Below are 57,671 nucleotides of genomic sequence, written 5' to 3'. Positions count from 1 at the left end.
CGGAGATGACCCGGGTGCCTTCGAGACGGCCGCGGTGGCCGCTTCCCGACCCAAGCCACTGCAGGAAACGCTGGCCGTCGCTGAAGCCGATATGGGTCGCCGGAATGCTGTGTTCGTCGGCCACCGTGCTCTCGCCCTCGGCGGCCTGGTTGACCAGGACCATGCCGCCGCCGCCGGCCAGGCGCACGTTGTTGCTCTTGGCCACGCGCGCGGTGATACCGCGCAGGCAGACCACGATCTGGCCATTGAACCGCCCGGCTGGCCAGGGGTTGCTGGCGCCGGTCGGCGGCGAATCGAGGCCCTGCCCCTGGCTGCAGAGGGGGAAGTCGGTCGGTACGACGAGGTCGGCCGGACCGTAGCCGCCGGTGAAGGCGTCGCCGACCAGCACGCCGCCATTGGGCGGCGCGGTGCTGCCGCCGGTGAGGTCGACCAGGCGATTGGCGATGGCGCGATCATGCGAGCTGTTGGCCACCGAGACGACCCAGGGCGCATCGGCCGGGCGCGAGACCGTGCCGGGACCGGGACCACCGTTGCCGGCCGAGGTGACCACGACCACGCCGGCCTCGACCGCGTTGAGCATGGCCAGCGAGTCGCCGGTGGTCCAAGGCGTGCTGGTGCCGATCGAACCACCGATCGAGTAGTTGAAGACGTCGACGCCATCGGCGGTCGCCTGGTTGATGGCCGCGACCAGCCAGCTGCCACGGCAGGTTTCCTCGTCCTCGCAGGCCTTGTAGGCGATCAGGTTGGCGCGCGGCGCCACGCCGCTCAGGCGCAGCTGGGCGGAGATGCCGCCGGACAGGTTAAGGGTGGTGTCGAGCACGTTGCCGGCCGCAGTGGCGGCCACGTGGGTGCCGTGGCCATCGGGATCGGAGCCATCATTGGGCTCACGGTCGTCGCAGCCGTTGCCGGAGTGGGTGCCGGTGCAGATCGAGAAATCATGGATGCCGATCAGCTTGTCGTTGCAGAGCGTGGGCTGGGTCAGGCAAACCCCGTAGCGCTGGCCGCGCGGATTGCTGTGACGGAAGCCATCGCCCGGCGAGACCTCGGCAAACGACGGGTGCCCCGAGTTGATGCCGGAATCGACGATGCCCACGACGACGCCCTCGCCACGGGTGGCGGTACCGGCCTGGCCGTTCCAGATCGCATCGGCGCCGATCCAGGCTGGCCCGGCGTCGGTCTGCAGACGGTCGACCCAGTCCTCCTGCACGAGGGCGACCCCGGGCAGAGAGCGCAGCCTCTCGGCCTCCTCGGCGCTCAGCGCGGTGGTGAACCCGTGCAGGGCGACGTCGTACTCGAAGCCGAGATGAAGGGCCCGGCCCAGGGCCGACTCCGCGCTGGCCCTGACGGCCTCGCGCTCGGCCTGCAGGAAGAACCGATAGGCCAGCACCTCGGCCGATTTCATGTCCAGCCGACGCGCGCCGGTGGCCGCCGGACTGGTCGCCTTCAGGCCCGCCGCCTTCAGCCTGGGATCGTCCCCGGGGCCGCGGAAGCTGGCAATCGGCGCGCTATCGAGGATCACGATGTAGTCCGCTTCCCCGGCGGCCGGCGCTGCATTCACACAAGGGGCCAGGGTGGCGGCGGCAAGCAGGATCAGGGTGGCGATGGGTCTGGGCATCGGATTTCCGTACGGGCAGTTCAACCCCCGAGTCTAAACGGCATGGCGCGGGCCTCCAATGAAATCTCCGCGCGTGACAGCCGCGCCGACCCTCCGTAGCATCCGGCGCCAATGACCGACCCCATCGCCCCCGGCGCCCCGCTGATCGAAGCCCACGGCCTGTCCTACGCGCGCAACGACGAGCCGATCTTCGGCCCGGTGGACCTGCAGGTGGAGGCCGGCGAGGCCCTGCTGGTCGAAGGCGACAACGGCAGCGGCAAGACCACCCTGCTGCGGGTGCTGGCCGGACTGCTGTCGCCCCAGGCCGGCAGCATCCGCTATCCCGGTTCGGCGCAGAGCGGGCTGGGACCGCGCGGACAGGCCGCCCTGCTCGGCCATGCCCTGGCGCACAAGGCCGAGCTGGGCTGCCTGGAGAACCTGGAATTTGCCGCCCGCCTGTTCGGTCGCCGGCCCGGCGCCGAGCCCGAAACCTGTCTCGCCGAGGCCGGTCTCGCCGGCTACGAGGACCAGCCGGCGCGCAGCCTGTCCGCTGGCCAGCGCAAGCGCCTGGCCCTGGCCCGGCTGCGCCTGACCGCCCCCCGGCTGTGGCTGGTCGACGAGCCGTTCGCCAATCTCGACCTCGCCGGCATCGCCCTGGTGAACGATCTGGTGGAGCGTCACCTGCACGGCGGCGGCGCGGCCCTGATCACCAGCCATGGCGCCTACGCCACCGGCGCCTATCGCACCCGCGTGCTGCACCTGGGACCGCGCCGATGAGCGCGCCGGGCATGGCCGCCGGATTCGCCGCGCTCTGCGGCCGTGACCTGCGCCTGCTCTGGCGTCGTCGCGGCGATGCCGCGCAGCCGGTGCTGTTCGCCTTGCTGGTAATCATGCTGTTCCCGCTGGCCCTGGGCGCGCGTCCGGAGCTGCTCCGCGGGATCGCCCCGGGAATCATCTGGGTCGCCGTGCTGCTGGCCGGGATGCTGGCCCTGGACACCCTCTTCCGCAGCGACCTCGAGGACGGCAGCCTGGAGCAGTTCCTGCTGGCGCCGCAGCCGCTCTGGCTGCTGGTGCTGGCCAAGGTCCTGGTGCACTGGCTGACCACTTCGGTGCCGGTGTTGCTGGCCGTGCCCCTGCTGGCCCAGCTGCTCTACCTGCCCGCCGACCTGCTGCCCGTGCTGCTCGTTTCGCTGCTGCTCGGCACGCCGCTGCTGTCCCTGCTGGGTGCGGTGGTCGTCGCCTTGACCGTGGGCATGCGGCGCTCTGGTATGCTCCTCGCCCTGCTGGCGCTGCCTCTGTACGTGCCCGTGCTGATCTTCGGTGCGGGCAGCGTGGCGGCGGCAGCGGCCGGCCTGCCCTTCGTCGGTGCCTGGTTGATGCTGGGGGCGGGCCTCGCCCTCGCCATCGTGCTGGCACCGCTGGCGGCCGCCACCGCCCTGCGAATAGCGCTGACATGAATCCCGTACTGCTCTGGTTCCACCAGCTCGGCTCCCCTCCCCGCTTTCATCAGTTCGCCAGTCGCTGGGCGCCCTGGCTGATCGGCGCCTCGCTGCCGCTGATGCTCTGGGGCCTGTACCAGGCGCTCTGGGTGGTCCCGCCCGATTACCAGCAGGGCGACAGCTACCGCATTCTCTTCGTCCACGTGCCGGCGGCCTGGATGAGCCTGTTCATCTATGCGGTGATGGCGGTGAACGCCTTTATCGCCCTGGTCTGGCGGATCAAGCTCTCCGAGCAGCTGGCCATGTGCTGCGCACCGATCGGCGCCGCCTTTACCGCCCTGTGCCTGGCCACCGGTTCGCTCTGGGGCAAGCCGATGTGGGGCACCTGGTGGACCTGGGATGCCCGGCTCACCTCGGAGCTGGTCCTGCTGTTCCTGTATCTCGGCGTGATCGGCCTGTACGCCGCGATCGAGGACCGCCGCGCCGCTGCGCGCGCGGCCTGCTTCCTGGCCCTGGTCGGCGTGGTCAACGTGCCGATCGTCCACTTCTCGGTGGTCTGGTGGAATACCCTGCACCAGGGCAGCACGATCAAGCTGTTCGGCCAGTCGACCATGGACCCGGCCATGTTGCCGCCGCTGCTGCTGATGGCGCTGGGCACCAAGCTCTGGTTCGCCGGCTCCCTGCTGCGGCGCACCCGCGCGGCGCTGGTCGAGATGGAGTCGGGCAAGGAGTGGGTACGGCGGCTGATGGAGCGCGGGCAATGAGCGATTTCTGGTCGATGGGCGGCTACGGGTTCTACGTCTGGACCAGCTACGCCCTCTTTCTGGTGCTGCTTGGCTGGGACGCCCTCGCACCGCGGATCCGCGAGCGCGCCGCGCTGCGCGCGGCGCAGGCAAGACAGCGGCGGGAAGCCGCAAGGCAGAAGACATGAATCCGGTACGCAAGCAACGACTCCTGCTGGCTGGCCTGGTGCTGGCCGGCGCCGCCGTCGCCGCGGTGCTGATCACCCAGGCCCTGCAGCAGAACATGAGCTACCTGCACACCCCGAGCGAGGCCCGCGAGGGCAGCGTGCCCTCCGAGGCCGTGTTCCGCCTCGGCGGAGTGGTCAAGGAGGGCAGCGTGAAGCGTAAGCAGGGCACGCTCGAGGTGGGCTTTGCGATCACCGACCGGGTGCAGGACTTCCCGGTGCGCTTCAGCGGCATCCTGCCCGACCTGTTCCGCGAGGGCCAGAGCGTGATCGCCCGCGGCCGGCTCGAGGGCGACGTGTTCGTCGCCGACGAGGTATTGGCCAAGCACGACGAGACCTACATGCCTCCCGAAGTGGCCGAGAAGATTGCCGAATCCCACGCCAAGGCGGCCCAACTGAAGGCTGCTGAAGCGGCCCAGGGAGGCGGCCAGCCATGATCCCCGAGCTCGGCCAGTTTGCCCTGATCCTCGGACTGATCCTGGCAATCGTCCAGTCCACCCTGCCGCTGATCGGCGCGCACACCGGCCGGGCACCGTTGATGGCCGTGGCGCGAAGCGCGGCCTACGGGCAATTCACCTTCATCGCCATCAGCTTCGGCGCCCTGACCACCGCCTTCGTGGTCCAGGATTTTTCGGTCGCCTACGTGGCACAGAACAGCAACTCGCTGCTGCCGGTCGCCTACCGCTTCTCGGCGGTCTGGGGCGCGCACGAGGGCTCGCTGCTGCTGTGGGTGCTGATCCTCGCCGGCTGGACCGTCGCGGTGGCCGCCTTCAGCCGCAGCCTGCCGGAGCCGGTCGTGGCCCGCGTGCTGGCCATCATGGGCATCGTCAGCGTCGGCTTCCTGCTGTTCACGCTGCTGACCTCCAACCCCTTCCTGCGGCACATCCCGGCACTGGCCGAGGGCCGCGACCTCAATCCTCTGCTGCAGGATCCGGGGCTCATCATCCACCCGCCGATGCTTTATGCCGGCTATGTCGGCTTCGCGGTGGCCTTTGCCTTCGCCATCGCCGCCCTGCTGGGCGGCGAGATGGACAACCGCTGGGTGCGCTGGTCGCGGCCGTGGACCAATGTCGCCTGGGGCTTCCTGACGCTCGGCATCGCGCTGGGCAGCTGGTGGGCCTACTACGAGCTGGGCTGGGGCGGCTGGTGGTTCTGGGATCCGGTGGAGAACGCCAGCTTCATGCCCTGGCTGGTCGGTACCGCCCTGATCCACTCGCAGGCGGTCACCGAAAAGCGTGGCAGCTTCCGCGGCTGGACCCTGCTGCTGGCGATCGCGGCGTTCTCGCTGTCCCTGCTCGGCACCTTCCTGGTCCGCTCCGGCGTCCTGACCTCGGTGCACGCGTTCGCCTCGGACCCCGAGCGTGGCCTGTTCATCCTGGCCTTCCTCGGCGTCGTGGTCGGCGGCTCGCTGATGCTGTATGCCTGGCGCGCGCCGAAGGTGGCCGCGGGCAAGCCCTTCGCCGCCGTTTCGCGCGAATCGCTGATCCTGTTCAACAACCTGCTGTTCTCGGCCGCGGCGGCCATGGTGCTGATCGGCACCCTGTACCCCCTGCTCCACGACGCCCTGGGCTGGGGCAAGATCTCGGTCGGGCCGCCCTACTTCAGCGCCCTGTTCATTGCGCTGATGCTGCCAGTGGTCGTGCTGATGCCGTTCGGCCCCCTGGCCCGCTGGCAGCGCGAGGAGATCTCCCGGTTCACCCCGCTGCTGCGCCTGGGCCTGTCCGCGGTCGTGGTGGCCCTGCTGCTCAGCCTGTGGTGGGTCGACCCGGTGAACGCCAAGAGCCTCGCCGCCCTGACCGGCGCGGCGTGGCTGCTGGTCGGCACTGCGCTCTACATCCGCCAGCGGCTCGGCTACAGGGGCAAGGGGCGACGCTTTCCGGCCGAAATGGTCGGCATGCTGCTCGCCCACGCCGGCATGGGTGTCTTCGTGTTGGGCGTGATGTTCACCGAGGGCACCAGCGTCGAGAAGGACGTGGCCCTGGCGCGTGGCCAGTCGATCGAGATCCAGGGCTACACCTTCCGTTTCGACGGCGTGCAGCCGCGCGAGGGACCGAACTTCAAGGCCGACCGCGGCACGGTCACGGTGCTCAGGAACGACAAGGTGATCGCCGAATTGCATCCCGAGAAGCGTGCCTATGCCAGCGGTGGCCAGATCATGACCGAGGCGGCGATCGATCCCGGTCTCAGCCGCGACCTGTATGTCGCGCTCGGTGAGCCCCTGGGCCAGAACGAGGCTGGCCAGGACAGCTGGGCGCTGCGCGTCTACGTGAAGCCCTGGATCCGCTGCATCTGGCTTGGCGCCCTGATGATGATGCTCGGCGGCTTCGTGGCCGCGGCCGACCGGCGCTTTCGCCGCGTCGACCAGGTCGACCTCGGCGAGGTCGGCGCCATGCAGCCCGCCGGCGCCCGCGCATGATCCGTCGCTGGCTGCCCTTCGTGGTCTTCCTGGCGCTGGCCGGCCTGCTGTATGCCGGCATCCGCCTCAGCGAGCAGCGTGATCCCAACGCCATTCCCTCGCCTCTGGTGGGCAAGCCGGCGCCAGGCTTTTCACTGCCGGACTTCCGCGATCCGCAGCGCCTGGTCAGCAACGAGGACCTGCGCGGACAGCCCTATCTGCTGAATGTCTGGGGCAGCTGGTGCCCGGCCTGTCGGCTCGAACACCCGATCATCACCGAGATGGCCGAGCGCGGCATCGTCCGGGTGATTGGCTACAACTACAAGGACGAGCCCGAGGAGGCCGCCCGCTGGCTGCGCCAGTTCGGCGATCCCTACGAGACGATCATCGTCGACGCCGACGGCCGCCGCGCCATCGACTGGGGCATCTACGGCGCGCCGGAGTCCTTCCTGGTGGATGCGCAGGGCATCGTGCTGTACAAGCACGTGGGGCCGGTGACCTGGGACACCGTGCGCGAGGAGATCATTCCGAGACTGGAGGGCGCGCGTCGATGAAACGCTGGGTGATGTGGGGGCTGCTTCTGCTCAGTCCGCTGGCGCTGGCCATCGACCCGCTGCCCTTCCGCGACGCGGCCGAGGAGGAGCGCTTCCGTCAGCTCACCGCCGAGCTGCGCTGCGTCATGTGCCAGAACCAGTCGCTGGCCGACTCCAATGCGATGATCGCCCAGGACCTGCGCCGCGAGGTGCTCGACCTGATGCATGCGGGCAAGAGCAACGAGGAGATCAAGGCCTTCCTCGTCGAGCGCTACACCGACTTTGTGCTCTACAACCCGCCGGTGCGCTCCGACACCCTGATGCTCTGGCTGGGCCCTGGCGTGGTCCTGCTCGCCGGACTCGTGGCCGTGACGGTGATTATCCGCCGCCGCGCCGCGGCCCTTGGCAGCAAGCTGCCTCCCGTCGACGACTCCCAGGAGTGGTAATGGTTTTCTGGATCCTGATCGCGGCGATGACCGCTGCGGCCCTGCTGTTCGTGTTGATGCCGCTGGTCCGCGATGGCGGCCTGCGACGCCGGCGGCGGGCCGAGCGCGTGCTGGCCGATGCCCACGCGGCCGGCCTGCTGGACGAACAGGAGTATCGGAAGAAGCTGGGCGCGCTGGACGTCGGCGAGCCAGCCTCGGCGCCCCCGGCACGCGGCGCCGCCGCGGGGCTCGCCCTGCTGCTGCCGCTCTCAGCCGCCCTGCTCTACTTCCATCTTGGCGAGCCACGCGCCCTGGACGGCGAGGCGACCCGGGGGGCGCCCACGGCCGCGAGCGCACAGGCCGACACCGAGGGCGCCCCGCCTCCGGACATGGAGCAGGCCGTGCAGGGCCTGGCCGAACGGCTGCGCAACGAGCCGGACAACCCGGAGGGCTGGCTGCTGCTGGGTCGCGCCTACAAGTCCATGGAGCGGTTCGAGCCGGCGAAGGAAGCCCTGTCGCAGGCCTGGCGCCTCGCCCCGGACAATCCCGACGTGATGATCGAGTACGCCGAGGCCCAGGCCCTGTCGGCGCCGCGCCGGCGCATCGAGGGTGAACCGCTTGAGATGATCCGCAAGGCGGTCGAGCTGCAGCCCGACCATCAGCGCGGCATCTGGCTGCTCGGTGTCGCCGCCATGCAGGGCGGCCGGCCCAAGGAAGCCGTCGATCGCTGGGAGACGCTTCGCCAGCTCATCTCATCCGACCTCTCGGCCGTACGCGCCCTGGACGAGCAGATCGAGGGCGCCCGCCAGGCAGCCGGCCTGCCGCCGGCCCGGCAATCCACCGCGCTGGCCGATTCGCCGGCCGGCACCGACGGCGCGCCCGAACCGGCACCGGCCGCAGCGGCCGAGGGCGATGGCCCGCGGCTGACCGTCACCGTCGATATCGCCCCCGCCCTGCGCGAGCGGCTGAAGGCCAGCGACGTGCTCTTCGTATTCGCTCGCCCGGCCGAGGGCTCGCGCATGCCGCTCGCCATCCAGCGTCTGCCGGCCGCCAACCTGCCGGCGACGGTGATTCTCGACGACAGCCACAGCATGATGCCGGCACTCAAGCTCTCGACCATGCCGCAGGTGGTGGTCGGCGCGCGCGTCTCCTCCAGCGGCCAGGCCATCCCGCAGCCGGGGGACCTGGAAGGCCTGAGTCCGGCGCTGCCGAACAGCACGCGCGAGCCGGTGCGGCTGACCATCGACACGGTGGTGGAGTGACCGAGTTCATCAGCCCAGGCACGCGCTTCTTCGCACTGCCCGCGCCCTTCCCGATGAAACGGGGCGGCGAACTGACTGGTGCGCGCTTGGCCTTCGAGACCTGGGGCCAGCTGAGCGAAGCCGGCGACAACGCGGTGCTGATCCTCACCGGCCTCTCGCCCAGCGCTCACGCGGCAAGCCATGCGGACAACCCCGATCCCGGCTGGTGGGAGGCGATGATCGGGCCCGGAAAGCCGATCGACACCGACCGCTGGTTCGTCATCTGCCCCAACTCTCTCGGCAGCTGCAAGGGCTCGACGGGCCCGGCGTCAGCGCGGGCCGAAGGCGAAGCGCCCTACCGGCTCGACTTTCCACCGCTGTCGATCGAGGACGGCGCGCGCGCTGCCGCCCTGCTCGTGCGCAGCCTCGGCATCGGCCAGCTGGCCTGCGTCATCGGCTGCTCGATGGGCGGAATGAGCGCGCTGGCCCTGCTCGCCCTGCATCCCGGCATCGCCCGCACCCACATCAACGTCTCCGGTGCTGCCCGCGCCCTGCCCTTCTCCATCGCCATCCGCTCGCTGCAGCGCGAGGCGATCCGCCTCGATCCACGCTGGAACGGCGGCGACTACGACGATGAGCACTATCCCGATTCGGGCATGCGCATCGCGCGCAAGCTGGGTGTGGTGACCTATCGCTCCTCGCTGGAGTGGGACGGCCGCTTCGGCCGCGTGCGCCTGGACAGCGAGCAGCGCCCGGATGATCCCTTCGGCTTCGAGTTCCAGGTCGAGTCCTACCTGGAGGGCCACGCCCAGCGTTTCATCCGCCAGTTCGACCCGAACTGCTACCTCTACCTCAGCCGATCGATGGACTGGTTCGACATCGGCGACTGCTGCGGCACGGACACCGCCTCGGCGCTGGCCGGCATCCGGCTGGAGCGCTGCCTGGCGATCGGTGTCAGCACCGACATCCTGTTTCCCCTGCAGCAGCAGGAAGAGATCGCCGAAGGGCTGGCAAGGGGCGGCGCCGACTCGCGTTTCGTACCGCTGGACAGCCCGCAGGGCCACGACGCCTTCCTGGTCGACATCGAGAACTTCGGCGGCGCGATCGGCAGCTTCCTGGGCGAGCTCGCCCGCTGAGCCTTGCCGCGCGGCTGGGCAAGGGCTGCGCGCTGGTGTAGAACGGCCACGGGGAAAACCGGGAGCCCGCAGGTGGCCGCCGACGATTGCCGGATCCGGCTGGTCGAGTTCGACTTCGAGGCCAAGCAGGAACGCGAACTGCAGCTGGAAGAGGTCGCCGCAGCGGTCGGCGCCGGCCGCTTTGTCTGGATCGATGTACAGGCCGGCCGCGCCCAGGACGTCCGCGACCCGCTGCAGCGCATCGGCCTGATCAGTGACGCAGTGATCGAGGATGCACTGTCCGGCGACGCCCTGACCCGCCACGCACGCTATGACGACTACCTGCACGTCGTCGTGTCCGGCTGCCGTCCGAGCGGCGCCCGGGTCGAGCTGGAGCGGGTCGACATCGTCATCGGCGAGCGCTTCCTCGCCACCATCCACCGCGGACCGGTGCTGTTCCTGGAATCGGTGCGCCGCGACTACCACGCCGACTTCCTGCGCTTCGCCAGGAGCCCCAGCTTCCTGGTCTACGAGCTGTGGGACCACCTGCTCGAGAACTATCTCGAGGTGCAGCAGGAGATGGAGGAGCGGGTCGAGGCCATGCAGCAGGAACTGGGCCGGGGCAAGGTCGATGACGCGGTCTTCGCCCGTTTCTCCTCGCTGGGCTCGGACCTGCTGCACTTCCGCAAGGTACTGCTGCCGGCGCGTGCCGTGCTCAGCGAGCTGTCCACGCGCAAGTCGATCTTCATCAGCGAGGCGACCCAGGGCTTTCTTGGCAACATGGTCGGCACCGTCGAGCACCTGCTGCAGGACCTGATGGTGGATCGCGACATCCTCTCCGAGTCGCTGAACCTCTACATGCTGATGGTCAGCCACCGCACCAACCTGACCATGAAGCGACTGACCACGGTGAGCGTGGTGTTCCTGCCGCTGACCTTCCTGGTCGGTATCTACGGCATGAACTTCAGCAACATGCCCGAGCTGCAGTGGCGCTACGGATACCCGATCTTCTGGGCGGTCTGCGCGGTGATGGTGGTGCTCATCCTGGTCTTCATGCGCCGCTCGCGATTCTTCTGACCCGGACGCTTCCGCCGTCGTCGCTTGCCCTATAATCGGCGCCCTTGCCGAAGTGGCGGAACTGGTAGACGCAGCGGACTCAAAATCCGCCGATAGCGATATCGTGGGGGTTCGATTCCCCCCTTCGGCACCATACTTGTTCTTCCGGGCGCAGACGTGGTCGCGCTCAGGGACTTCCCCATCGCGATGCGCCCGACCCGGGTCTACCCTGAGGTTCTCCAGGATGACTCGGGGGTGCGCCATGGGGCTCAGGATTCTGCTGCTTACCGCCCTGCTCTGCTGCGCCGCGGGACCACTGGCGCAGGACAAGACCATCCGCCTCGCCTCGCTGGACTGGCCGCCGTACACCGGCAAGGACCTGCACGAAGGCGGCACCGCGACGGCCACCGTGCGCAAGGCCGTGGAGCGCGAAGGCTACCGGCTTGAGGTGAGCTTCCTGCCCTGGGAGGAGGCGGTGGAGGCTACCCGCGAGGGCAGGTTCGACGGCTACTTCCCGGAGTACTACTCGAAAGAGGTGCTCAAGGACTTCGACCTCTCGCGACCGATCGGTACCGGTCCGCTTGGCCTGGTCGAACACGTCTCGGCGCCGATCGAATGGTCCACGGTCGAGAATCTCTCCGTCCACACCATCGGCGTGGTCAGTGGCTATGTGAACACGGCGAAGTTCGACCAGCTGGTGGCGGCCGGAACCATCAAGACCGAAGCGTCGGCTACCGATCTCGAGAACATCCTCAAGGTCGCGCAGAAGAAGGTGCCCGCGGCGGTGGTCGATTCCCTGGTCCTGGACTATCTGGTGCGCACCGCGCCGGAGCTGCGCGGCAAGGGCGACCAGCTGAAGATGAATTCGAAGCTGCTCGAGGACAAGAAGCTGCACGTGGTCTTCGCCCGCACCCCCAGCGGCACCGAGGCGCGGCGGGTGATCAATACCGGACTGGCCGGGGGCGGCCAGTAGCGATCGGAAGCAGCGCGATGGGCGTTTCGGGCGCAGAGCGGACGTTCGCCACTGCCCCGGATCGGGCGGGCTCTTCGTAGGAGCGGACATGGCCGCGACCGCGGAGATTCGCTCCGGCCGCGGTCTGTGGTGAACACGCCACGCCGCGGTCGCGCCCAAGTGCGCTCCCACAGTCAGGCTTCGTTGGGCGTCAGCGAAGCCCCATAGGGTGCGTCCTGGAAGCACCGATACGGGCGTTCGGACGGTACGCCCGGTGCGGCCAGCCGCACCCTATGAATGTCTTCTTTATGAATGTCTGCTTTGCGCCCATCGTTCGCGTCCGCACGCCCGCGGCTTCGACCCAAGTCCTGACTTGCAGCGAAGCCCGACCGCAGGAGCGCACAGGTGCGGAACCGGAGCGCTGCGCGTTCACCGCGGATCACGACACGGGTCGCCGCCGGATCGCAGGCAACAAAAAACCCGCCTTTCGGGCGGGTTGTTTGTTGGCGTCCCCACGGGGATTCGAACCCCGGTCGCAACCGTGAAAGGGTTGTGTCCTAGGCCTCTAGACGATGGGGACGTCTTTCTTGGTGGAGCCAGCCGGGATCGAACCGGCGACCTCTACAATGCCATTGTAGCGCTCTCCCAGCTGAGCTATGGCCCCGCGAACTGGAAAGCGCGCATTGTAGGGAGCGTCCAAATCATCGTCAAGCGGTTTGAGCCGTCTTGTTGTCGAGAATCTCATCGGCACTGCCAAGGCGCAGGGTGAACGGCGAATGGCCCTGGTCGCCGAGGTACTCCAGCCACTTCGACAGGAACACGTTCATGCGCAGGCGGTGGCCGACGACCGTGCGCGCCGGCGCATCGAGGCCGAGCACATCCTGCCAGCGTTTGCCGGCGTAGCAATGGGTGACCTCGGCCATGCGCGCATCGCGATAGATGCGCAGGTGGGCAGACGGGTCCGGTTCGCCGGTCAGCGGATCGATCAGTCCGTAGGTCAGCTTGAGCTCGAGCGTGTACGGATGCCGCTCGATGATCTGCAGGTGAAGATCGAGACCGTCGTCGATGCTCGAAACCAGATAGTCGCCGACCTGCTCCGGGAGGCCGAACACCCGCTCCATGCGGAGGAAGTTCTCCGCGTAGAGACCCATCAGGAAGCCGAATCGGCTCATCCGGATCGCGCTGGTTTCCTCGCTGCTCATGGCCCGAGGATAGCACGCAGGTCCGTCGCGCAAAGTGCCGTCACAGCGGGGTTTTCCCGAGCTTGACGGGGCACCTTGCGGGCCTAGAACATGTCCCTTTCGATGCCCAGCGCGCTCATCAGCTTGCTGGCGATTTCCTCGATGGAAGTATGCGTTGTGGAGAGCATCGGAATGTTCTCCTGGCGAAACAGCCGCTCGGCCACCTGGACCTCGAAGCGGCACTGCTCGATCGTCGCATAACGACTGTTCGGCCGGCGCGCCTCGCGCACCTGCCTGAGCCGCTCCGGATCGATGGTGAGTCCGAACAGCTTGCGCCGATGCGCGCGCAGCTTGCGCGGCAACTCGGCCGCGTCGAGATCGTCGTCGGTCAGGGGATAGTTGGCGGCACGGATGCCGAAATGCAGGGCGAGATACAGGCAGGTCGGCGTCTTGCCCGAGCGCGACACACCGACCAGGATGACCTCGGCGTCGTTGTAGTCGAGGTCGACACCATCGTCGTGGCTGAGCGCATAGTTGGTCGCATTGATGCGCGCCTCGTACTCGGCCATGTTGACCAGACCGTGGGCCTGGCCGACGCGCGGTTGGCGCGGCACGCCCAGCTCGTTCTGCAGCGGCTCGATGAAGGGGGCGAAGACGTCGAGGATCAGCGCGCCGCTGCTGGCGATGATGGCGCCGAGGTCGGGCTCGATCACCGTATTGATGACGATGGCGCGCTCGCCGGTCTGCTCGTGGATCCGCTGGATGCGCTCGGCGGCCTCCCTCGCCTTGTCCTCGTTGTCGACGAAGGACAGGCGCTGGGTGATGAAGGACACGCCGGAGAACTGGGTCAGCACGCTGTGGCCGATGGTCTCCGCTGTGATGCCCGTGCCGTCCGATACGAAGAACACCCGTCGCGCCGAATCGTTCATGCCCACTCCTTTGAAGTCCCGGCGCCGAGTCTGAACGCAAAGCTGGCCGCTGCCCAGCCCGCGCGGACCTGCTGCACCGCGGCATTCCAAGGAAAATCAAGCTTGTATGCGGGGTCAATGGGCCGCAAAATTGCGCTTTCGCCGACCGCGGCCGGCCCTGCCCGCTGTCCGTCGACCCTCAGCTCCCCTGCTTCGGAGTGGATCCGTGACCGCCAACATCCTCTGGCTCGACAGCCTGCGCCTAACCGATCTCGCCCAGGTGGGCGGCAAGAACTCCTCGCTGGGGGAGATGATCGGCCACCTTGCCGGACTGGGGGTGTCGGTGCCGGGCGGCTTCGCCACGACCGCCGATGCCTTCCGCGCCTTCATCGCCCACAACGACCTGCACGACCGCATCTATGGGCGACTGAAGGGGCTCGACGTCGAGGACGTGGACGCCCTGGTGGCCGCAGGCACCGAGATCCGCGGCTGGGTGATCGAAGCCCCGCTGCAGCCCGAACTGGACGCCGACATCCGCAGCGCCTATGCCCGCCTTTGCGAGCAGGCCGGTGCGGCCGACATCGCCGTCGCGGTGCGCTCCTCGGCCACTGCCGAAGACCTGCCCGATGCCAGCTTCGCCGGCCAGCAGGAGACCTTCCTCAATGTCTGCGGCGCTGACGACGTCGTGCACAAGACCAAGGAAGTGTTCGCCTCGCTGTACAACGACCGCGCCATCGCCTATCGCGTGCACCACGGCTTCAAGCATGAAGACGTGTTTCTCTCGGCCGGGGTGCAGCTGATGGTGCGCTCCGACGTCGGCGCCTCGGGCGTGCTGTTCACGCTCGACACCGAGTCGGGCTTCCGCGACGCAGTTTTCATCACTTCCAGCTACGGCCTGGGCGAGAACGTGGTCCAGGGCGCGGTGAACCCCGACGAGTTCTACGCCTACAAGCCGAACCTGGTTGCCGGCCGGCCAGCGATCCTGCGCCGCCAGCTCGGCAGCAAGCTGATCCGAATGGTCTATTCCGACCGGCCCGGCGAGCGCGTGCGCAACGAGGACACCCCGGTCGAGCTGCAGCAGCGCTTCTCGATCAGTGACGCCGATGTCGAAGAGCTGGCCCGCCAGGCGCTGACCATCGAAAAGCACTACGGTCGCCCGATGGATGTGGAATGGGCGAAGGACGGCATCACCGGAAAGATCTACATCGTCCAGGCGCGTCCGGAGACGGTTCGCTCGCGCTCGCACGCCACGCAGATCGAACGCTTCCACCTCGTCGAGCGTGGCGAGGTGCTCATCGAGGGCCGCGCCATCGGCAACAAGATCGGTTCGGGCGTGGCCCGGGTGATCCGCAGCGTCTCGGAGATGAACCAGGTGCAGCCCGGCGACGTGCTGGTGGCCGACATGACCGACCCGGACTGGGAGCCGGTGATGAAGCGCGCCGCCGCCATCATCACCAACCGCGGTGGACGCACCTGCCACGCGGCGATCATCGCCCGCGAACTGGGCGTGCCGGCGGTGGTCGGCTGCGGCAATGCGCTGGACAGCGTACGCGATGGTGACCAGGTCACCGTGTCCTGCGCCGAGGGTGACACCGGCTTCGTCTACGAGGGAACCCTACCCTTCGAACGCATCGTCACCGACCTCGGAAACATGCCGCCGGCGCCGCTGAAGGTGATGATGAACGTCGCCAACCCCGAGCGTGCGTTCGACTTCGCCATGCTGCCGAACGCGGGCGTTGGACTGGCCCGCCTCGAGATGATCATCAACAGCCACATCGGCGTGCACCCCAAGGCACTTCTCGAGTACTCGCGGCAGGACGCCGAGACCCGCCGGCGCATCGATGAGCGGATGGCGGGCTATGGCGATCCGGTGCAGTTCTACGTCGACCGTCTGGCCGAGGGCATCGCCACGCTGACCGCGGCCTTCGCGCCGAATCCGGTGATCGTCCGGCTCTCCGACTTCAAGTCCAACGAGTACGCCAATCTGATCGGCGGCCGCCGATACGAGCCTGAGGAGGAGAACCCGATGATCGGCTTCCGCGGCGCCAGCCGCTATGTCGATCCGGGCTTCGCCGACTGCTTCGCCCTGGAATGCCGGGCCATGAAGCGCGTGCGCGACGAGATGGGGCTGACCAATGCCTGGGTCATGATTCCCTTCGTACGCACGGTGGCCGAGGGGCGACGGGTGATCGAGGTGCTGGCCGAAAACGGACTCAAGCAGGGCGAGAACGGACTCAAGCTCATCATGATGTGCGAGCTGCCCTCCAACGCCCTGCAGGCAGACGCCTTCCTCGACCTCTTCGATGGCTTCTCGATCGGCTCCAACGACCTGACCCAGCTGACCCTTGGTCTCGACCGCGACTCGGCGATCGTCGCAGATCTGTTCGACGAGCGCGACCCGGCGGTCAAGGCCCTGCTGTCGATGGCGATCAGCGCGGCCAAGCGGCGCGGGAAGTACATCGGAATCTGCGGACAGGGCCCTTCCGACCACCCCGACCTTGCCGAGTGGCTGATGGACCAGGGCATCGAATCGGTATCGCTGAACCCGGATACCGTCGTCGACACCTGGTTGCGCCTGGCCAAACACAAGCGCGCCCACTGAGGCCGAGGTGCCCGGGGCCGCAAGGTCTCCGGGCGCTCGCCGGGTTCCGCGGCTAGCCGCCGCGGTGGTAGGGGTGGTTGGCGAGTATGCTCGCCGCCCGGTAGAGCTGTTCGGCCAGCACCACCCGCACCAGCGGATGCGGCAGGGTCAACGGGCCGAGCGACCAGGACTCGGCCGCCGCGCCCAGCACCGCCGGGGCGTGGCCTTCCGGCCCACCGATCAGGAAGGCAAGGTCCTGCCCCATGCCACGCCAGGCCTCCATGCGCAGGGCGAGCCGCTCGGAGCTGTGCCCGCGCCCGCCGCCATCCAGCACGATGATCCGGGCGCCCTTGCCGACCGCCGCCAGCACCCGTTCACCCTCGTCTTCCATCGCGCGCCGGGCGTCGCGACCCTTGCCGCGCGTGCCGGGGGTGACTTCGACCAGTTCAAGGGGCAGCCAGTGCGAGAGCCGCTTGACGTACTCGGCATAGCCCTCCTGCACCCAGGCGGGCATGCTCGTGCCAACGGCGATCAGGCGGGCCTTCAACTCAACGAAGCGCTAAGAGCCACAGCGCTCAGGCGTGTTTCTCGGCCGTCTCGTCCTCGGCTTCGGCATCGGCATCGCCGACAGTCCACAGGCGCTCGAGACCGTAGAACTCGCGGACCCTGGGAAGCATGACGTGGACAACCACATCGCCGAGATCGACCAGCACCCACTCGGCCTCGCGTTCGCCTTCGACGCCCAGGGGCGGCTGGCCGATATCCTTGGCCTGCTTGATCACTTCGTCGGCGATCGATTTGACGTGACGGCTGGAGGTGCCGGAGGCGACGACCATGAAGTCGGTGACGCCGGTCTTGCCGCGGACATCGATGATGCGGACGTCCTTGGCCTTGAGGTCATCCAGCGCCCGCTCGACGGAGGCCTGCAGGGCGGCGGTGGGCGCCAGCTTGCTGGCGGGCTTGGAACGGGCGGGCATTGCGCTGCGTGGTGTCAAATGGGCAGGTCCTCGAAGTCCTGGCGGGCCGTGGGCCGATCCCACGACATCGGCAACAGTATAGGCCCTGCCGGGCTCCTCCGCGGAGCGGGACGGGCTCTGGCCCGCCGCCGGGATGGCGCCGGGACGCTAGGGTGCATTGCAGGGGAGATCGATCTCGAACCGGGTGCCGGTGTCGGGGTGGGTGTCCATGCGCAGGCTGCCGCCGAGCTTCTCCCGGACCAGGTTGTGGACGATGTGCAGGCCAAGGCCGGTGCCCCCGCCGCCTCGCCGGGTGGTGAAGAAGGGTTCGAAGGCGCGCGCCGCGGTCGCCTCGCTCATGCCCCGGCCGTTGTCCGCATAGCGCAGGCGCAGCCGCCCCGGTTCCAGCACGCTGGCCTCGATGCGCATCTCCCCGGGGACCTCGCCCTGGAACGCATGGAGGAGGGAGTTCTGCACCAGATTGGTCAGCACCTGGCCAAGCGCACCGGGAAAACTGTCCATCTCCAGCTCCTCGTCGCAGTCGATGCGCAGGGTCACGGGGCGGTGCCGCCAGAGTGGCCGCAGGCTGGTGGTGAGATCGGCCAGGAACTGGGCGAGCACGAAGCGCCGCCTGCCGTCGGAACTGCGGTCCACTGACACCTGCTTGAAGCTCTGCACCAGGTCGGCAGCCCGCTCGATGTTGCGCTGGATCAGCTGGCTGCCCTCGGCGGTTGCATCGAGGAAGGCCTGGAAATCGCGCCGCGAAATGCCGCCTTCCTCCATCCGGCGGCGCATCTCGGCGATGGCCCCGGAAAGATGGCTGCTGGCGGTCAGGACCACGCCGAGCGGCGTATTGACCTCGTGGGCGACGCCGGCCACAAGCTGTCCGAGGGCCGAGAGCTTTTCCGAGCGGATCAGCTCGGTCTGGGTCGAGTGCAGCTCGGCCAGCGCCCGCTCGGCATCCAGCCGGGCCGTCTCCGCCGCCCGGGTCCGCTCGGCCACCCGGGTCTCCAGTTCGACCTGCCGCTGGCGAAGGTGCGTCACCCGTGCGCGATAGGCGAGCACGCCGGCGAGGAGCAGGATCAGGGCCGCGGCGATCCGCGCTGGCCAGGTCTGCCACCAGAACGGCATCACATGCACATTCAGCGAAGTGACCTCGCTCATCTCGCCGCTGCGCCTGACAGCCTGCAGCCGAAGGATGTAGTGACCCGGCGGCAGATTGCCGTAGGCGACCATTCCACGCGCGCCGTCGACCTGCTGCCAGTCGGGATCGAAGCCCTCGAGCAAAACCCGATAGTGCATGTGCGAGGGGCGCAGGAGCTCCGGGCTCGCGAAGCGGAAGATCAGGCTGCGTCCGGCGCCGGCTTGCAGGGACCACGAGTCGAGGTAGGCCGGCGCCTTCTGCAGACCACCGCTGCCGCCCCCGTCGACACGCAGCGGGCGACCGTCGACCTCGATCGCAGTGAGCAAGGGACGCCGGGCGGGTCGTCGATCCGGACCGTCGCCAGGCTCGAGCAGCGTATAGCCGTCCTTGCTGCCTGCGGCGAACAGGCGCCCGCCCAGATCGGCCCCGGCCGAGTAGTAATAACCTCGACCCAACGCGCCATCGCTGCGATCGAAATTGACCACCTCCTCCGACCGCGGCGCGAACCGGCTGATCCCGCGGTCGGTGGCCAGCCACAGGTATCCCTTGGCGTCTGACAGCCCGAGATTGACCCCCGCGTTGGCCAGTCTGGGCGGCGCGAGGATGAGCGGGAAGCGGGCCGCCTCGGGCGATTGCCCCGGGCTCCACAGCATGCGCGCCAGGCCCGCGCCATAAAGCGTCACCCACAGCCTGCCCTCGGCATCCTGCAGCACGCTGCTCGGGCGTCCGGCGATGCTCTGCTGCGCGGCGTCGCCCGACGGGTCGACCGGGGTGAGATGGCGATGTTCTCGGCCGTCTCGGGAGAACCAGTGCAGGCCGTTGCTGGCCGACACCACGACCAGATCGTCACCGACCGGCTGGATATGGTGGATGGTCGCCGGCAGCGCATGGTCCTCACGGATGTCGAAGGTCCGGGCGTCGAGCACGGCCAGCCCCCGCGACTCGGCATACAGCCACAGGGCGTCGTCGATCTGGCGCAACCTGCGGATGCGTGCGCCGCGCAGGGCGTCGATCGTGAGCGCCTGCCAGGTCCCGTTCTCCCGGTTGAACTGCATCAGTCCGGAAGCGCTACCCACCAGGATTCGATCCGCCGTCACATGCAGCGAATAGGCGCTGATCGATTCGCTGCCGGGAATCAGCCGGGGCCGTAGACCGCTGCCGTCGGTCCGATACACACCGTCCATCGTCCCCAGCCAGAATGCGCCCTCGGATTCGACCAGGGCGAGAACGGCCGGATGGCGCAGGGCCTCGCTGCCGGGGGTGTACGGCGTCATGCTCAGCATCCGCGAGCGCTCGGGATGCAGACCACTGGCACCGCCGTCCCAGGTGCCGAGCCAGATACCCTCGCCGTCGGTGCTCAGCAGCGAGCGGACGCGGCCCCGGCCCACACTGCCCGCATCGAGCGGGCGGTGCTCGTGGACGTGGATGTCCCCGGGAGCCCAGTCATCGCGCACTACTTCCAGGGCGATCGCCGTGCTCTCCGTCCCGATCCACAGCCAACCCTCCTCTGTTTCCGCCAGCGCGTAGCTGCGCGTTCCGGCCAGCGCAGGGGGGCTTCTGACCGACTCCGCCTGCGGGTCGTACAGGCTGACCCCTCCGACATCGCCGGCCATCCACAATCTGCCGCGAGAATCCTGCAGCAGGTCGTTGACCACTTCGTCGAAAGCCCTCAGCGTCCCGGGCGTCGCTTCGGTGCTGCCGGTCCGGGGGTCGAAGAGATGCACGCCGCTGCCGTAGGCCAGCCAGAGGCGGCCCGAACCATCGGGTTCGATGGCACGCACCCGGGGGTCCTCCGCGGGGGCGAACAGCAGTGCCCCTTCCGCGACAAGGTCTGCGCCCTCCATGGCGCGCCAGCGCTCAAGCCCGGCGCTGCTGCCTGTCCAGACCTCGCCGTCGCGGGCCAAGGCCAGGTCATAGACATGCCGGTCGGAGGGCAGATCCAGGTCGGCCGGCAGGAAGGTCTCGGTGGTGGCGTCGTGCACAAACAACCCGGCGCTGGTTCCCACCCAGAGTCGGCCGCCAGCGTCGACCAGCAGGCTCGAGATCCAGTTAGAACCGATCGAGCCCGGCCTGCCATCGGTGCGGAACACCCGCATCTCCCGGCCGTCCCAGCGATTGAGCCCGTCCTGGGTGCCGATCCAGAGATAACCTCGCGGATCCTGGGCCAGGGACAGCGCGGAGTCCTGACTCAGCCCGAGCGAGGAGTCGACACGCACAAAGCGGGAGCCCAGCGGATCCGGTGGCTGGGGTAGCGGCTCCTGGGCCCAGCTCGCCCCCAGCCCAGACAGCAGTGCAAGGCACGGCAACGCAAGGCGCAAGCGGCCCACTACATCACCGATTGACCTTCGACCGCGCCCGCCGCGCCCCATCCGTTCTGCTGACCCCGCATGCTGGAGCCTTCGATCATAGCCTCGCGAGCCGACCGATTGGCATCGGGCTGCGCCTGTGTCCTGCCTCGTGTCTGCGCGATCGGCGACCGACGCCAGCGGCGCACGCAGCCGCCTCACGTCTCAATCGCTGCCCGATCGATACAGACCGTGTTCGCGGATATAGGCCAGCACCGCCGGATCAAGCAGGCCGACCTCGTCCGTCCCGCCTTCTCGAAGCGCGCCGCGGACGGCGGTCGCGCTGTGCTCCATCAGTGGACCTGTGTGTTGCAGAAACCGTCCGGCAGCGCAGCCGAGCAAGGACGCCACGTCCTGCGCCGACTGCCAGCCAAGGCGCTCGGGAAGCAATGGATCGAAGCGGGCGCCGGGACGGGCCAGCACCAGCAGATGCACCAGGCCCGGCAGTTCGCGCGCCCCATGCCAGCTGCCAAGGCCCGCGGCGGCATCCGCGCCCAGCACCAGCAGCACGGGCGTGTCCTCGCCACACTCGTCGCGATACTCGCGCGCAGTGAGCAGGCTGTAGCTGGGTCCCGGCCGACGCAGCTCGCGTGGGTCGATGCGCAGCCGCGGATCGCCCGCGCAAGCAAGCGCCAGCATGCGCAGGCGGTGCTCGGCCGACGCACCGGGCGCCTCGCGATGCGGCGGATCACCGGCCGGCAACAGGATCAGACTGTCCGCCCGGCACAGGGCCAGCGCCTCGCGGGCCATGGCGAGATGGGCCGGATGGACCGGATCGAAGGTGCCGCCGAACAGGAGCACGGGCGCGTCCCGGCTCACCGGCTCAGGCGCCCGGATGGGCGAGCGGGATCAAGAGAGCAGAATCTGGGCACGGCGCTCGGACAGCGCGGCGAGGACGCGTTCGATCAGCAACCACGGGTCATGTGCCGAGCGCCCCTTGCTCGCGCGATCCAGCTCGGCGCAGGCGGCGAGCAGCCTCTGGCAGCCGCGCAGACCCAGCCGCGACAGGGCCTTCCGATAGAGCGGCTGGCGGCTGTCCCAGACCCGGGCCGCCTGCATCGCCGCCGCCACGTTGCCGCCAGCCGCCTCGACCTCGGCCAGCTGGTTGAGCAGCTGGACCTGGCCGGCCACCCAGTTCATCAACGGCACGATCGCTTCGCCCTCACCCTGCAGCCCGCGCAGCATGCGCAGCGCTCGCGGTGCGTCGCCGCGCAGGGCGGCCTCGGTCATGCCAAAGACATCGAAGCGGGCGCTGTCGGCAACCAGGGATTGCATCGCCGCCGCATCCAGCCGCTGACCCTTGGCGAGCAGGGCCAGCTTGTCGACCTCCTGGGCGGCGGCCAGCAGGTTGCCCTCGACGCGCTCGACCAGCACGGCGACGGCGTCGGGCTCGGCCTGCACGCCACGCGACTTCAGCCGGCGCGCGACCCAGTTCGGCAATTCGCCGGGCTTGAGCGGCCAGATCGGCACGAACACGCCGACCTTCTCCACGCTGCGCACCCAGGCGCCTTCGTGCTGCTTGCTCCAGTCTTCGGCGCTGATCAGCAGACACAGGTCGGGAGGCGGATTGCTGCAGTACTCACTGATCGCCTGGGCGCCTTCCTTGCCCGGCTTGCCGGTGGGCAGGCGGACATCCAGCAGCCGGCGCGAGGCGAACAGCGACAGGGCCGAGGCCGCCGCGGATAGCTGGCCCCAGTCGAAACGGTTGTCGGTTTCGAACACTTCGCGTTCGGAAAAGCCCTGTGATCTCGCCGCGGCACGGATCGCGTCGGCGGCCTCCAGCCGCAGCAAGGCCTCGCTGCCGGCGAGCAGATAGACCGGCGCCAGCGCCCCGCCCTGCTCCAGTTGACGTTCCAGCTGGGCCAGCCCGGTGGGCATGCTCTGCTCCCGCGCCCTCAGCCGCGCAGGACGGCGTCGACCCGCCGCAGGATCGCCTCGCCCATGGCGCGTTCGAGGTCCTCGCGGAGCACCTCCTCCTCGCCGGGCGAGCCCAGCGCGTCGGCCGTGTCGAAGCGGTACTCACGCTCAAGCTCCAGAGACTGCCGCGGCAGGATGGCACGCCCGGCCCCGTCCAGTAGCTCGATCTCGGCGGTGTACTGCAGCAGATACTCCTGCACCCGACCACCGATGCCGATCGACAGCGGCTTCTGCTCGATGCGCGCGTTGAGCACGCGGAGCACCGCCGGAGAGCCGGCAGCGGTGCTGGCGCCGGCGCGCTGCAGGGCCTGTTCCAGGCGGCGCTGGAGCGGGCCGTAGGGGTCGCCGGTTTCGACCCGGATCGCGTCGAGACCGGCCGGCAAGGCGAGCTCCTGGCGCAGCTGGAAGCCACAGGCGGCCAGCGCCATGCACAGCAGCAGCAACACCAGGAGGCGCATCAGGCCGCCACCACGTTGACGATCTTGCCCGGCACCACGATCACCTTGCGGACGGTCAGCCCTTCGGTGAACTTCTGCACCATCGGCTCGCCCAGTGCCTGCTTCTCGATGGCATCGCGCGGCGCGTCCACGGCGACCTCGATCTGCGCGCGCAGCTTGCCGTTGACCTGCACGGCCAGGGTCACCGCATCGCGTTTGAGCGCCTCGGGGTCCGCCTTCGGGAAAGGAATCGACTCCAGCAGCACTTCGGCATTGCCCAAGGCCTGCCACAACGCATGGCAGGTATGCGGCACGATGGGATTGAGCAGCAGGGCAATCGCGGTCCAGGCCTCGTGGGCCACCGCCCTGCCCTGCTCGCTGGCATCGTCGCCGGCCTTGACCAGGGCATTGACCAGCTCCATCACCGCGGCGATCGCGGTATTGAAGGTGTAGCGGCGGGCGTAGTCGTCGCCAACCTTCTCGATCGTCTCGTGCAGCTTGCGTCGCAGGACCTTCTGCTCGGGGCTGAGGGCCGCCGCATCCAGCGCCGCGACCGCGCCGCCGGCGACGTGACGCTGCACCTGGTTCCACAGCCGTCGCAGGAAGCGCGCCATGCCTTCGACGCCAGCCTCGCTCCAGTCGAGGCTCTGCTCGGGCGGCGCGGCGAACATCGAGAACAGGCGCACGGTGTCGGCGCCGTACCGGTCCACCATCTGCTGGGGGTCGACGCCGTTGTTCTTCGACTTCGACATCTTCTCGACGCCGCCGACCTGCACCAGCTGGCCATCGGCAGCATGCTTGGCGCCGACCACGCGGCCCTTCTCGTCGCGTTCGATATCGACGTCGGCGGGGTTGATCCAGTCCTTGGAGCCGTCGGCGTTCTCGCGGTAGAAGGTCTCGGCGATCACCATGCCCTGGCACAGCAGATTCGTCGCCGGCTCGCTGGCATGGATGAAGCCGGTGTCGCGCAGCAGCTTGTTGTAGAAGCGGAAATACAGCAGGTGCAGGATGGCGTGCTCGATGCCACCGATGTACTGGTCGACCGGCAGCCAGTAGTTGGCGCGCTCGTCGACCATGTCGGCTGCGCCCGGCGAGGTGTAGCGGGCGTAGTACCAGGACGACTCCATGAAGGTGTCGAAGGTGTCGGTCTCGCGCTCGGCGGGTCCGCCACACTTGGGGCAGGAGGTCTTGCGCCACTCCGGATCCGCCTTGATCGGCGAGATGACCGTGCCCTTGGCGAAGGCATCGGCGACGTCCTCGGGCAGCACCACGGGCAGCTGGTCTTCCGGAACCGGGACGTCGCCGCAGCTCGGGCACAGCACCATCGGGATCGGGCAGCCCCAGTAGCGCTGCCGCGAAACGCCCCAGTCGCGCAGGCGGTAGTTGATCCGGCGCTCGGCCTTGTCGCCGAGCAGCTCGGCGATCTTGTCGAACGCGCCACGATAATCAAGGCCGTCGATGGCACCCGAGTTGACGGTGCGCATCGCCGGGTGGGTCTTGTCGCTGTACCAGTCGTTCCACTGCGTGGCGTCGTAGGTCTCGCCTTCGATGGCGATCACCTGCCTGATCGGCAGGCCGTACTTGGTGGCGAACTCGAAGTCGCGCTCGTCGTGCCCCGGAACCGCCATGACGGCGCCGGTGCCGTAGCCCATCAGCACGAAGTTGGCGACCCAGATCGGCACGCGCTCGCCGCTGACCGGGTGCAGGGCGTAGATCCCGGTCGCCATGCCGCGCTTTTCCTGGGTTTCCAGCTCGGCCTCGGAGACGCCGCCGCGTCGGCAGTCGGCGATGAAGGCCGCCAGCTCGGCGCTGTTTCCGGCGGCACGCTGGGCCAGCGGGTGCTCGGCGGCGACCGCCATGTAGGTCACGCCCATCAGCGTGTCGGGCCGCGTGGTGAAGACGCGCACCACCTCCTCGCTGTTCTCGACCTGGAAATCGATCTCGAGGCCTTCCGAGCGGCCGATCCAGTTGCGCTGCATGGTCTTGACCGAGTCCGGCCAGCCATCCAGCCGATCCAGCTCGTCGAGCAGTTCCTGCGCGTAGGCCGTGATCTTCAGGAACCACTGCGGGATCTCGCGCTTCTCGACCAGGGCGCCGGAGCGCCAGCCGCGACCGTCGACCACCTGCTCGTTGGCCAGCACGGTCTGGTCGACCGGATCCCAGTTCACCACCGCGTTCTTGCGATAGACCAGCCCCTTCTCGAACAGGCGCACGAACATGCGCTGCTCGTGCTGGTAGTAGTCGGGCCTGCACGTGGCGAACTCCCTGGTCCAGTCAAGGGCGTAACCCAGAGACTTCAGCTGGGATTTCATGTGCTGGATGTTGGCGTAGGTCCACTTCGCCGGGGCGGTCTTGTTCTTGATCGCGGCGTTCTCGGCCGGCAGGCCGAAGGCGTCCCAGCCCATCGGCTGCAGCACGTTGTAGCCGAGCATGCGCCGGTGGCGGCTGATGACGTCGCCGATGGTGTAGTTGCGCACATGACCCATATGCAGCGAGCCGGACGGGTACGGCAGCATCGCCAGGCAGTAGTACTTCGGCCGCGAGGTGTCCTCGACGACCTCGAAGGCGCGCTGCTGCTCCCAGAACTGCTGGGCGCGGGATTCGATGGCTGAGGGCTCGTAGCTGTCTTGCATGGGCGCTTGGCGGCCTGGTCGGCGGATTCGGGAAAGACCGCGCAGGGTATCGCAGTGCAGCATGGGGCGGAAGCAGCGCGCAGTGCCTGCAGCAGGCTATCGTGGCAGGCCACTCCCAGCGAGCCGATCGCCCATGGCCGAAGCCTCCGCAGAGCCGAGCAAGCCGGCCAAGCCCCGCCTCCCCCCGTTCCGCGTGTTGTCGCTGGCCGGCGGAGGGTTCCTGGGCCTGTATACCGCCACCGTACTGGCCGAACTGGAGGCATGGAACGGAGCGCCGCTGGGTCGCCGCTTCGACCTCATTGCTGGCACCTCGGTCGGCGGCATCCTCGCCCTGGCGCTGGCCTTCGAGATCCCCATGGCCAACGTGGTGCAGATATTCATCCAGCGAGGCCAGCAGATCTTCTCCTCGCGCGGCCTGCCGGCCAGCCGGATGGGCCGCCTGTTCGACCTGACCCGCCAGGTGATGGGTCCGAAATACACTGGCAATGCGCTGCACAAGGCGCTTCGGGCCGAACTGGGTGAGCGGACCCTGGCCGATGCGGTCCGCCCGGTGGTCATCCCGGCGGTCGACGTCAGCCGCAGTCTGACCAAGGTATTCAAGACACCCCACGCCCACGGCTCGCGAGGCGATGCCCACCTGCGGGCCATGGATGTGGCCATGGCCACCTCGGCCGCGCCCGCATTCTTTCCTTCCGTGAAGATCGAGGGCCGGCTGTATGCCGACGGTGGGCTGTTTGCCGTGGCTCCGGACCAGGTGGCCCTTCACGAGGCCGAGCATTTCCTCGGCATCGTCCCGCGGCAGGTACGGATGCTCTCGATCGGCACCGCCACTGCTGGTTATCAACCAGAGACCGAGGTGGAAGCCAGCGACGGCGCGGTGGGCTGGCTGGACGAGGGGCGGCTGTTGCTGACCCTGATCTCGGTCCAGCAGCAGCACGTTCAGGCGATGATGGAAGACCGCCTCGGCAAGCGCTACTTGCGCCTCGATGCGCCCTGGCCGCGTGGCAAGGGACTCGGCATCGACATCGCCACCCCCGCCGCCGCCGAACTGCTCGCTGACCTCGCCCGGAAGTCCCTGCGGTCCATGCCGCTCGATGCGCTGCGTCGCTACTTCCGGCTGGCGCCGCCCGGCGAATGAGACCTGGCGGCGCGCTCCCAACACGCTGCACGCATGTGCGAAACAGCTTTAGATATACTTCCTAAATATATGTTTTTTAGGCATCTTATCAGCCACCCTGCCCCATCAAGCGGCGCTTTACCCACCGTCTCAGGATCTGAGCCGGGCACGCGGAATGCTTCGCCCCGGTCCACGCCCCGGTCCCTTCCCGGCGCGGTGGTCCTGTCACCCTCGCTCGCCACCCTGGCCCGAGCCCGGCCCCGCCCGGTTCGGCCGGGTGGCATTTTTTTGGCGCGCGCCGATGCCCGAGTCGATGGGTTGATGGCGAGCAGCCCGGGCGGAACAGGGAGCCCCGCGTTCCACGCGGGTCGGCTCCCGCAACGTCTCCCCCTGCCCGCCAAGGCGAAGGAAGGGCGCAAAGAAGACATCCATAGGGTGCGGCTGGCCGCACCGGGCGTACCCTCCGAACGCCCGTATCGGTGCGCCAAGGCACGCTCTATGGGCCTTCGCTGACGCCCAACGAAGCCCCATAGGGTGCGGCTGGCCGCACCGACGTACCGTCCGAAGGCCCATTGGGTGCTCCAAGGCACACCCAATGTGGCTTCGCTGACGCCCGACGAATCCCGACTGTGGGAGCGCCCTTGGGCGCGACCGCGGGGTTCCGCTCTGGCCGAGGTCTGGGGTGAATCCGATACGCCGCGGTCGCGCCCAAGGGCACTCCCACAGGAAACCGGCCCACTTGATGGACCGGGGCGAAGGCGCACTCCGCGCCCGAAACGAACACGCCCGAACGGAGTGCAGCTTCCTCACCAGGTGTAACGAATGGTGTAGCGCAGCTTGACCTCGCCGTCGGCGGGGATCTTCAGCGGGAAGTCGAAGGTCTGGGCGTCGCGTTTGTCGGAGGGGTGACTCTGCGACTTCAGGGTCCACTGGCTCCAGCGGTAGGCATACTCGCGGACGCGGACCTCGACCGGCTCCTCCTTGCGGTTGCGCACGCTGACCTCGAAGCTCTCCTCCAGCCAGCGGGCTTCGGTGTCGACCCGGAAATCGACCTGACGACGCTCGCCGACCACGTCGAAGGCCTTGCCCAGCTTCAGGCTGAGCTTCTCGTTGCGCGGGGTGTGCCCGATCATGTCCTCGCCGATGAACTCGAGGCTGCCATCGCTGCCGCTGGCCTGGTTGACCCGCACCCGTCCGGCGGGCAGGGCCATGCCGAGCCCGTTGTCCTCGCGGTTCTCGAACTCGATGAAGGCACCGACCTCGCCCTGGCTGGTGGCGGCATAGCCCTGGTCGAGTTGCGGGCCGCCGTAGTAGGCGTTCATCTGCGGCGCCGCGGTGAACACCAGCTGCTTGCTGCAGCGCACGCCGCGGGCGGTGGGGAACAGCTCGATCTGCTTGGTGGCGTTGTCCGGCAGATCGGTACGCCGACCCAGGGTGTAGAGGTGGTACTCGAACAGGCCGGATTCGGTGAAGCCCTCGTCGGCCATGGCGTCCATGGCCACCATCTCGCGGCGGGCCATCATCGCCGGCGGCGCCGGCACCGGGGCGCGGTTGACCTCACCCGCCACCAGCTTGAGGCGGGCGTTCGGAAAGCTGCCGCCGGACTGGTTGACCAGGGTGACCCAGGCGCCGAGGTCCATCCGGCAGCCCTGCGTCTCGTCGAGGGTGACGTTGTAGTCGGACCACCAGGTGAGCCCGTTGGCCTGGTAGGCCACCTGCACTTCGTGCTCGCCGCCGCGCCGGGCATCGAGCGTCCAGACCAGGGTCGGGCGGGTGATCAGGCCGCCGGGCAGGGAGGGAAAACGCACCCCGCTCCAGCTGTTGAGGGTGGCGATCTCACCGCCCGGCAGAGCCAGGGTCAGGCCGCCGTCGGCCGAGAGCAGGGTTCCGCTGATCCGCTCGTGGCCGTCGCCAACCGGCTGGTCGACGCTGATGGTCTCGCCGATGAAACGCTGCAGCAGCCTGGCACTGCTGACCAGGTCGTACTGGTAGGCCTGCTCCACCACCCGGGTGCCCTCGGGATCGGTCTTTGATGCAAAGCTCACCGTGGTCGGATCGATGCGCGCCGCCACATCGGTGAATCGCAGGGTTGAGGCGCCGCGCTCAAGGCGCATGCTCCGGGCATCGCGAACCAGGGCGTAGCCCGGCAGGCGGTCGCCGTACTGGGCCAGCCGCTCGGTGTCGATCTGTCCGGGCTGGGCGCTGGAATAGACGGTGAGGCTGTAGTCGGCCTCGGCCTGTGCGGCCAGGGGCGCGACAATGGCGAGGGCAAGCAGCGTTCGGCGCATGGAGTCGGTCCTCATGGAATGGGGTGCCGCAGTGCTTCGGCATCCTATCCAACGCAGCTGAACGCGAAGCGGGGTTTAACCCGGACATTTCACGAGGTCGCCATGAATCGCCCCGCACTGGGCCTTTGGTCGGGGATTCCCTGAAGCGCCGCTTTGGACACATCGCGCCGAAGCGATTCATGGCTGGCGCGGCCCTCGCTTGTCCCTGACGCCGATCGCCGCGTTGCTCCTCACCGAAGTGGGCCCACCACTTGGGCTCGTCGCGCCTTGCCCTCGGCGCCAGGTCCGGCGCGATCATCCGCGCCCCCTCATGAGATGTCCGGGTTAGGCGCGCCGATCCCGCGTCAGCCAGCCTTGGCCGCCAGCCGCCTGGCCATCCGCGGGCGGCGTCCGAGTGCGGCCTCGATCAGGGCCGAAAGCACGGGCTGAAGTCGGGCGGCGCGGGCCGCGTCAAAGGCCGTGCTGTCCTCGTCCATGTAGGTGCACTGCGCCAGTTCCAGCTGGACCGCATCGATGCCGCCTTCGGGATCGCCGTAATGGCGGGTGATATAGCCACCCTTGAAGCGCCCGTTGAGCACCCAGGTATAGGCCTCCTGCCCGGCGCACACCGCCTGGATTCGCTGCTCCACCGGCTGGCTGCAGCTGCTGCCCTCGGCCGTGCCGAGGTTGAGGTCCGGAAGCCGGCCCTCGAACAGCCAGGGCACCTCGGAGCGGATCGAGTGACCCTCCCAGAGCAGGACGTAGCCGTGCAGGTCGCGCAGTCGGTCCAGCTCCTCGCGCAGCGCCGAGTGATAGGGCTGCCAGTAACGCGTCACGCGCTCGGCGATCTCTTCGGCACAGGGCTCTTCGCCGGGCAGGTAGAGCGGGTCGCCGGTGAAGCGGCGCGCCGGGCAGAGGCCGGTGGTCGCGCGCCCCGGATAGAGGCTGACATCGTCGGGCGGCCGGTTGAGGTCGACCACATAGCGCGACCAGGTGGGCCGCAGCACCGAGGCACCCAGCTGACGGGCGAAGGCATAGAGCCGACCGACATGCCAGTCGGTGTCGGGCACCGCGCGCGCCTCGGGCGTCAAGCGACGGATGATGTCCCCGGGCAGCATGACGCCGTCGTGGGGCAGGCTCAGCAGCAGCGGCAGACGGCCGCGTTCCAGGCAGAAGTCGTCCATCTTGAGAGTGTAGTGCCCCGGCTCGGCCCTTGCCTTAGTGGAAGCGCTCGGGGCGGAAGGCGTGGGCGTCGACGGGCAGCGCATCCCCGCAGACCATTGCCCCGACCAGCTGGGCGGTGGCGGTCGACATGCTCACGCCCATCATGCCGTGGCCGGTCGCCACCAGCACCGACTCGCGCCCCGGCAGCGGGCCGATCAGGGGCAGGTCATCCACGCACATCGGCCGCCAGCCGTACCACTGCTCGACCCGCGAGGGGCCGGTCGGCTGGTGCAGGTACTCCGAGGCACCGCGTTCGAGCGCGCCCAGGCGCACCGGGTCGAGGCGATCGTCGTAGCCGCTGAACTCCATCGTGCTGCCGAGACGGAATCCGCTGCCCCAGGCGGTGACGCACACCGAGCGCTCCTTCAGCACCAGCGGGCGGCGCGGGGCCTGGTCGGGCCGCTCATAGGTCATCGAATATCCCTTGCCGGGCTGGATCGGAATACGCAGGCCGAGCTGCCGGGACCAGCGCGGCGACCAGGCCCCGGTGGCCAGCACCAGGTGCCGCGCGTCCAATTGGCGACCATCGGAGAGCGCCACCCAGGCGCGCCGTGGCTCGGCGGATACGCGATCGATCGAACAGCCTTCAACAATCTCGCCGCCGCGCTCGCGCACGCGCTGGGCCAGGCCACGAACCAGCGCATCCGGGCGCAGGCAGGCATCGCCGGGGAAGTGCAGGCCTCCGGCCATGCCGTCCTTGAGGGCGGGCTCCTCGGCACGCAGGCGTTCGGGCGCCCAGACCTCGGTTTCGACACCGAGCTGCCGGAGCATGTCGGCGTAGCCGGCGTGCTCGTCGAACATGCGCTGCGTGCGAAAGGCATAGATCAGCCCGCTGGGTCGGAACTCGCACTCCAGGCCGAATCGCTCCACCCAGTCCTGCAGGGCGCGGCGCGAGGCGGTCAGCAGGGCGCCCTTGGCCTGGCTGCTGGCCAGCCAGTCGCGCCGGTTGCAGCGCGCGGCGAAGCCGAGCAGCCAACGCCAGAGCATCGGATCCCAGCGCGGCCGGATGTACAGCGGGGCGTCCGAGCGCAGCATCCAGCGCAGGGCCTGGCCGATCACGCCGGGACCGGCGAGCGGCGGAGCGTGGCTGGGCGTGATGGTGCCGCAGTTGCCGTGCGAGGCTCCGCCGCCGAGTCGGCCGGCGTCGATTACGGTGACCTCGCGGCCGCGTTCAAGCAGCTCAAGCGCGCAGCTCAGGCCGATGACACCGCCTCCGGCGACGAGTATGTCCTTGGCAGAAGCTTCCATCGCTACAGTCTACGCAAGGCTGCAGCGCAACGAGATGGAGTGGACCTGAAGACGCCGGCGCAGAGGCCGGCCGGCACAATCAGCCGATGCCGAGCGCTCGCCCGGAGGCCACGGAGGACAGTCGGCCATCACGCGCATAGCCGCTGGCGGTTTCGGTGCGGCCGAGGTGTCGCAGGGCCCAGCGCACCTCGCGCTGGCGGCGCGCCAGCAGGTTGCCGTTGGCCCGGTTGAGGTCCATCAGCTCACGCAGGCGCTGGTGGCTTTCCGGCGGCGGCGGGTTTCCCTCCAGCACCTGCAGCGCCGATAGCTTGGCGCGGTTCGCGTCGAGCAGCGCCTCGGCATCATTGCTGGCCAAGGCACGGCGCTCGTCCTCGAGCGCATAGGACAGGGCATCGATTGCCTGGGCGACCATCGGCGACACTCCTTTACAGTCCCAGCTGGCGTTCCAGCTGGACCAGTCGACGGGCAATATCCTGGGCGTCGATGCGGTAGGTGCCCGTCTCCAGCGCCGTACGCACTGCCTGCACCTTGGCCGCGTCGAAGGCGGGGGCGCCACCCATGCTCTTGGCCAATGCCACGATGTCCACCGCATCCCCGCTCAGCTTGACGCTGTCATCGACGCCCGCAGCCGCCCCGCCCTTGCCGGGCGCCGGCGCTGCCGGGGCCTTGGCCGGGGATCCGGTCGAGCGGGTGACGGGTGATGTCAAACCGTCGATCTTGGTGTTCATGTCGGACTTCTCCAGAGCTTCTGCGGACCTTATCGGCCGCCCGCGGCAGAACTTTAGTCGACCGCGTCACACTTGCGCATCCGCATTCAGCGCACCAGGACTTCCCCGCTGGGCAGCACCTGGCCGTTGACCACCCGCCGGGAGCTGATGTTCTCGACGCTGACCCGTTCGTCCACCCCGGCCGCGCCCAGCGCCTTTCCGTTGGCCCGCACCTCGATGCCGCCGGCGCGGGAAACCAGAACCACCGGGTCGCCGCGCCGGATCACCCGGGGCGATTGGGCGTCATGGCTCATGAGCACGCTACCGGGCGCCAGGGCGCGGCGTGCGGTCAGCCCGTCCAGCGGCTGATTGGCCGGAATGACTCCGCCCGGCAGGCGCGAAACCTCGCGGCGCTCGACGGCCACCATGTCGCCACCGATGCGCTCGCCGGAAGCCACCGGCCGACGCAGCACGTAGACCGACTCGTAGCGCTGCACGCGCAGCGGAACATAGAGTCGCCAACCCTCCGTCGGGCAGGCGACCTCGGCGGTCGTGGCGCTCTGCATCACCGCGGCCAGCTCAGCGCTGCAGGCCGGCAGCCGCAAGCCGGGGTCGACCGCCGCAGCCACCTCGGTGTCCGGCCCGGCGGCCAGGGCCGACTCGGCGGCGCGCGCGATGTCGTCGACCGGATGAAAGGTTGCCGCCCCGTGAACGGCAAACGGTACTAGTATGAGCAGGGAGGACCAGCGAACCATGACATGCCCGGCGTGTTGAAGCGGTGCCGGGGCGATGCAAGGGACGTGCCGCCTCAAGTATTCCGACCCCCTGCCGATGGAGTCGTCATGTCGCGCGACCTGCTGAACCGCATCGATCAGCGAACCCGCCTGGCCGGCCACAACCGGTTGGCGCTGCTGCTTTTCCGGCTCGGCGGCAAACAGCTGTTCGGGGTCAACGTATTCAAGGTGCAGGAGGTGCTGCGCCGCCCCACCCTGTTCGCCCTGCCCCACGCGCCCCCGCAGGTACTCGGCAGCGCGGACATCCGCGGCCGCACGGTGCCGGTGATCGACCTCGGCCAGGCGATCTCCCACCCCGCCTCGAACGAGGCCGATGCCCAGTACCTGGTGGTGACCGAATTCAACCGCTCCATCCAGGGCTTCCTGGTCAGCTCGGTCGAACGCATCGTCAATATCGCGGTGGAGGAGGTCCATCCGCCACCGGAGCACGGTCAGGGCACTACCCACCTGACCGCAGTCACCCGCTACCAGGGCGAGCTGATCCAGATCCTCGACGTCGAGCGAATCCTCGCCGAGGCGAGGCAGATCCGCCCGCTCGAGGTCGGCTCCGGGCTGCCCGGTGCCGGCGAGTTCATCGGCACCGGGCTGCGCGTGCTGGTGGTCGATGACTCGCGCGTGGCGCGCACCCAGATTCAGCGCGTGCTCGAGGAGCTGGGCGTCGAGGCGGTGCTGCTGCCGGACGGTCGCCAGGCGCTCGACCACCTGAAATCGCTGGCCACCCAGGGCGAGGATGTCACCGAGCGCTACGCCATGGTGATTTCGGACATCGAGATGCCGTCGATGGACGGCTACACCCTGACGACGGAAATCCGTCGCGATGCCCGGCTCGCCGATCTCTACGTGCTGCTGCACACCTCGCTGTCCGGCATCTTCAACAACGCCATGGTCGAGCGGGTGGGCGCCGATGCCTTCGTCGCCAAGTTCAGCCCTGCCGACCTTGCGGAGTACGTACGCGTGCGCCTCGCGCAGGCGGTCGAGGAAATGGACGCCGCCTGATCGGGCGGCCTCGCGCTAGGGAATAACCCGCGGATTCGTCGAGCGACCCGCTCGCGACCCCGCCCATGGCATGGCTCTTGCTGTCTTCCCGGCGGAAAACCGCCAGGAGGCCGCCATGGCCGACATCACTTCGACGATCTTCGGCATCCACGCCAATGCCCTGAGCCTGCGCCAGCAGCGCCTGGATCTGATCGCAAGCAACATCGCCAACGTCGACACCCCGGGCTACAAGGCCCAGGACCTCGACTTCGCCACCGCCCTGCGGCACGCCTCGAACCTTCCCGGCGCCGCGCCGCTGGGTGATCAGCTGGAGATGGCGCCCAGCGCCAGCCAGCCCGGAAGCGCCCCGCCCGACGTCGCCGAGATCGGGCGCCTGGCCCGCTTCCAGCGCGATGAGATGCAGCCGGCGCTCGACGGCAACACCGTCGACAGCCAGCTGGAGCACGCCGCCTTTGCCAAGGCCGCGCTCGAGTACCGGGTGACCCTGAACATGTTCGAGGGCAGGGCCCGCTCGCTGATGCTGGCCATCACCGGCCAGTAGGGAGGACGCCATGTCGATGACCATCTTCCAGCTGGTCGGCAGCGCCATGCACGCGCAGTCGACCCGACTGAATACCGTCGCCAGCAATCTGGCCAACGCCGAAACCGTGGCGACCGACCCCAAGGACGTCTACCGGCAACGCGATCCGGTGTTCCAGTCGGTTGCGGTGGGGCAGGACCCGGCGATCCAGGGCGTGCGCGTGACCGGCGTTGCCGAGTCTGCCGCCGCGCCGATCAAGCGCTACGAGCCGGGCCATCCTCTGGCCGACCCCGAAGGCTACGTCTATGCCCCGAACATCGATGCGGTGGCGCAGATGGTCAACATGATCTCCGCCGCGCGCAGCTACCAGGCCAACGTCGAGATGCTCAACACCGCCAAGGAATTGGCGCTTGCCACCATCAATATCGGCCGCTGAGGAGCCCGCTGATGCAGATCGTTCCCACCGCCGTTGATTTCATCGGCAACCAGAAGCGCGCCAAGACCGACCAGCGTGACCTCGGCCAGGCCGACTTCCTGCGCCTGATGACCGAGCAGCTGCGCAACCAGGATCCGCTCAAGCCGCTGGACAGCAACCAGTTCCTCGGCCAGCTCGCCCAGTTCTCCACGGTGCAGGGCATCCAGGGCCTGCAGAGCAGCTTCAATTCGTTCGCAAGTGCCCAGCTCGACGACCAGGCGCTGCAGGCGGCCAGCCTGATCGACCGCACGGCCATGGTTTCGAGCAGCACCTTCCAGCTTGCCGAAGGCGGCAGTCTGCGCGGCGAGACCCAGGCACCGGCGACCGGCCGCGTCGAGGTCGAGATCACCAATGCCAGCGGCGAGGTGGTCAGGCGCATGACCGTCGAGGCCAACGGCCCCGGCAAGCTGCCCCTGAACTGGGACGGGATCACCGACGCCGGTGAGCAGGCACCTGCCGGCGTCTACCGCATCTCCGCACGGATGAACCAGAACAACACCTCCATCGCCCTGGAGACCCAGGTGGAGGCCCGCATCGAGAGCGTCTCCTTCAGCCCCGGCGGCCTGATCCTGAATCTGGTCGGCGGTGGATCCATCCCCTTCGCCGCCGTTCGCCGGATCGGCTGATACACCCACGAGGATCAAACCATGACCTTCCGTACCGCGCTGTCCGGCCTGAATGCGGCCGCCGCCGACCTCAACGTCACTTCACACAACATCGCAAACGTCGCCACCGTCGGCTTCAAGGGCTCGCGCGCCGAGTTCTCGGAAGTCTTCGCGACCTCGACCTTCGGCCTGTCGCGGACCGCGATCGGCAGTGGCGTGCGCACTGCCGCCATCGCCCAGCAGTTCAGCCAGGGCAGCATCGAATTCACCGAGAACGGCCTCGACATCGCCATCTCGGGCGGCGGTTTCTTCCGCCTGTCCGACAACGGCGCCGCAGTCTACTCAAGGGCCGGAAACTTCCAGGCCGACCGCGATGGATTCGTGGTCAACCCTGCCGGGCACCGGGTGCAGGTGTTTCCGCCGATCGCCGGCACCAATACCTTTGATACCGGCCGACTGCAGGACCTGCAGGTGGCGATCGGCGACGCCGCGCCCCAGGCGACCACCGACATCGGCCTTGGTCTCAACCTGCCCGCCAACGCCACCCCACCGGTGAATGCCACCTTCGATCCGACCGATCCGCGCAGCTACAACCACACCACCTCGCTGACCGTCTATGACTCGCTGGGCGCGGCCCATGTCGCCACCCTGTACTTCGTCCGCACCGCGACCGAGAACGAGTGGCAGGCCTATGCCTATGTCGACGGCAATGCGGTCGGCGGGCCCAACACCGTGACCTACAGCGAGACCGGCACCCTGGTGAACCCCGCCGGCGGCACGCTCACCCTGCCGACCTACGACCCGATGAATGGCGCGGCCGACCTGGATATCACCCTGGACCTTGCCAGCTCCACGCAGTATGGCGATGCGTTCTCGGTCAGCGAACTGTCGCAGAACGGCTTCACGACCGGCCGCCTGACCGGCATCGAAACCTCACCCACCGGCGTGGTCTTCGCCCGCTTCACCAACGGTCAGTCGCAACCGCTGGGCCAGCTGGTGCTGGCCAGCTTCGCCAATCCCCAGGGCCTGCAGGAACTGGGTGACAACGTCTGGGGCGAGAGCTTCGAATCCGGTCAGCCGCTGCTCGGCACGGCCGGCAGCGGCTCCTTCGGCCTGACCCAGAGCGGCGCGCTGGAGGCCTCCAACGTCGACCTGACCGCGCAGCTGGTGAACATGATCACCGCGCAGCGCAACTTCCAGGCCAACGCCCAGATGATCTCGACCCAGGATCAGGTCACCCAGACGGTCATCAATATCCGCTGATGCCAAGGATGGCACGGCGGTTGCTTGAGTCACCCCAGGGCGCCGGATAACCGGCGCCGGCCACCCCGGAGCCCGCAGCATGGACAAGGCCCTGTACACCGCGATGACCGGCGCTTCGGCGCTGATGCGCGCGCAAAGCGCCGTCGCGCACAACCTGGCCAACGTCAGCACCAACGGCTTCAAGGCCGAGCTGGTGCACACCGAGCAGTTCCAGGTGCCCGGACGCGGCCTGCCTACCCGGTTCGACGTGCGTGAGGCCAAGGTCGGCTTCGATGCCAGCACGGGCCCGCTGCAGAACACCGGCAACGAACTGGACGTGGCCCTGCATGAGGGCGTCTGGCTGGCGGTGCTGGATGACGCCGGGCAGGAGGCCTACACCCGCGCCGGCGAACTGCGCCTCGGGGCCAATGGCCAGCTGACTACGGCCAGCGGCCGTCCTGTGCTGGGTCCCAATGGTCCGGTCAGTGTGCCGCCGCGGGAGAAACTGCTGATCGGCGCCGACGGCGGCATCAGCATCGTCCCCGAGGGCCAGACCCCGCAGACGCTGGCCGAGGTCGGCCGGCTCAAGCTGGTCCGCCCGGACCAGGCCCAGCTCACGCGCGGCCCGGACGGCCTGTTCCGGCAGCCGGCCGACGCCCCGGCCCCATTGCCGGCGGTCGGCGTGTCGCTGACCTCGGGCGCGCTCGAAGGCAGCAATGTCAGCGCCGCCGGTTCCCTGGTTCACATGATCGAGCTGCAGCGCCAGTTCGAGGCCCAGGTGAAGCTGATGAAGTCCACCGAAGAGAACGCGCGTCTCTCCGCATCGCTGATGCGCCTGTCGTAACGCGCAAGAGGAGCAAGCCATGTACCCCGCACTGTGGATCGCCAAGACCGGACTGGACGCGCAGCAAACGCGCATGTCGGTGGTCTCGAACAACCTGGCCAACGTCAACACGACCGGGTTCAAGCGCTCGCGGGCGAGTTTCGAGGACCTGCTCTACCAGAACATCCGCCAGCCCGGCGGCAACAACACCCAGCAGAACCAGCTGCCCTCCGGCCTGATGACCGGCACCGGCGTGCGCGTGGTGTCCACCGAGAAGTCCTTCGCCCAGGGTGGCCTTCTGCGCACCGACAACGCGCTGGACATCGCCATCAATGGCCGCGGCTTTTTCGAAGTGCTGCTGCCCGACGGCAGCACCGCCTACTCGCGCGACGGCAGTTTCCAGATCAACGCCAACGGCGAGATGGTGACCAACTCGGGCTATCCGCTGCAGCCGGGCATCAATATTCCGGACGGCGCGCAGAGCGTCACCATCGGCGTCGACGGCACGGTGAGCGTGACGGTCGCCGGCCAGGCGGCGCCGGTCCAGGTGGGCAACATCACCCTGACCGACTTCATCAATCCGGCCGGCCTGCAGGCCAAGGGCGAGAACCTGTTTCTCGAAACCGCAGCCAGCGGACCGGCCACCCAGGGCACGGCCGGCGTCAACGGCCTCGGCACCCTGGTCCAGGGAATGCTGGAGAGCTCCAACGTCAATGTGGTCGAGGAGCTGGTGAACATGATCGAGACCCAGCGTGCCTACGAGATGAACGCCAAGGCGATCTCGACCACCGACCAGATGCTGGCCTTCCTGAACCAGAACACCTAAGGCGCTACGCCATGACCCGACCCCTCCTCATCGCCCTCCTGCTCGCCCTCGCCGGCTGCGCAGCGGCGCCCAGACCCGATCCGGCGTTCTCGCCGCTATCGGCCAGCGCGATTCCGCGCCCGGCGCCGGCCACGGACGGGGCCATTTATCGTGAGGGCAGCGGCGGCCTGGCGCTGTTTTCCGATCAGCGCGCGCGGTTCCCGGGCGACCTGATCACCATCACCCTGTCCGAGCGCACCGTCGCCCAGACCAGCTCGACCACCAACACCTCGCGCTCCACCGAGCTGGAGATGGCGGCGCCGAACGTGCTCGGCGCGCCGGTCACCATCAACGGCCGCAACCCGCTGACCACCTCGATCGGGTCGGACAACACCTTTTCCGGCGCCGGCTCCTCCAACAAGAGCATGAGCCTGACCGGCAGCGTGACGGTCACCGTGGTCGACAAGCTGCCCAATGGCAACCTGCTGGTGCGCGGCGAGAAGCTGCTGCGCCTGAACCGCTCGGACGAGGTCGTGCAGATCCAGGGCATCGTCCGCCCGGCCGACATCCAGCCGGACAACTCCATCCCCTCCTCGCGGGTCGCCGATGCGCGCATCGTCTACACCGGGCGCGGTGAGATGGGCCAGGCCAACGCGCAGAGCTGGCTCTCGCGCTTCTTCGCGGTGGTGATGCCATGAGAGCCGTTCAAGCCGGGATTCGGAATTCGGAATTCGGCCGCTTCGCGGCAACGGCGGCTGCGCCGCCTGCGCCTTCGCTTCGCTCGGTCGGCCGCTTCGCGGCAACGGCGGCTGCGCCGCCTGCGCCTTCGCTGCGCTCGGTCGGCCGCTTCGCGGCAACGGCGGCTGCGCCGCCTGCGCCTTCGCTTCGCTCGGTGGGGATTCGCAAGAGCAGGAGCGAAGGCTCCGCCCTGCCAAAGGTCTCGCCGCGCCTTTCGCGCGCTTTGCGTTCTTCGCGGATTGCCCTGGCGTTCCTGCTGCTGTGCGTCGTCGTCACCACCGCCCACGCCGAGCGCGTTAAGGATCTGGCGTCGGTGGCCGGCGTGCGCGGCAACCCGCTGGTCGGCTACGGCCTCGTGGTCGGCCTTGACGGTACGGGCGACCAGACCAGCCAGGCGCCGTTCACCGTGCAGAGCCTGCGCAACATGCTAAACGAGCTGGGCGTGACCGTGCCGAGCAACGTCAATCCGCAGCTGAAGAATGTCGCCGCGGTGGCGGTGCATGCGGAGCTTCCGGCTTTCGCCAAGCCCGGACAACAGATCGATGTCACCGTGTCCTCGATCGGCAACTCCGCCTCGCTGCGCGGCGGCACGCTGCTGATGACCCCGCTGAAGGGCGCCGATGGCCAGATCTACGCCATCGCCCAGGGCAACATGGTGGTCGGCGGCTTCGGCGTCTCCGGCAATGATGGTTCGCGGATCTCGGTCAACGTGCCTTCCGCGGGCCGCATTCCCAACGGCGCCATGGTCGAGCGCTCCCTGCCGACCCCGCTGGGCCAGGGCGGCGAGCTGATGCTGAACCTCAACCAGCCCGACTTCACCACCGCGGCGCGCCTGGTGAACATCCTCAACCAGACCTTCGGCGAGGGCGCGGCCCGGGCCCTCGACGCGGTCACCGTCGCGGTGAACGCGCCGACCGATGTCACCGCCCGCGTCGCCTTCATGGCCCGGGTAGAGAATCTCGAGGTGAACCCCGGCGAGGCGCGCGCCAAGGTCATCGTCAACTCGCGCACCGGGACCATCGTCATGGGCGGCCTGGTCAAGGTGCTGCCAGCGGCGATCACCCACGGCTCGCTGACCGTCACCATCAGCGAGAACACCAACATCAGCCAGCCCGGCCCCTTCTCGGGCGGGCAGACCGTCGCCACGCCGCAGACCAACATCGAGGCGGTCCAGGAGCAGAGTCGGATGTTCCTGTTCAGTGGCGGCGTCTCCCTGGAGGAGATCGTCCGCGCGGTCAACGAAGTCGGCGCCGCGCCCGGCGACCTGATCGCCATCCTCGAAGCCCTGAAGCAGTCCGGCGCCCTGCGCGCCGAACTGGAGGTCATCTAGGAATCGCCATGGAACTTCGCCCCGCCTCGCTCGCGCTGCGTCCCGTCGACACCGGCAACTCGCCGGAGTCGATCGCGAATGCCGCGCGCCAGCTCGAAAGCCAGTTTGCCAAGATGATGATCGGCATGATGCGGCAGTCGGCGATGGGCGATTCCATGTTTCCGGGCGCCGCCGGGCAGTTCCGTGACCTGTACGACCGCGAGCTGGCCAATGTCATCACCAAGGGCAAGGGTCTTGGTCTGCAGCCGATGATCCGGCGCTCGCTGGGCGAGACGCAGGCCGCGGACGGCGCCGCTGCCGCAGCGCAGGCCAGCTATGGACTGGAAGCCTACCGCGCCCGCCAGCCGACCCTGCAGCAGCTGCGCCCCACGCTGGCGCAGCCAATCCCGATCTCGCGCATCGACGCCGCCGAAGGCCATCCCAGGGCGCACGGCGCGCTGGCGGTCGACGAGCCCTCCCCTGCCCTGCAGCGCACCCCTGACCTGGACCGTTCGCCGGCCACCGCCTATGCCAGTTCGGTGCCGGGCAACCCGGAGGATTTCGTCCGCGAGATGTGGCCGCACGCGCAGCGCGCCGCCGCGGAACTGGGCGTGTCGCCGCGAGCCATCCTCGCCCAGGCAGCGCTCGAAACCGGTTGGGGCAAGCACCTGCCGCGGCGCGCCGACGGCACGCCCAGCAACAACGTGTTCGGCATCAAGGCCAGCGGAGGCTGGCAGGGCGAATCGCTGACCCGCGCCACGCGCGAATTCGTCAACGGCCGTGAGGTGGGCGAGCAGGCCAGCTTCCGCGCCTACGGCAGCACCGAACATGGCTTTTCCGACTACGTCGCACTGCTGAAGAACTCCCCGCGCTACGCCAAGGTGGTCGGCCAGTCCGACACCCGCGCCTTCGCCCAGGCGCTGCAGCGCGCCGGCTATGCCACCGACCCCCATTACGCCGCCAAGGTGGCCGCGATCGCCGAGGGCCCGACCCTCGACCGTGCGCTGGCCCGCCTCGACGCCGCCACCCTGAGCGCCTAAGCCATGAGCGGAATCCTGGGAACCAGCACCTCCGCCTTGCTCGCCTTCCAGCGCGCCTTGGCGACGGTCAGCCACAACGTCGCCAATGTCGGCACCGAGGGTTACAGCCGCCAGCGGGTGGAGCTCTCCAACCGCATCGGCGCCCCGAGCGGTGCGGGCTTCGCCGGCGCCGGCGTGCAGGTTGACACCGTGCGCCGCCTGGTCGACGACTTCAACGCCGGTCGTCTGCTGTTCTCCGGCGCCGAACTGGGTCGGCTGACCGAGTTGTCCCGGCTGTCGAACCGGATCGATGCGAGCTTTACCGATGCAGGCACCAGCCTGACCCAGAGCTGGTCGGGCTTCTTCGACGCCACCCAGGCGATCTCGACCAATCCGTCCTCGATCTCGGCCCGCGAGTCCTACCTCGCCTCCGCGGAGACCCTGGCCACCCGCTTCCGCTACCTCGATACCCAGCTGGACTCGCTGGAACTGGAGGTAAATGGTCGACTCGAGGCCGCTGCGTTCGAGACCAACCGATTGAGTCGCGAGATCGCCCGCCTCAATCAGGAGATCATCCGACAGAGGGCCTCCGCCGGGGGCCAGCCCCCGAACGACCTGCTTGACCAGCGCGACCTGCTGGCGCAGAAGCTGACCCGGCAGATCGGCATCACGACCACGGTGCAGGAGGACGGCTCGCTCAACGTGTTCACCCTGGGCGGCCAGGCCCTGGTGATCGGCAGCCGCTCGCTGGACATCTCCACCCAGCCCGACCCGCTGCAGCCGCAGCGCCTGAACATCGTGCTGCAGGGCCAGGGCGCCCCGATCCGCCTGCCCGAGGAATCGCTGGGCGGTGAGATCTCCGGCCTGGTCGACTTCCGCCGCGACGTGCTCGATCCGACCAGCCGCAGCGTCGGCCTGCTGGCCACCAGCCTTGCCTTCCTGGTCAACCAGCAGAACGCCCAGGGCGTGGACCTGTACGGCAATCCCGGCGGGCCAATCTTCGGACAGCCCTCGATCCCCGCCCTGGCCGGCCTCGGCAACACCGGAAGCGGCAGCCTCACCGCCAGCATCGCCGACATCGGCGCGCTGACCGGCGCCGATATCGAGCTGAACTTCGACGGCGTGAGCTTCAGTGCGCGCGACGCCCTGACCGGCGCACCTCTGCCGATGACCGGCACCGGCGCCCCCGGCGACCCGCTGCTGGTCAATGGGCTGTCCCTGGTCCTGTCCGGCGCGCCGAATGCCGGCGACTCCTTCCTGGTCCAGCCCACCGCCGGTGCAGCCGGACGACTCACTCGGGTCATGAATGACCCGCGCGGCATTGCTGCAGCGGGGCCGGTCCGGGTCAGCGCGGCGGTTGCGAACGTCGGCGACTCGGTGCCTGCGCTGACCGTCACCGATCGCAACGACCCGGGCCTGAACACGCCGGTCGACATCGTCTTCATCGACGCCAACAACTACACGATCAATGCCGGCCCGCCGATCGCCTGGGCACCCGGCGACGTGATCGCGGTGAACGGCTGGGAGCTGCGTCTTGCGCCCCCGCCCTCGCCAGGCGACAACTTCAGCGTGCGACCCACCGGCGCCAACTCCAGCGACAACGCCAATGCGCTGCGACTGGCCCAACTCGATGACGCCTTCGCCCTCAACGGAGGGATCGGCTCGCTCAACGAAACCCTGAGGGGCATGGTCTCGAGCATCGGCGGAGCGGCCCGCGGGGCCGAGTTCTCGCTGCAGGGCCAGCAGGCAATCCAGTCCCAACTGCAGCAGGTGCGGGAGTCCGAATCGGGGGTGAACCTCGATGAGGAGGCCGCCAACCTGCTGCGCTTCCAGCAGGCCTACCAGGCGGCGGCGCAGCTGATCAACGCCGCCGATACCCTCTTCCAGTCGCTACTCGGTGCGGTGCAGCGATGACGCGGATTTCCAGCCAGTCGATATTCGAGCAGTCGGTCTTCCAGCTGCTCCGGCAGCAGAGCCAGATCAACAGGACCCAGCTCGAGGTGTCCTCGGGTCGACGTATCGTCACCGCCAAGGACGACCCGATCGGCGCTGGCGTGGCCGAGGCCGTCGACCGCTCGCTGGCCGAGCTGGCGCGCTGGCAGGACAACGCAAACCTGCTTCAGAACCGCCTGCAGCGCGAAGAGGAAGTCCTGCGCCAGGTGACCCTCAACCTGCAGCGGGTATCCGAACTCGCGATCCAGGCCAACACGGCCGTGCAGACCCCCGAGTCGCTCCAGGGCATGCTCAAGGAGGTCGAACTGATCAAGGAAGGCCTGGTCCAGCTGGCCAACTCGACGGATGGCACCGGGCGATACCTGTTCGGCGGTACCAGCGACGGCTCGGCGCCCTTCCTGCCCAATGCTGCCGGCGGTTTCGACTACTTCGGCGACCAGCGCCAGCGACGGGTCGAGATCGGCCCCGAGCTGACCGTGCCCGATTCCGATCCGGGCAGCGAGATCTTCCAGCGCATCCGCACCGGCACCGGCGAGATCGCCGTGCGCGCCGGAGCGGCGAACGGGGGCACTGGCGTGCTCTCCAGCGCGGGGTTCACCGACCAGCAGGCCTGGACGGAGCTGCCCTACACCGTCACCTTCAATGATCTGCCCGGCCCGCCGCCCTCGATCCAGTGGACGGTGACCGAGGACAATCCGCCCAATGCGGTGGTCGCCACCGGGCCGTACATGCCCGGCGCGCCGATCGAGTTCAATGGCGTCCAGCTGGCGGTCACCGGAACCCCGGCCGACGGCGATACCTTCGGCGTGCGTCCCGCGCCGAACCGCGACATCTTCCAGACGGTGCAGTCGCTGATCGACGCGGTCAACCTGCCGAACATCACGCCCGCCGACAAGGCCGCGCGGCAGAACGCCTTCTATGCGGTGATCGAGGACCTGCAGGGCGCCGCGAACCAGATCGTCGACAAGCGCGCCGCGGTCGGCGCGCGATTGGCGACCGTCGATCGGGCCGAGACCCAGCGGCTGTCCGACGACGAGATCCTGCGCGGCACGCTCAGCGACGTCCGCGACACCGACTACGCCGAGGCGATCAGCAGGCTGTCCTTCCAGCTGCAGTCGCTGGAGGCCGCCCAGCAGAGCTTCGTCAGGGTGCAGAACCTGTCGATGTTCAACCTGCTGCGCTAAGCGCCGTTCCGGTCGGCGCCGCCCGGCCCTGAAACCGTTCATGGCGGCGCTTGTTTACAGGGTGCTGCCTTGGCGCACCGATACGGGCTGTCAGGGAAGGTGCGCCGGTGCGCCCAGGCGCACCCTATAGGGTTGCACGGGCGTTGCGGCGCGGTAGTGGGGCCGAGCGCCCTTCGATACCTCAGGGCGAACGGCCTGGGTCGGACGCATCGGCAGCTGCACCAGCCGACCTCCGCAGCCCCGCACCGACTCCCGAATACCGACTACCGACTACCGACTACCGCCACGTCCCGACACCGTTCGTGCTGAGGTATCGAAGCATGAACGGCCTCCGCCCCCTTGAGGGCTCGCCCTTGCATACCTCAGGGCGAACGGCGACGCCGCGGGCCAGCGGATCGGCCGAAACTACCCCGGCACTCGGACAGCTGCTTCCCGAGGCGCCGGCGCCCGCAACGCTGCGCAGGCATTCAGGATTTTCCCTTGTTCGGGCCTGCCGGAGCCGGTCGTTTCAGGATTGTGATCGCCATTGCAATGTCGCTGGGCTGCGTGGCCGCATGCTCGGGCCCATCATGGCCTGCCCTGCGGCAGCACAGTCAAAGCGTCCTGGAGAGCCCTCATGGCGCAGTGGATGGTTCCGGTCCGTCGCTCCCTGGCCCTTTCCCTGCTGCTCGCCCTGCCCGGCGCAGCCCTGCCCGCCGAGATCAGCGAGCGAGTGATGGTGCGGTTCTCGCCGGGCAAGAGCGCCGACGGCGAATCCCTGCTCAAGGCCGCTGGCGCCAAAGTCCACGTTCGGCTGGACTGGATGGACACCCTGGCCGTCAGCCTGCCACCCGAGGCGATCGAGGTGCTCCGCGAGCAGCCCGAGGTGCTGGCAGTCGAGCCCGATCCGGTGCGCCGCAGTTTCGCCCAGCAGGTGCCCTACGGAATCACCCTGGTCGACTCGACCAACCTGTGGAGCAGCGGCGCCACCGGCAGCAACGTACTGATCTGCGTCATCGACTCCGGCATCAATGCCACCCACGAAGACCTGGTCGGCAACATCAGCGGCGGCTCCCCGGCGGGTTGGGACAGTGACGCCTGCGGCCACGGCACCCACGTGGCCGGCACCGCCGCGGCGCGCAACAACACGCTCGGGGTGGTCGGCGTCGCGCACGCCGCCAGCCTGTACGTGGTCAAGATCTTCTCCGGTGACGCCCAGTCCTGTGGCAGCGCGTTCAGCTCGAACATCCTCTCGGCGGCCCAGCAATGCGCCAGCGCGGGCAGCGCCCAGAACAAGCGGGTGGTGATCAACCTCAGCCTCGGTGGCTCAGGGTCCAGCTCGATCGAGAGCAGCGGCTTTGCCAGCCTCTACAACACCGGTGCCAACCTGATCGTGGCCGCCGCCGGCAATGACGGCACCAGCAACCTCAGCTACCCGGCTTCCTACGACAGCGTGATCTCGGTCGGAGCGGTCAACAGCACCAAGGCCCTGGCTGCGTTCTCCCAGCGCAATGCCCAGGTCGAACTGGTCGCGCCCGGCGTCGGCATCCAGAGCACCTACCCATCGGCCGGCGGCGTGAATCCGGCCAATGGCTACGCCATGCTGAGCGGCACTTCGATGGCCTCGCCGCACGTCGCGGGCGTGGCGGCCGCGATCTGGAGCAGGTCTCCGCAGCGGACGGCTGCGGAGGTCCGCAGCGCCCTGACCTCCACCGCCGAGGACCTCGGCACTCCGGGTCGGGATCCCGAGTTCGGCTTCGGCCTGGTCCGCGGCCTTTCGGCCCTGACTGCCCTGCAGCCCAGCGATACCATGGCCCCCAGCACCCCCGCCGGCCTGGCTGCGGCGCTCAGCGGCAATACCGCGGTCAACCTCAGCTGGTCGGCCTCCAGCGACAGCGGCTCCGGCGTGCAGGGCTACAAGATCGAACGCTGCACCGGCAGCACCTGCAGCAGCTTCGCCCAGATCGGCACGGCCACCAGCAACAGCTACCGCGACACCGGCATCGCTGCGGGCAACACCTACCGCTACCGAGTCCGTGCCCACGACGTCGCCGGCAACCACAGCGCCTATTCCTCCATCATCAGCGCGACCACGGCCGGCGCCGGTGCCGACACCAGCGCCCCCAGCGCCCCCGGCTCGCCCAGCCTGAAGGCGCTGAGTTCCACCAGCATGACGCTGAGCTGGCGCGCCGCCGCCGACATCGGCTCGGGCGTCGCCAGCTATCGCATCGAGCGCTGTCAGAACACCGGCTGCACGAACTTCACCCAGATCGCCACGAGCAGCAGCCTGTCCTACACCGCCACCGGGCTGACGGTCCGCGCCGTTTACCGATTCCGCGTCCGCGCGGTCGACCGCGCCGGCAATCTCGGTGCCTACTCCGCCATCGTCCAGTCCAGCGCCCAGACCACGGCCATCAGCGACCGCTTGCCGCCGGGCGCGCCGGGCGGCCTGTCCGCCACCGCCAGCAGCGGCACAGCCATCGCACTGCGCTGGACGGCGGCCACCGATGCCGGCGGCTCGGGCGTCGGCAGCTACCGCGTCGAGCGCTGCCAGGGCTCGACCTGCACCAACTTCACCCAGGTCATCACAACCAGCGCCACCACCATCACGGTCTCGGGGCTGGCCGCACGCACGCCCTATCGCTTCCGCGTCCGCGCCGTGGACCGCGCCAATAACCTCGGCGCCTACAGCAGCATCGCCAGCGCCACCACGCTCTGATCCCGCGCCGCCCACCCGGTCAGGGGTGCGGCCGGAGGGCAACGAGACGCTGGATCGGGAAAAACCCGCACCGCCGCCACGTCGTCACGATCGGCCGGTACCGGGGCCCGTGCGCAACGCACGAACGCGCCTCGCTGCAGCGCCATGCGTTGGGCTGCGGACCGCACTCCACAAGGCTTTGCGGCCGACAGTGGCGGGCCGCGTACGGCCGTGGCGCGCGCCGCCACGGTGGAACTGCGAGACGGTTCACGGAACGGAGCATCGGAAACTTCAGCCCTAAAGTTCTGCCCAGGGCCGCCGATAACTATCCCAGCAGCGAATGCGGACCGGTCGGTCGAAGCGCTGCACCCACCGGTAAGCAGCCGCAATACCACGCAACAACCTCGGGAGAGATTCCATGGCACAGGTCATCAACACCAACGTCCAGTCCCTCAACGCCCAGCGCAACCTGACCAACAGTGCGCAGTCGTTGGCGACTTCCCTGCAGCGCCTGTCCTCCGGCCTGCGCATCAACAGCGCCAAGGACGACGCCGCCGGCCTCGCCATCTCCGAGCGCTTCTCCACCCAGATCCGCGGCCTGAACGTCGCGGTGCGCAACGCGAACGACGGCATCTCGCTGTCGCAGACCGCCGAAGGCGCGCTGGGCGAGATCAGCAACAACCTGCAGCGTATCCGCGAGCTGGCCGTGCAGGCCCGCAACGCCACCAACTCCGCCTCCGACCGCGCCGCGCTGAACGCCGAAGTGCAGCAGCGCCTGGCCGAGATCGAGCGCACCGCCTCGCAGACCTCCTTCAACGGTCAGAAGATCCTCGACGGCACCTTCGGCAAGGCCACCTTCCAGGTCGGCTCGAACGCCGGTGAGGTCATCAGCCTGAACCTCGACTCCAGCAGCCGCGCCAACAACATCGGCAAGATCGCCGAAGCCGTCTCCGTGGGCCTTGGCGCCACCGCCACCGGCGGCAGCGTGTCGGTGACCCCGAGCAACTTCAGCTTCGGCACCGCCGGCACGGCCGACGGCAGCCTGACCCTCAGCGCTTCCAACCGCCTGTTCGGCCAGAGCGGCGTCAGCGCAACCCAGACCCTGGTCCCGGCCAACGCCAACTTCACCACCGCCACCCAGTCCGGCAGCAATACCCAGACTCTGGTCCCCGCCGGAGGCACCATTGATCTCAGCGCACCTGGCGCCCTGGCCCAGTTCGACGTCAACGACGGTGCCCTGAACGTCGGCATCACCTTGAACGGCAACTATGCGAATGGTGGCGCGATTGCCACGGCGATCAACAATCAGCTCGGCGCTACTGCTTCCACCGTCACCGCGGCGTACGACGGCACCAGCAACACCATCAAGTTCACGAACAGCGGCGCCAACGCGAACACCGCGGTGGTTATCTCCGGTGCCGATGCCAACTCCACCAACAACCTCGGCATCGCCAACTCGAGCGGCACCGCCGGTGGCGCCGTGGGCGCGCAGTTCAGCGTCGACGGCAACGCCATCACGCTGACCTCCGATCTCAGCGCCAGCGCGACGGTCTTCGCGAACGGCATCCAGAGCGCGTTGAACACCGCTGCCCCGGGCACCTACACGGTCGAGCTGACCGGCAGCAACATCGTCATCCGCAACAACAATGCTGGCTCCACCGCCGTCAACATCACCGGAGCCAATGATATCGCCGTCGCCGCCGGCATCACCAACTCGACCGGCTCCGTCGCCAACAACCCGGCCACCGCCGGCTCCTTCGTGGTCGAGAACGGCGTCACCGACGTTACCGTGAACCTGAACCAGAACTACGCCGACTTCGACACCCTGGCGTCGGCGATCGAGACCCAGCTGAATGCCGGACCGAATACCGGCGTGTTCTCGGTGACCAATGACGGCGGTCAGATCAGCATCGCCCGCACCGCAGGCGGCGTGGTCCAGATCAATTCGGCCAATGCCCGCGCCACGGCCGCTGGCTTCGGTCCGGCGACCGGCGTGATCACCACCAATGCGACCTTCCAGGTCGATGGCAACGCCATCACGCTGGACCAGGACTACACCGACATCAATGACCTGGCCACCGGCAACGTCAACTCGCTGCAGGCCAAGCTGGACGCGGTCGCCTCGGGGGCCTACACCGTGTCGGTGGACGGCAGCAACCTGGTGATCACCAACAACACCGCGGGCTCGGCAGCCGTGGCGATCAGCGGCGGCGACACCAATGCGCAGGCGGCCGGATTCGTTGACACCACCGGCACCGCGGGTGTCGGCGCGGGCTCGGTCTCGGTGACCAACCTGACCCTGCTCGACGGCACCGGCAAGACCAGCTCCTTCAGTGGCACCTTCGCCAGCGTCCAGGAGCTCGCCAACTCCATCAACTCCAACGCCAATGGCGTGTTCGCCTCGGCGACCACCGATGGCAAGCTGCAGCTGCAGTCGGCCCTGGCCTTCACCGTCGGCGGCTCGGACGCGACCGGCTTCGGCTTCAGCACCAGCGAGGTGACCACCAGCAACGGCTCGCTGAACGAGGTCAATGTGCTGACCACCTCGGCTGCCGACGAGGCGATCGTCCGCATCGACTCGGCCCTGCAGTCGGTCAGCTCGCTGCGCAGCGACTTCGGTGCGGTGCAGAACCGCTTCGAGTCGACCATCAGCAACCTGCAGATCACCTCGGAGAACCTGGCCGCTTCCCGGTCGCGCATCCTGGATGCCGACTTCGCCGCCGAGACCGCCAACCTGACCCGCGCGCAGATCCTGCAGCAGGCCGGCGTGGCGATCCTGGCCCAGGCCAACCAGCTGCCGCAGAACGTGCTGAGCCTGCTCCGCTAAGCTCTCGCCAACGCAAGGCAGTAACGCAGCCGGCCTGGGCGCAAGCCCGGGCCGGCTTTATCGCAAGAGGGTCATGTCATGGCATCAGGCATTCCTCCGATTTCCACGGCGACGCCGGCCTACGGCACGCCCGGCTCCGGCAGCCTGCCGGATGCGCGCTCGCTGCAGCGGTTCCTGGACAACGCCACGGCGGGCACCCAGCTGCGCTTCAGGGTCGACAGCGATGTCGGTCGCGTGGTGGTCCAGGTCCTCGACGTGCAGAGCGGCGAGGTGGTCAGGCAGATTCCGCGCGAAGAGGCCCTGCAGCTCGCTCGCGACGCTCTTGATTCACGCGATCGGCAGGCCTGATCGCAACCCGCTTCAGGTGGCAGCCACGGACGGCTGTTCCACCCGCGTTACCATCGAAAAGCCCTGACGGGAGGACGCCATGGCGCTTGTCACCAATGTGGGCCTGGGCTCGGGCCTGGACATCGGCAACCTGGTCAAACAGCTGGTCGATGCAGAACGCGCTGCCCCCTCGGCCGCCCTGAATCGCCGCGAGGCACGCACCAAGGCGCAGATCTCGGCCGTCGGTCAGGTCAATTCGGCCTTCGCGACCCTGCAGACCGCCGTCGACAAGCTCCGCGCCGGGACCGCCTTCGAGGCGCGCAAGGTCAGCTCGGGAGACGCCGAACGACTGACCGCCACGATCCGCAGCGGCCAGACGCCGGCGCTGGGCTCATACACCATCGAGATCCAGTCGCTGGCCACCGCGCAGAAGCTGCAGTCCGACCCAACCGTGGTGACCGCGGCCGACACCGCGCTCGGCACCGGCACGCTGTCGTTCACGGTCGATGGCGAAAGCTTCGACGTTGTGGTCAGCGAGTCGAACAGCGATATCTATGCCCTCGCTTCGGCGATCAACAGCGCCGCATCGGGCAAGGTCCAGGCCGCGGTGGTCCGCGGCGATGACGGCTTCAGCCTGAGCCTGACCTCGGGCAGCCTCGGCTCGGAAGGCGAAATATCGATCGAGCAGACCGCCGGCGGAAGCTCGCTGAGCGCCTTTACCTTCGACCCGGATGCGCCGGCGCCCGGCACCCTCACCGAACAGACCGCCGCCGCGGATGCCGTGTTCTTTGTCGATGGCGTGCAGCGCACGGCATCCCGCAATGTGATCGAAGACGTCATCGATGGGCTGGAGCTGACCCTGCGCAAGGCCGAGGTCGGGCAGAGCTTCAGCCTGTCGGTCAGCGAGGACCGCAGCGGCGCGCAAGCCGCGGTGCAGGGCTTCGTCACGGCCTACAACGCGGCGCTTGGCACCCTGCGCAAGGTCTCGGCCTACGACCCGGACAACAACACCGCCCAGGCGCTCAACGGCGATGCCTTCGTCCGCAGCGCCGGCAGCCAGCTGCGCAACTTCATCAGCGACGCCTTCCGGGCCGCCTCGGCGGCGGGTGTCGACCTCGGCATCGATACCGCGGTCGACGGTTCTCTGACGTTCAATGCCAGCACCTTCAGCGCCAGCCTGGCGGCCAATCCCGACGCGCTGATCTCGATCTATTCGGGAGAGAACGCCGCGCTGACCTCGGGCTTTTCCAGCTATCTGGACTCGGTGATCGGCCCGCAGGGCATCCTGACCCTGCGCAGCGACTCCCTGCAGCGCGCGCTGAGCGATGTCAGCAGCGACCGCGACGCGTTGGAACGGCGCTTGCTTGGGGTCGAGGAGCGCTACCGCAAGCAGTTCATTGCCCTGGATAGCCTCGTGGCGCAGCTCAACAACACCAGCCAGTTCCTCGCCCAGCAGCTCAGCGCATTGGCACCCTCGAACGGGTAAGCTGGTCAAGACACGAAGCAGGAAGCAGGAAGCAGAGACGATGTATCCGCCGCGCGGAAGCGCAGACGCCTACCGATCCGCCGCCATCCACAGCGGTGTCGAGCTGCCGCCCGAGCGCAAGCTCGCCCTCCTGCTTGGCGGCATCATCGACCGTCTGAAAGTCGCCGAGTCGCAGATCCAGAACGGCCAGATGGCCGAAAAGCTGCGCACCATCGATTCCGTGCTGACCATCCTCGAGGCCCTGCAGGCCTCGCTGGACTTCGAGAGCGGAGGCGCCATCGCCGAGCAGCTGTCCTCGGTGTACACCACCGCCGAGGCTCAGCTGGTCCAGGCCAATGCGGGCAATGACGTCGCCAAACTGCAGTCGGTGATCCGCCTGCTGACGCCGATCCGCGAGGCCTTCCAGCAGATCTCGGTGCCCACCGCCCCGGCCGATGGCGCCGACGAGCCCCGCCGCGGCTGACCCCGCCCCCCTCTTGCAGCGCCTCGAACTGATCGAGGCGGCCTGCCGTGAGGAGCGCTGGGAGGACGCCGAAACGCTGATGGCCGAGCACGACCGCAGCCTGCGGGCCGTGCCCGCGGACGCCTGGACCGCCGAGACGCTTCGAGAGCTGATCGGCCGGCAAGAGCAGCTCGCCAGCCTGATGCGCGGCTCTCGTGACGAGGCCGCCGCCGAGCTGTCCCAACTCGGCGCCTCGAAACGCGGCGTGCAGGCCTACCGGAAGTAGCGGCGGTTCGCCGGCGTCGCCTGCGAACGCGTGGTTCGGGCGCAAATTTGCCGTTCGCCCTGGCCGGCGAATCGGGCCTTTCGGGCGAAGCCAGATCAAGAACAGGATCAAGAGCTTTCAGACCGACCTGCGGTCGGCCCGAGTCACTTTCTCTTGATCGGCAAGAGAAAGTAACCAAAGAGAAGCCGACCCGACTTCCGCGCCGTCATTGCTGCGCAATGCCGGTTCCCTGCGTTGCTCGGAACCCGGCGGCCGGCGTGAACTCGCGCATCCCTGCGCTCAAACATCCACGCCTTTCCCCGCCGGCTTCCTGCGCTACTCGGCGCTGCACACGGGACCCACGCGCAATGAGGTTTTCGAGATTCAAGGGCCAAGTTCCGCGACACGCCGCCTGAAAAGCCCTGCCCCGTCGGTGCACAGGCTGTGCGGCCAGGATGGCCGATCAACGGGGCCCCTGTCTGGCGGCGGGCGGGTGGAGGATCAGCCCGCAGGGACGCGCGCACGATGCGCGCGTGTTTTTCGCCAGTACAAGGACGTGCTGTCGAAAAACCCCGGAACCCGACCGCGTACCTGGAGGGCAGGAAGCCCGGAAGGCGCCTGACCGGGGTGCCCTTTCTCTTGGTTACTTCTCTTTGGGCACGCAAAGAGAAGTGACTCGGGCCGGCCGAAGGACGGTTCGAAACGCCCTTGATGTTGATCTTGATCCGGCTCTGGATCCAGAACAAAGGCCCCATTCGCCGGCCAGGGCGAACGGCAAGGATGCGCCCGGATTGCGCTATCCGCTTGAGACTCGCGTTGCCTGTCATCTGCCCATGCCCCTGCCTGAGCGCCCCGTCGGACGGTTTCCGGGCGACGAGCGCGACAGCGCCAAAGGTTTGACACCGGCCGTCAACCGCCCCACGGAAAGCGCGCAGCGGCGGCACGAACTCAACCACATGCCGTTCCGCCGGATGGTGAAATAGCACAATATTTTCAATGCCTTGAATGGCCACGAACCTCGTTCTCTCCGCCGACGGCAAGCCGTCTCGACGCCGGACCAGCCGCCCGGACAACGCTTGGCACGCTTCTCGCTAGGGCAGCACCGTCCACGTATGCACGGCGCGCACAGCTGTCATCCGGGACGCCGGCGGGAGTCGATCCGCGACCGGCACCCGACACCGAGGAGAGGCCCCCATGGCACAAGTCATCAACACCAACATCCCGTCGCTCAATGCCCAGCGCAATCTGAGCCGGTCCGGCGCTGAGCTGGCGACTGCCCTGCAGCGCCTGTCCTCGGGCCTTCGCATCAACAGCGCGAAGGACGACGCCGCCGGCCTGGCGATTTCCGAACGCTTCACCACCCAGATCCGTGGCCTGAACGTCGCCATCCGCAACGCCAATGACGGCATCTCGCTGTCGCAGACGGCCGAAGGCGCTCTGGCCGAGGTCGGCAACAACCTGCAGCGCATCCGCGAACTGGCCGTGCAGTCGCGCAACGCGACCAACAGCCCGTCCGACCGCGCCGCGCTGGACGCCGAGGTCCAGCAGCGGCTGGCCGAGATCGACCGCACCGCGGCGCAGACCTCGTTCAACGGCCAGAAGATCCTTGACGGCAGCTTCGGCAGCGCGACCTTCCAGGTCGGCGCCAACGCCGGCGAGACCATCAGCCTGACCCTCGAGTCGAGCATGCGGCTGACCGCGCTCGGCGCGATCTCTTCAGCGAGCTCCGGCGCCCTGGGCGCCACGGCTACCGGCGGCACCATCGATGTTGCGCCTTCCACCCTGCTGTTCGGAACCGCCGGTTCGGCCGACGGCAGCCTGTCGCTGCCGGTCTCGAACCGGCTGTTTGGCGCCGGCGGTGAGCTCACCGCGGCGGTGCTCGGCGCTGGGCCGCAGGCCGGCGACTTCAGCGGCGCCTTCAATGGCTCCAACGTGCAGTCGCTGACCCTCAGCTACCCCGCCGATTTCTCTGGCACCGGGGCGCTGGCCCAGTTCGACGTCAACGACAGTGCGCTGAACGTCGGCATCACCCTGACTGGTACCTACGCCAGCGGCACGGCCCTGGCCACCGATGTCAACAACCAGCTGGTCGCCGCCGGCAGCACCGCAACGGCCTCGTTCGATGCCGGCACCAACAGCCTGATCTTCACCAACAGTGCCGGCAACGCAGCCAATGCGGTCGCCATCACCAATCCCGATTCCAACGCCATCACCGCGGGCGTGGCTGCCAGCCCCGGCACAGCCGGCGGCACCGGCGCGACCTTCGACGTCGACGGCACGACGGTCACCCTGACCGGCAACTATGGCTCCTTCGGGGCGGCGGCGAGTGCGCTGCAGGCGCAGCTCAATGCGGTCCCCGGCAACAGCTACACGGTCAATGCCGCCGGTACCAACTTCGAGATCATCAACAACACTCCGGGCACCGGGCCGGTGGTCATCACCAATCCGAACCTCGGCGCCAACAACGCCGGGCTGTTCGAGCAGACGGGCACGCCGGGCGGCACCGGCACTCCGGCCACGATCGCGACCTTCAACGTCGACGGCACGCCGATCACGCTGGACCAGAACTACGCCGATTTCAACGCGGTGGCCGCCGCCATCCAGGCCCAGCTCGACCCCACCGGCACGGTCTACTCCGTGGTCAACAACAGCGCGACCATCGAGATCGTCCGGCTGGACGGCTCGGCGCCGGTGGCCATCACCGGTGCCAACGCCAATGCGACCGCAGCCGGCTTCGGCAACGTCTCGGGCACGGTGACCACCAACGCCAGCTTCCAGGTGGACGGCAACGCCGTGCTGCTCGATCAGGATTACCCCGACTTCAACGCCCTGGCTGCCGATATCCAGTCGCAGCTGAGCGGCTACACGGTCACCAACAACGCCGGCACGCTCAGCATCACCAACAACACCCTGGGCTCGCCCGCGGTGACCATTTCGGGTACCGATGCCAACGCCCAGGCGGCAGGCATCGTTGACGCAACGGGCACCGCCGGCGTCGGCGCCGGCACGATCACCCTCGCCCCGGGCGACTTCAGCATCACCGTGCCGCCCTCGGCGCCGATCCAGATCTCCGGCACCTTCGAGGATACCGCGGCGCTTGCCCGCGCCATCAACGACAATGCCAGCGGCGTGTACGCCAGCGTCAATCCGAATGGCACCCTGCTTCTGCGCTCGGCGCGCGAGTTCAATCTGGGCGGCACCCTGGCCACCACGCCTCCGCCGGCGGGCCTTGGATTTGCGGGCACCACCTTCCAGCCGACCCAGGGCAATCTGAGCGCGGTCAACGTGCTGACGCCCGAAGGCGCCGACGAGGTGATCATCCGGGTCGACGCGGCACTGACCTCGGTCAGCGGCCTGCGCTCGGACTTCGGCGCAATCCAGAACCGCTTCGAGAGCACCATCAACAACCTGCAGACCACCGCAGAGAACCTGACCGCCTCGCGCTCGCGCATCCTGGACGCGGATTTCGCCCAGGAGACCGCCGAGCTGACCCGCGGCCAGATCCTGCAGCAGGCCGGCGTGGCCATCCTCGCCCAGGCCAACCAGCTGCCGCAGAACGTGCTCAACCTGCTGCGCTGAGCGAAACGGGGCGATGTGATGAGCCTGCACACGGCCCGACATGCCCGACGGCGGTTTCGTGCCGCCGCCGGGGAATGGATCCCTCGCATCGCCCACGGCGGGCCGTACTCCTTCGCGGGTGCGGCCCGTTTCAGCATGGATTCCGCTGACCACCAGCGTCTCTCCAACCTACTCGGGAGCACGTCATGGCCCTGGTAAGCACGGTCGGCCTGGGCTCCGGCCTCGATATCGGCAGCCTGGTCAAGCAGCTGGTCGATGCCGAACGCGCTGCGCCTTCGGCCGCGCTGAATCGCCGCGAGGCACGCACCAAGGCGCAGATTTCGGCCGTCGGGCAGGTCAGCTCCGCGTTTTCCACGCTCAAGGCCGCGGTCGACAAGCTACGCGCCGGCACCGCCTTCGAGGCGCGCAAGGTCACTTCCAACGATACCGAGCGGCTGACCGCCACCATCCGCAGCGGGCAGACCCCGGCGCTTGGCACCTACACGCTCGAGATCGATTCGCTCGCGACCGCGCAGAAGCTGCAGTCCGACCCGACCGCGGTCACCGCGGCGGACACCGTCCTGGGCACCGGCACGCTGTCCTTCACGGTGAACGGCGCCAGCTTCGATGTCGTGGTCACCGATTCGAACAACGACATCTACGCCCTGGCCTCGGCCATCAACTCCGCCGCTGCCGGCAAGGTGCAGGCCGCCGTGGTCCGCGGCGATACCGGCTACAGCCTCAGCCTGACCTCGGGCAGCCTCGGCTCGGCCGGCGAGATCAGCATCAGCCAGACCGCCGGGGGCAGCTCGCTCAGCGCCTTCACCTACAACCCCGCCTCCCCTGCGCCCGGCACACTCACCGAACAGACGCCCGCCGATGACGCGGTGTTCTTCATCGATGGAGTCCGGCGCACCTCTTCCAGCAATGTGGTCGGCGATGCCATCGATGGCCTGGAGTTGACCCTGAAGAAGGCCGAGATCGGCAAGAGCTTCACGGTTTCGGTCAGCGAGGATCGCAGCGGCGCACAGGCCGCGGTGCAGGGCTTCGTCACCGCCTACAACGCGGCGCTGGGGACCCTGCGCAAGGTCTCCGCCTACGACCAGGAAAACAACACCGCCCAGGCCCTCAACGGCGATGCATTCGTCCGCAGCGCCACCACCCAGCTGCGCAACTTCATCAGCGACGCCTTCCGCGCCGCCGCCGCCGAAAATATCAAACTCGGCATCGACACCACAGTGGAT

At 68.4% G+C, this 57,671-nt stretch carries 49 protein-coding genes, 3 tRNA genes and 3 pseudogenes (2 of these 55 only partly in view); 37 read left to right on the top strand and 18 right to left on the bottom strand.

What is annotated here, in order from left to right:
- Positions 1-1,615, bottom strand: the 5' end (the start) of a protein-coding gene (locus M0G41_RS16195; protein WP_248210985.1) for a S8 family serine peptidase. The gene continues 2,519 nt to the left of window position 1, outside the view; the window shows 1,615 of its 4,134 coding nt (coding positions 1-1,615); it begins with the start codon at positions 1,613-1,615; its stop codon lies beyond the left edge, outside the window.
- 111 nt (positions 1,616-1,726) lie between these two features.
- On the opposite strand from M0G41_RS16195, the gene ccmA reads away from it, so the two are divergent.
- The 13 genes from ccmA to M0G41_RS16130 all read left to right on the top strand — a co-directional run bounded on the left by ccmA (position 1,727) and on the right by M0G41_RS16130 (position 11,738).
- The gene (ccmA, locus tag M0G41_RS16190) at positions 1,727-2,371 is read left to right on the top strand and encodes a heme ABC exporter ATP-binding protein CcmA (RefSeq protein WP_248210984.1); all 645 of its coding nucleotides are present in this window, start codon (positions 1,727-1,729) and stop codon (positions 2,369-2,371) included.
- A complete protein-coding gene (gene ccmB, locus M0G41_RS16185) occupies positions 2,368-3,051 on the top strand; it encodes a heme exporter protein CcmB (protein WP_248210983.1) in 684 nt (227 codons plus the stop codon). The genes ccmA and ccmB overlap by 4 nt, the downstream gene beginning before the upstream one ends.
- The gene (ccmC, locus tag M0G41_RS16180) at positions 3,048-3,797 is read left to right on the top strand and encodes a heme ABC transporter permease CcmC (protein ID WP_248210982.1); all 750 of its coding nucleotides are present in this window, start codon (positions 3,048-3,050) and stop codon (positions 3,795-3,797) included. The genes ccmB and ccmC overlap by 4 nt, the downstream gene beginning before the upstream one ends.
- Positions 3,794-3,964, top strand: a complete 171-nt coding sequence (ccmD, locus tag M0G41_RS16175) for a heme exporter protein CcmD (RefSeq protein ID WP_248210981.1) — start codon at positions 3,794-3,796, stop codon at positions 3,962-3,964. Before ccmC ends, ccmD begins: the two co-directional genes overlap by 4 nt.
- A complete protein-coding gene (gene ccmE, locus M0G41_RS16170; RefSeq protein WP_248210980.1) occupies positions 3,961-4,437 on the top strand; it encodes a cytochrome c maturation protein CcmE in 477 nt (158 codons plus the stop codon). The genes ccmD and ccmE overlap by 4 nt, the downstream gene beginning before the upstream one ends.
- A complete protein-coding gene (locus M0G41_RS16165; protein WP_248210979.1) occupies positions 4,434-6,416 on the top strand; it encodes a heme lyase CcmF/NrfE family subunit in 1,983 nt (660 codons plus the stop codon). Before ccmE ends, M0G41_RS16165 begins: the two co-directional genes overlap by 4 nt.
- Positions 6,416-6,949, top strand: a complete 534-nt coding sequence (locus M0G41_RS16160; RefSeq protein WP_248211016.1) for a DsbE family thiol:disulfide interchange protein — start codon at positions 6,416-6,418, stop codon at positions 6,947-6,949. The genes M0G41_RS16165 and M0G41_RS16160 overlap by 1 nt, the downstream gene beginning before the upstream one ends.
- Positions 6,946-7,374, top strand: a complete 429-nt coding sequence (locus M0G41_RS16155; RefSeq protein WP_248210978.1) for a cytochrome c-type biogenesis protein — start codon at positions 6,946-6,948, stop codon at positions 7,372-7,374. Before M0G41_RS16160 ends, M0G41_RS16155 begins: the two co-directional genes overlap by 4 nt.
- Positions 7,374-8,615, top strand: coding sequence for a tetratricopeptide repeat protein (locus M0G41_RS16150; RefSeq protein WP_248210977.1), 1,242 nt, complete (start codon positions 7,374-7,376; stop codon positions 8,613-8,615). The genes M0G41_RS16155 and M0G41_RS16150 overlap by 1 nt, the downstream gene beginning before the upstream one ends.
- Positions 8,612-9,730, top strand: coding sequence for a homoserine O-acetyltransferase MetX (metX, locus tag M0G41_RS16145; protein WP_248210976.1), 1,119 nt, complete (start codon positions 8,612-8,614; stop codon positions 9,728-9,730). Before M0G41_RS16150 ends, metX begins: the two co-directional genes overlap by 4 nt.
- 72 nt (positions 9,731-9,802) lie before the next feature.
- The gene (locus M0G41_RS16140; RefSeq protein WP_248210975.1) at positions 9,803-10,786 is read left to right on the top strand and encodes a magnesium transporter CorA family protein; all 984 of its coding nucleotides are present in this window, start codon (positions 9,803-9,805) and stop codon (positions 10,784-10,786) included.
- A 46-nt stretch (positions 10,787-10,832) separates the two neighbouring features.
- Positions 10,833-10,919, top strand: a tRNA-Leu gene (locus M0G41_RS16135).
- Between the two features lie 108 nt (positions 10,920-11,027).
- A complete protein-coding gene (locus M0G41_RS16130; RefSeq protein ID WP_248210974.1) occupies positions 11,028-11,738 on the top strand; it encodes a substrate-binding periplasmic protein in 711 nt (236 codons plus the stop codon).
- A gap of 483 nt (positions 11,739-12,221) precedes the next feature.
- On the opposite strand, the gene M0G41_RS16125 is transcribed toward M0G41_RS16130, so the two are convergent.
- The 4 genes from M0G41_RS16125 to ppsR all read right to left on the bottom strand — a co-directional run bounded on the left by M0G41_RS16125 (position 12,222) and on the right by ppsR (position 13,827).
- Positions 12,222-12,297, bottom strand: a tRNA-Glu gene (locus M0G41_RS16125).
- An 8-nt stretch (positions 12,298-12,305) separates the two neighbouring features.
- A tRNA-Ala gene (locus tag M0G41_RS16120) sits at positions 12,306-12,381 on the bottom strand.
- A gap of 43 nt (positions 12,382-12,424) precedes the next feature.
- Positions 12,425-12,919 carry a DUF1249 domain-containing protein gene (locus M0G41_RS16115; RefSeq protein ID WP_248210973.1) on the bottom strand — a complete coding sequence of 165 codons (495 nt, stop codon included), beginning with the start codon at positions 12,917-12,919 and terminating at the stop codon, positions 12,425-12,427.
- An 83-nt stretch (positions 12,920-13,002) separates the two neighbouring features.
- Complete coding sequence (ppsR, locus tag M0G41_RS16110) at positions 13,003-13,827, bottom strand: posphoenolpyruvate synthetase regulatory kinase/phosphorylase PpsR (protein ID WP_248210972.1); 825 nt, start codon at positions 13,825-13,827, stop codon at positions 13,003-13,005.
- A gap of 205 nt (positions 13,828-14,032) precedes the next feature.
- Between ppsR and ppsA the strand changes: the two genes are divergently transcribed.
- Positions 14,033-16,408, top strand: coding sequence for a phosphoenolpyruvate synthase (gene ppsA, locus M0G41_RS16105; RefSeq protein WP_248210971.1), 2,376 nt, complete (start codon positions 14,033-14,035; stop codon positions 16,406-16,408).
- 52 nt (positions 16,409-16,460) lie between these two features.
- Here ppsA and rlmH read toward each other — a convergent pair whose 3' ends face one another.
- The 7 genes from rlmH to leuS all read right to left on the bottom strand — a co-directional run bounded on the left by rlmH (position 16,461) and on the right by leuS (position 25,819).
- Positions 16,461-16,934 (bottom strand): 23S rRNA (pseudouridine(1915)-N(3))-methyltransferase RlmH, encoded by a 474-nt coding sequence (gene rlmH / locus M0G41_RS16100; RefSeq protein WP_248210969.1) that lies wholly within the window; start codon positions 16,932-16,934, stop codon positions 16,461-16,463.
- A gap of 28 nt (positions 16,935-16,962) precedes the next feature.
- The gene (gene rsfS / locus M0G41_RS16095; RefSeq protein ID WP_248210968.1) at positions 16,963-17,364 is read right to left on the bottom strand and encodes a ribosome silencing factor; all 402 of its coding nucleotides are present in this window, start codon (positions 17,362-17,364) and stop codon (positions 16,963-16,965) included.
- Between the two features lie 147 nt (positions 17,365-17,511).
- Positions 17,512-20,703, bottom strand: a complete 3,192-nt coding sequence (locus M0G41_RS16090; protein WP_248210965.1) for a two-component regulator propeller domain-containing protein — start codon at positions 20,701-20,703, stop codon at positions 17,512-17,514.
- 294 nt (positions 20,704-20,997) lie between these two features.
- A complete protein-coding gene (nadD, locus tag M0G41_RS16085) occupies positions 20,998-21,633 on the bottom strand; it encodes a nicotinate-nucleotide adenylyltransferase (RefSeq protein ID WP_248210964.1) in 636 nt (211 codons plus the stop codon).
- Between the two features lie 48 nt (positions 21,634-21,681).
- Positions 21,682-22,710: a DNA polymerase III subunit delta gene (gene holA, locus M0G41_RS16080; protein WP_248210961.1), complete on the bottom strand. Its 1,029-nt coding sequence runs from the start codon at positions 22,708-22,710 to the stop codon at positions 21,682-21,684.
- 17 nt (positions 22,711-22,727) lie between these two features.
- On the bottom strand, positions 22,728-23,207 hold the full coding sequence (locus M0G41_RS16075) for an LPS-assembly lipoprotein LptE (RefSeq protein WP_248210959.1): 480 nt from the start codon (positions 23,205-23,207) through the stop codon (positions 22,728-22,730).
- A complete protein-coding gene (gene leuS / locus M0G41_RS16070; RefSeq protein WP_248210957.1) occupies positions 23,207-25,819 on the bottom strand; it encodes a leucine--tRNA ligase in 2,613 nt (870 codons plus the stop codon). Before leuS ends, M0G41_RS16075 begins: the two co-directional genes overlap by 1 nt.
- 133 nt (positions 25,820-25,952) lie before the next feature.
- Here leuS and M0G41_RS16065 point away from each other — a divergent pair, with 133 nt between their 5' ends.
- Entirely contained in the window at positions 25,953-26,957 is a 1,005-nt protein-coding gene (locus M0G41_RS16065; RefSeq protein WP_248210955.1) for a CBASS cGAMP-activated phospholipase, read from the top strand.
- A 785-nt stretch (positions 26,958-27,742) separates the two neighbouring features.
- Here M0G41_RS16065 and M0G41_RS16060 read toward each other — a convergent pair.
- The 6 genes from M0G41_RS16060 to flgA form a co-directional block, all read right to left on the bottom strand.
- The gene (locus M0G41_RS16060; protein WP_248210954.1) at positions 27,743-29,224 is read right to left on the bottom strand and encodes a DUF4139 domain-containing protein; all 1,482 of its coding nucleotides are present in this window, start codon (positions 29,222-29,224) and stop codon (positions 27,743-27,745) included.
- Positions 29,225-29,568: 344 nt separating this feature from the next.
- Positions 29,569-30,387: an N-formylglutamate deformylase gene (gene hutG / locus M0G41_RS16055; RefSeq protein WP_248210952.1), complete on the bottom strand. Its 819-nt coding sequence runs from the start codon at positions 30,385-30,387 to the stop codon at positions 29,569-29,571.
- A 34-nt stretch (positions 30,388-30,421) separates the two neighbouring features.
- Positions 30,422-31,675, bottom strand: a complete 1,254-nt coding sequence (locus M0G41_RS16050) for an NAD(P)/FAD-dependent oxidoreductase (protein WP_248210950.1) — start codon at positions 31,673-31,675, stop codon at positions 30,422-30,424.
- A gap of 79 nt (positions 31,676-31,754) precedes the next feature.
- Positions 31,755-32,087, bottom strand: coding sequence for a flagellar protein FlgN (locus tag M0G41_RS16045; protein ID WP_248210947.1), 333 nt, complete (start codon positions 32,085-32,087; stop codon positions 31,755-31,757).
- Between the two features lie 13 nt (positions 32,088-32,100).
- Entirely contained in the window at positions 32,101-32,403 is a 303-nt protein-coding gene (flgM, locus tag M0G41_RS16040) for a flagellar biosynthesis anti-sigma factor FlgM (RefSeq protein WP_248210946.1), read from the bottom strand.
- Positions 32,404-32,489: 86 nt separating this feature from the next.
- Entirely contained in the window at positions 32,490-33,137 is a 648-nt protein-coding gene (gene flgA, locus M0G41_RS16035; protein ID WP_248210945.1) for a flagellar basal body P-ring formation chaperone FlgA, read from the bottom strand.
- Between the two features lie 87 nt (positions 33,138-33,224).
- Here flgA and M0G41_RS16030 point away from each other — a divergent pair, with 87 nt between their 5' ends.
- The 22 genes and pseudogenes from M0G41_RS16030 to fliD (M0G41_RS15925) form a co-directional block, all read left to right on the top strand.
- Positions 33,225-34,172 carry a chemotaxis protein CheV gene (locus tag M0G41_RS16030; protein ID WP_248210944.1) on the top strand — a complete coding sequence of 316 codons (948 nt, stop codon included), beginning with the start codon at positions 33,225-33,227 and terminating at the stop codon, positions 34,170-34,172.
- Between the two features lie 115 nt (positions 34,173-34,287).
- Positions 34,288-34,713 carry a flagellar basal body rod protein FlgB gene (gene flgB / locus M0G41_RS16025; protein WP_248210943.1) on the top strand — a complete coding sequence of 142 codons (426 nt, stop codon included), beginning with the start codon at positions 34,288-34,290 and terminating at the stop codon, positions 34,711-34,713.
- A gap of 10 nt (positions 34,714-34,723) precedes the next feature.
- On the top strand, positions 34,724-35,128 hold the full coding sequence (gene flgC, locus M0G41_RS16020; protein ID WP_248210942.1) for a flagellar basal body rod protein FlgC: 405 nt from the start codon (positions 34,724-34,726) through the stop codon (positions 35,126-35,128).
- 11 nt (positions 35,129-35,139) lie between these two features.
- Positions 35,140-35,793, top strand: coding sequence for a flagellar hook assembly protein FlgD (locus M0G41_RS16015; RefSeq protein WP_248210941.1), 654 nt, complete (start codon positions 35,140-35,142; stop codon positions 35,791-35,793).
- Positions 35,794-35,814: 21 nt separating this feature from the next.
- Positions 35,815-37,035 carry a flagellar hook protein FlgE gene (flgE, locus tag M0G41_RS16010; RefSeq protein WP_248210939.1) on the top strand — a complete coding sequence of 407 codons (1,221 nt, stop codon included), beginning with the start codon at positions 35,815-35,817 and terminating at the stop codon, positions 37,033-37,035.
- Between the two features lie 79 nt (positions 37,036-37,114).
- On the top strand, positions 37,115-37,858 hold the full coding sequence (locus tag M0G41_RS16005) for a flagellar basal body rod protein FlgF (RefSeq protein WP_248210937.1): 744 nt from the start codon (positions 37,115-37,117) through the stop codon (positions 37,856-37,858).
- Positions 37,859-37,877: 19 nt separating this feature from the next.
- Positions 37,878-38,663, top strand: a complete 786-nt coding sequence (gene flgG, locus M0G41_RS16000) for a flagellar basal-body rod protein FlgG (protein ID WP_248210935.1) — start codon at positions 37,878-37,880, stop codon at positions 38,661-38,663.
- Positions 38,664-38,674: 11 nt separating this feature from the next.
- Positions 38,675-39,340, top strand: a complete 666-nt coding sequence (locus M0G41_RS15995) for a flagellar basal body L-ring protein FlgH (RefSeq protein WP_248210933.1) — start codon at positions 38,675-38,677, stop codon at positions 39,338-39,340.
- 263 nt (positions 39,341-39,603) lie between these two features.
- Positions 39,604-40,710, top strand: a complete 1,107-nt coding sequence (locus tag M0G41_RS15990; RefSeq protein ID WP_425511266.1) for a flagellar basal body P-ring protein FlgI — start codon at positions 39,604-39,606, stop codon at positions 40,708-40,710.
- 8 nt (positions 40,711-40,718) lie between these two features.
- Complete coding sequence (gene flgJ / locus M0G41_RS15985; RefSeq protein ID WP_248210931.1) at positions 40,719-41,729, top strand: flagellar assembly peptidoglycan hydrolase FlgJ; 1,011 nt, start codon at positions 40,719-40,721, stop codon at positions 41,727-41,729.
- 3 nt (positions 41,730-41,732) lie between these two features.
- A complete protein-coding gene (gene flgK, locus M0G41_RS15980; RefSeq protein ID WP_248210929.1) occupies positions 41,733-43,622 on the top strand; it encodes a flagellar hook-associated protein FlgK in 1,890 nt (629 codons plus the stop codon).
- Entirely contained in the window at positions 43,619-44,845 is a 1,227-nt protein-coding gene (flgL, locus tag M0G41_RS15975; protein ID WP_248210927.1) for a flagellar hook-associated protein FlgL, read from the top strand. Before flgK ends, flgL begins: the two co-directional genes overlap by 4 nt.
- A gap of 616 nt (positions 44,846-45,461) precedes the next feature.
- Complete coding sequence (locus tag M0G41_RS15970; RefSeq protein ID WP_248210926.1) at positions 45,462-47,543, top strand: S8 family serine peptidase; 2,082 nt, start codon at positions 45,462-45,464, stop codon at positions 47,541-47,543.
- Between the two features lie 397 nt (positions 47,544-47,940).
- Positions 47,941-48,498 (top strand): annotated as a pseudogene (locus M0G41_RS15965) (flagellin N-terminal helical domain-containing protein); the annotation flags it as partial.
- Positions 48,499-50,097: 1,599 nt separating this feature from the next.
- Positions 50,098-50,349 (top strand): annotated as a pseudogene (locus tag M0G41_RS18935) (flagellin); the annotation flags it as partial.
- Between the two features lie 78 nt (positions 50,350-50,427).
- On the top strand, positions 50,428-50,697 hold the full coding sequence (locus M0G41_RS15955; RefSeq protein WP_248210925.1) for a flagellar protein FlaG: 270 nt from the start codon (positions 50,428-50,430) through the stop codon (positions 50,695-50,697).
- A gap of 79 nt (positions 50,698-50,776) precedes the next feature.
- On the top strand, positions 50,777-52,162 hold the full coding sequence (fliD, locus tag M0G41_RS15950) for a flagellar filament capping protein FliD (RefSeq protein ID WP_248210924.1): 1,386 nt from the start codon (positions 50,777-50,779) through the stop codon (positions 52,160-52,162).
- Positions 52,163-52,202: 40 nt separating this feature from the next.
- Positions 52,203-52,625: a flagellar export chaperone FliS gene (fliS, locus tag M0G41_RS15945; protein ID WP_248210923.1), complete on the top strand. Its 423-nt coding sequence runs from the start codon at positions 52,203-52,205 to the stop codon at positions 52,623-52,625.
- 13 nt (positions 52,626-52,638) lie between these two features.
- Positions 52,639-52,890, top strand: coding sequence for a hypothetical protein (locus M0G41_RS15940; RefSeq protein WP_248210922.1), 252 nt, complete (start codon positions 52,639-52,641; stop codon positions 52,888-52,890).
- Between the two features lie 1,173 nt (positions 52,891-54,063).
- Positions 54,064-54,535 (top strand): annotated as a pseudogene (locus M0G41_RS18930) (flagellin N-terminal helical domain-containing protein); the annotation flags it as partial.
- 20 nt (positions 54,536-54,555) lie between these two features.
- A complete protein-coding gene (locus tag M0G41_RS18725) occupies positions 54,556-56,448 on the top strand; it encodes a flagellin (protein ID WP_425511267.1) in 1,893 nt (630 codons plus the stop codon).
- 185 nt (positions 56,449-56,633) lie between these two features.
- A protein-coding gene (fliD, locus tag M0G41_RS15925; protein WP_248210921.1) for a flagellar filament capping protein FliD crosses the window boundary here: on the top strand, positions 56,634-57,671 show its 5' portion. It continues 351 nt past the right edge of the window; the window shows 1,038 of its 1,389 coding nt (coding positions 1-1,038); its start codon is at positions 56,634-56,636; its stop codon lies beyond the right edge, outside the window.

Source organism: Pseudomarimonas salicorniae (assembly GCF_023156535.1).
Classification (GTDB): domain Bacteria; phylum Pseudomonadota; class Gammaproteobacteria; order Xanthomonadales; family Xanthomonadaceae; genus Pseudomarimonas; species Pseudomarimonas salicorniae.
Note: the sequence above shows the minus strand (reverse complement) of the source record. Positions and strands in the feature narration are given on the sequence as shown.

Excerpts from the sequence above, each read along its gene's own strand:
- holA (WP_248210961.1), bottom strand. The coding sequence starts at position 22,710 with ATGCCCACCGGGCTGGCCCAGCTGGAACGTCAACTGGAGCAGGGCGGG.
- M0G41_RS16015 (WP_248210941.1), top strand. The coding sequence starts at position 35,140 with ATGCAGATCGTTCCCACCGCCGTTGATTTCATCGGCAACCAGAAGCGC.
- M0G41_RS16030 (WP_248210944.1), top strand. The coding sequence starts at position 33,225 with ATGTCGCGCGACCTGCTGAACCGCATCGATCAGCGAACCCGCCTGGCC.
- flgJ (WP_248210931.1), top strand. The coding sequence starts at position 40,719 with ATGGAACTTCGCCCCGCCTCGCTCGCGCTGCGTCCCGTCGACACCGGC.
- leuS (WP_248210957.1), bottom strand. The coding sequence starts at position 25,819 with ATGCAAGACAGCTACGAGCCCTCAGCCATCGAATCCCGCGCCCAGCAG.
- M0G41_RS15970 (WP_248210926.1), top strand. The coding sequence starts at position 45,462 with ATGGCGCAGTGGATGGTTCCGGTCCGTCGCTCCCTGGCCCTTTCCCTG.
- hutG (WP_248210952.1), bottom strand. The coding sequence starts at position 30,387 with ATGGACGACTTCTGCCTGGAACGCGGCCGTCTGCCGCTGCTGCTGAGC.
- ccmD (WP_248210981.1), top strand. The coding sequence starts at position 3,794 with ATGAGCGATTTCTGGTCGATGGGCGGCTACGGGTTCTACGTCTGGACC.
- M0G41_RS16075 (WP_248210959.1), bottom strand. The coding sequence starts at position 23,207 with ATGCGCCTCCTGGTGTTGCTGCTGCTGTGCATGGCGCTGGCCGCCTGT.
- ccmA (WP_248210984.1), top strand. The coding sequence starts at position 1,727 with ATGACCGACCCCATCGCCCCCGGCGCCCCGCTGATCGAAGCCCACGGC.
- flgM (WP_248210946.1), bottom strand. The coding sequence starts at position 32,403 with ATGAACACCAAGATCGACGGTTTGACATCACCCGTCACCCGCTCGACC.
- ccmB (WP_248210983.1), top strand. The coding sequence starts at position 2,368 with ATGAGCGCGCCGGGCATGGCCGCCGGATTCGCCGCGCTCTGCGGCCGT.
- flgK (WP_248210929.1), top strand. The coding sequence starts at position 41,733 with ATGAGCGGAATCCTGGGAACCAGCACCTCCGCCTTGCTCGCCTTCCAG.
- fliD (WP_248210924.1), top strand. The coding sequence starts at position 50,777 with ATGGCGCTTGTCACCAATGTGGGCCTGGGCTCGGGCCTGGACATCGGC.
- M0G41_RS16115 (WP_248210973.1), bottom strand. The coding sequence starts at position 12,919 with ATGAGCAGCGAGGAAACCAGCGCGATCCGGATGAGCCGATTCGGCTTC.
- M0G41_RS16045 (WP_248210947.1), bottom strand. The coding sequence starts at position 32,087 with ATGGTCGCCCAGGCAATCGATGCCCTGTCCTATGCGCTCGAGGACGAG.
- M0G41_RS16050 (WP_248210950.1), bottom strand. The coding sequence starts at position 31,675 with ATGGAAGCTTCTGCCAAGGACATACTCGTCGCCGGAGGCGGTGTCATC.
- M0G41_RS16060 (WP_248210954.1), bottom strand. The coding sequence starts at position 29,224 with ATGCGCCGAACGCTGCTTGCCCTCGCCATTGTCGCGCCCCTGGCCGCA.
- M0G41_RS16155 (WP_248210978.1), top strand. The coding sequence starts at position 6,946 with ATGAAACGCTGGGTGATGTGGGGGCTGCTTCTGCTCAGTCCGCTGGCG.
- flgE (WP_248210939.1), top strand. The coding sequence starts at position 35,815 with ATGACCTTCCGTACCGCGCTGTCCGGCCTGAATGCGGCCGCCGCCGAC.
- flgB (WP_248210943.1), top strand. The coding sequence starts at position 34,288 with ATGGCCGACATCACTTCGACGATCTTCGGCATCCACGCCAATGCCCTG.
- M0G41_RS15955 (WP_248210925.1), top strand. The coding sequence starts at position 50,428 with ATGGCATCAGGCATTCCTCCGATTTCCACGGCGACGCCGGCCTACGGC.
- rsfS (WP_248210968.1), bottom strand. The coding sequence starts at position 17,364 with ATGCCCGCCCGTTCCAAGCCCGCCAGCAAGCTGGCGCCCACCGCCGCC.
- ccmC (WP_248210982.1), top strand. The coding sequence starts at position 3,048 with ATGAATCCCGTACTGCTCTGGTTCCACCAGCTCGGCTCCCCTCCCCGC.
- flgL (WP_248210927.1), top strand. The coding sequence starts at position 43,619 with ATGACGCGGATTTCCAGCCAGTCGATATTCGAGCAGTCGGTCTTCCAG.
- M0G41_RS18725 (WP_425511267.1), top strand. The coding sequence starts at position 54,556 with ATGCGGCTGACCGCGCTCGGCGCGATCTCTTCAGCGAGCTCCGGCGCC.
- M0G41_RS16150 (WP_248210977.1), top strand. The coding sequence starts at position 7,374 with ATGGTTTTCTGGATCCTGATCGCGGCGATGACCGCTGCGGCCCTGCTG.
- M0G41_RS16065 (WP_248210955.1), top strand. The coding sequence starts at position 25,953 with ATGGCCGAAGCCTCCGCAGAGCCGAGCAAGCCGGCCAAGCCCCGCCTC.
- M0G41_RS16005 (WP_248210937.1), top strand. The coding sequence starts at position 37,115 with ATGGACAAGGCCCTGTACACCGCGATGACCGGCGCTTCGGCGCTGATG.
- flgC (WP_248210942.1), top strand. The coding sequence starts at position 34,724 with ATGTCGATGACCATCTTCCAGCTGGTCGGCAGCGCCATGCACGCGCAG.
- ccmE (WP_248210980.1), top strand. The coding sequence starts at position 3,961 with ATGAATCCGGTACGCAAGCAACGACTCCTGCTGGCTGGCCTGGTGCTG.
- M0G41_RS15995 (WP_248210933.1), top strand. The coding sequence starts at position 38,675 with ATGACCCGACCCCTCCTCATCGCCCTCCTGCTCGCCCTCGCCGGCTGC.
- M0G41_RS16130 (WP_248210974.1), top strand. The coding sequence starts at position 11,028 with ATGGGGCTCAGGATTCTGCTGCTTACCGCCCTGCTCTGCTGCGCCGCG.
- fliS (WP_248210923.1), top strand. The coding sequence starts at position 52,203 with ATGTATCCGCCGCGCGGAAGCGCAGACGCCTACCGATCCGCCGCCATC.
- M0G41_RS16165 (WP_248210979.1), top strand. The coding sequence starts at position 4,434 with ATGATCCCCGAGCTCGGCCAGTTTGCCCTGATCCTCGGACTGATCCTG.
- flgG (WP_248210935.1), top strand. The coding sequence starts at position 37,878 with ATGTACCCCGCACTGTGGATCGCCAAGACCGGACTGGACGCGCAGCAA.
- flgA (WP_248210945.1), bottom strand. The coding sequence starts at position 33,137 with ATGGTTCGCTGGTCCTCCCTGCTCATACTAGTACCGTTTGCCGTTCAC.
- ppsR (WP_248210972.1), bottom strand. The coding sequence starts at position 13,827 with ATGAACGATTCGGCGCGACGGGTGTTCTTCGTATCGGACGGCACGGGC.